Source organism: Jiangella muralis, from assembly GCF_001270745.1.
In the GTDB taxonomy this organism is placed as follows: Bacteria; Actinomycetota; Actinomycetes; order Jiangellales; family Jiangellaceae; genus Jiangella; species Jiangella muralis.
Genome location: NZ_LFXL01000010.1, coordinates 394178 through 450784, shown reverse-complemented (window position 1 = coordinate 450784; position 56607 = coordinate 394178). Strand labels below are relative to the sequence as shown.

At 71.7% G+C, this 56607-nt stretch carries 62 protein-coding genes (2 of these 62 only partly in view); 49 read left to right on the top strand and 13 right to left on the bottom strand.

What is annotated here, in order from left to right; translation table 11 throughout:
- From leuS to ACW62_RS20025, 12 genes are all read left to right on the top strand, one after another.
- Positions 1 to 2618: the 3' portion of a leucine--tRNA ligase gene (gene leuS, locus ACW62_RS20075; protein WP_053205861.1), read on the top strand. It extends 235 nt beyond the left edge of the window; the window shows 2618 of its 2853 coding nt (coding positions 236-2853); its start codon lies off the left edge, out of view; the stop codon is at positions 2616 to 2618.
- Positions 2619 to 2623: 5 nt separating this feature from the next.
- The gene (locus ACW62_RS34215; RefSeq protein WP_053205860.1) at positions 2624 to 3733 is read left to right on the top strand and encodes a DegV family protein; all 1110 of its coding nucleotides are present in this window, start codon (positions 2624 to 2626) and stop codon (positions 3731 to 3733) included.
- 172 nt (positions 3734 to 3905) lie between these two features.
- Positions 3906 to 4169: a VOC family protein gene (locus tag ACW62_RS20065; protein ID WP_053205859.1), complete on the top strand. Its 264-nt coding sequence runs from the start codon at positions 3906 to 3908 to the stop codon at positions 4167 to 4169.
- 14 nt (positions 4170 to 4183) lie between these two features.
- Positions 4184 to 5692 carry a recombinase family protein gene (locus ACW62_RS20060; protein ID WP_083459958.1) on the top strand — a complete coding sequence of 503 codons (1509 nt, stop codon included), beginning with the start codon at positions 4184 to 4186 and terminating at the stop codon, positions 5690 to 5692.
- Between the two features lie 461 nt (positions 5693 to 6153).
- Positions 6154 to 6372 (top strand): helix-turn-helix domain-containing protein, encoded by a 219-nt coding sequence (locus tag ACW62_RS20055; protein WP_053205857.1) that lies wholly within the window; start codon positions 6154 to 6156, stop codon positions 6370 to 6372.
- On the top strand, positions 6369 to 6533 hold the full coding sequence (locus ACW62_RS34210) for a hypothetical protein (protein ID WP_157574861.1): 165 nt from the start codon (positions 6369 to 6371) through the stop codon (positions 6531 to 6533). The genes ACW62_RS20055 and ACW62_RS34210 overlap by 4 nt, the downstream gene beginning before the upstream one ends.
- Positions 6530 to 6886 (top strand): hypothetical protein, encoded by a 357-nt coding sequence (locus ACW62_RS20050; protein ID WP_053205856.1) that lies wholly within the window; start codon positions 6530 to 6532, stop codon positions 6884 to 6886. Before ACW62_RS34210 ends, ACW62_RS20050 begins: the two co-directional genes overlap by 4 nt.
- Complete coding sequence (locus tag ACW62_RS20045) at positions 6883 to 8256, top strand: DUF3631 domain-containing protein (RefSeq protein ID WP_083459957.1); 1374 nt, start codon at positions 6883 to 6885, stop codon at positions 8254 to 8256. The genes ACW62_RS20050 and ACW62_RS20045 overlap by 4 nt, the downstream gene beginning before the upstream one ends.
- Positions 8253 to 8483 (top strand): hypothetical protein, encoded by a 231-nt coding sequence (locus tag ACW62_RS20040; protein WP_053205855.1) that lies wholly within the window; start codon positions 8253 to 8255, stop codon positions 8481 to 8483. The genes ACW62_RS20045 and ACW62_RS20040 overlap by 4 nt, the downstream gene beginning before the upstream one ends.
- Positions 8480 to 8863 carry a hypothetical protein gene (locus ACW62_RS20035; protein ID WP_053205854.1) on the top strand — a complete coding sequence of 128 codons (384 nt, stop codon included), beginning with the start codon at positions 8480 to 8482 and terminating at the stop codon, positions 8861 to 8863. Before ACW62_RS20040 ends, ACW62_RS20035 begins: the two co-directional genes overlap by 4 nt.
- On the top strand, positions 8863 to 9063 hold the full coding sequence (locus ACW62_RS20030) for a hypothetical protein (RefSeq protein WP_157574860.1): 201 nt from the start codon (positions 8863 to 8865) through the stop codon (positions 9061 to 9063). Before ACW62_RS20035 ends, ACW62_RS20030 begins: the two co-directional genes overlap by 1 nt.
- Entirely contained in the window at positions 9060 to 9350 is a 291-nt protein-coding gene (locus tag ACW62_RS20025; RefSeq protein WP_053205852.1) for a hypothetical protein, read from the top strand. Before ACW62_RS20030 ends, ACW62_RS20025 begins: the two co-directional genes overlap by 4 nt.
- 56 nt (positions 9351 to 9406) lie before the next feature.
- Here the strand turns inward: ACW62_RS20025 and ACW62_RS20020 are convergent, their stop codons facing one another.
- Positions 9407 to 9709 (bottom strand): hypothetical protein, encoded by a 303-nt coding sequence (locus ACW62_RS20020; RefSeq protein WP_053205851.1) that lies wholly within the window; start codon positions 9707 to 9709, stop codon positions 9407 to 9409.
- A gap of 129 nt (positions 9710 to 9838) precedes the next feature.
- Here ACW62_RS20020 and ACW62_RS20015 point away from each other — a divergent pair, with 129 nt between their 5' ends.
- The 19 genes from ACW62_RS20015 to ACW62_RS19935 all read left to right on the top strand — a co-directional run bounded on the left by ACW62_RS20015 (position 9839) and on the right by ACW62_RS19935 (position 23709).
- A complete protein-coding gene (locus ACW62_RS20015; protein WP_053205850.1) occupies positions 9839 to 10195 on the top strand; it encodes a type II toxin-antitoxin system RelE/ParE family toxin in 357 nt (118 codons plus the stop codon).
- Between the two features lie 137 nt (positions 10196 to 10332).
- Positions 10333 to 10674 (top strand): helix-turn-helix domain-containing protein, encoded by a 342-nt coding sequence (locus ACW62_RS20010; RefSeq protein ID WP_083459956.1) that lies wholly within the window; start codon positions 10333 to 10335, stop codon positions 10672 to 10674.
- A 101-nt stretch (positions 10675 to 10775) separates the two neighbouring features.
- The gene (locus ACW62_RS20005; RefSeq protein WP_053205849.1) at positions 10776 to 11456 is read left to right on the top strand and encodes a peptidoglycan recognition protein family protein; all 681 of its coding nucleotides are present in this window, start codon (positions 10776 to 10778) and stop codon (positions 11454 to 11456) included.
- Positions 11456 to 11635, top strand: coding sequence for a hypothetical protein (locus tag ACW62_RS20000; protein ID WP_053205848.1), 180 nt, complete (start codon positions 11456 to 11458; stop codon positions 11633 to 11635). Before ACW62_RS20005 ends, ACW62_RS20000 begins: the two co-directional genes overlap by 1 nt.
- Complete coding sequence (locus tag ACW62_RS36590) at positions 11560 to 11934, top strand: HNH endonuclease signature motif containing protein (protein WP_420843604.1); 375 nt, start codon at positions 11560 to 11562, stop codon at positions 11932 to 11934. The genes ACW62_RS20000 and ACW62_RS36590 overlap by 76 nt, the downstream gene beginning before the upstream one ends.
- A gap of 108 nt (positions 11935 to 12042) precedes the next feature.
- Entirely contained in the window at positions 12043 to 13392 is a 1350-nt protein-coding gene (locus tag ACW62_RS19995) for a terminase large subunit (protein WP_053205847.1), read from the top strand.
- Positions 13393 to 13435: 43 nt separating this feature from the next.
- Positions 13436 to 14662, top strand: a complete 1227-nt coding sequence (locus tag ACW62_RS19990) for a phage portal protein (protein ID WP_053205846.1) — start codon at positions 13436 to 13438, stop codon at positions 14660 to 14662.
- Positions 14659 to 16614, top strand: a complete 1956-nt coding sequence (locus tag ACW62_RS33325; RefSeq protein ID WP_083459954.1) for a phage major capsid protein — start codon at positions 14659 to 14661, stop codon at positions 16612 to 16614. The genes ACW62_RS19990 and ACW62_RS33325 overlap by 4 nt, the downstream gene beginning before the upstream one ends.
- Before the next feature lie 2 nt (positions 16615 to 16616).
- Entirely contained in the window at positions 16617 to 16787 is a 171-nt protein-coding gene (locus tag ACW62_RS34205) for a hypothetical protein (RefSeq protein ID WP_157574859.1), read from the top strand.
- Position 16788: 1 nt separating this feature from the next.
- Positions 16789 to 17130, top strand: a complete 342-nt coding sequence (locus ACW62_RS19980; RefSeq protein WP_053205845.1) for a head-tail connector protein — start codon at positions 16789 to 16791, stop codon at positions 17128 to 17130.
- Complete coding sequence (locus ACW62_RS19975) at positions 17127 to 17525, top strand: hypothetical protein (protein WP_053205844.1); 399 nt, start codon at positions 17127 to 17129, stop codon at positions 17523 to 17525. The genes ACW62_RS19980 and ACW62_RS19975 overlap by 4 nt, the downstream gene beginning before the upstream one ends.
- Entirely contained in the window at positions 17525 to 18115 is a 591-nt protein-coding gene (locus ACW62_RS19970) for a hypothetical protein (RefSeq protein ID WP_053205843.1), read from the top strand. The genes ACW62_RS19975 and ACW62_RS19970 overlap by 1 nt, the downstream gene beginning before the upstream one ends.
- A 3-nt stretch (positions 18116 to 18118) precedes the next feature.
- Entirely contained in the window at positions 18119 to 18622 is a 504-nt protein-coding gene (locus ACW62_RS19965; protein ID WP_053205842.1) for a hypothetical protein, read from the top strand.
- A 2-nt stretch (positions 18623 to 18624) separates the two neighbouring features.
- Positions 18625 to 20220, top strand: coding sequence for a hypothetical protein (locus tag ACW62_RS19960; RefSeq protein WP_053205841.1), 1596 nt, complete (start codon positions 18625 to 18627; stop codon positions 20218 to 20220).
- A gap of 10 nt (positions 20221 to 20230) precedes the next feature.
- Positions 20231 to 20587, top strand: coding sequence for a hypothetical protein (locus ACW62_RS19955; RefSeq protein WP_053205840.1), 357 nt, complete (start codon positions 20231 to 20233; stop codon positions 20585 to 20587).
- Positions 20584 to 22281, top strand: a complete 1698-nt coding sequence (locus ACW62_RS19950; protein WP_053205839.1) for a hypothetical protein — start codon at positions 20584 to 20586, stop codon at positions 22279 to 22281. Before ACW62_RS19955 ends, ACW62_RS19950 begins: the two co-directional genes overlap by 4 nt.
- A gap of 3 nt (positions 22282 to 22284) precedes the next feature.
- The gene (locus ACW62_RS19945; RefSeq protein WP_053205838.1) at positions 22285 to 22857 is read left to right on the top strand and encodes a hypothetical protein; all 573 of its coding nucleotides are present in this window, start codon (positions 22285 to 22287) and stop codon (positions 22855 to 22857) included.
- 1 nt (position 22858) lies between these two features.
- On the top strand, positions 22859 to 23389 hold the full coding sequence (locus ACW62_RS19940) for a hypothetical protein (RefSeq protein ID WP_053205837.1): 531 nt from the start codon (positions 22859 to 22861) through the stop codon (positions 23387 to 23389).
- The gene (locus ACW62_RS19935) at positions 23386 to 23709 is read left to right on the top strand and encodes a hypothetical protein (RefSeq protein ID WP_053205836.1); all 324 of its coding nucleotides are present in this window, start codon (positions 23386 to 23388) and stop codon (positions 23707 to 23709) included. Before ACW62_RS19940 ends, ACW62_RS19935 begins: the two co-directional genes overlap by 4 nt.
- Before the next feature lie 182 nt (positions 23710 to 23891).
- Here ACW62_RS19935 and ACW62_RS19930 read toward each other — a convergent pair whose 3' ends face one another.
- The 7 genes from ACW62_RS19930 to ACW62_RS34180 form a co-directional block, all read right to left on the bottom strand.
- The gene (locus ACW62_RS19930) at positions 23892 to 24323 is read right to left on the bottom strand and encodes a hypothetical protein (RefSeq protein WP_053205835.1); all 432 of its coding nucleotides are present in this window, start codon (positions 24321 to 24323) and stop codon (positions 23892 to 23894) included.
- 263 nt (positions 24324 to 24586) lie between these two features.
- Positions 24587 to 24754: a hypothetical protein gene (locus tag ACW62_RS34200; protein WP_157574858.1), complete on the bottom strand. Its 168-nt coding sequence runs from the start codon at positions 24752 to 24754 to the stop codon at positions 24587 to 24589.
- Positions 24751 to 24927: a hypothetical protein gene (locus ACW62_RS34195; protein ID WP_157574857.1), complete on the bottom strand. Its 177-nt coding sequence runs from the start codon at positions 24925 to 24927 to the stop codon at positions 24751 to 24753. The genes ACW62_RS34200 and ACW62_RS34195 overlap by 4 nt, the downstream gene beginning before the upstream one ends.
- Positions 24924 to 25061 carry a hypothetical protein gene (locus ACW62_RS34190; RefSeq protein ID WP_157574856.1) on the bottom strand — a complete coding sequence of 46 codons (138 nt, stop codon included), beginning with the start codon at positions 25059 to 25061 and terminating at the stop codon, positions 24924 to 24926. Before ACW62_RS34190 ends, ACW62_RS34195 begins: the two co-directional genes overlap by 4 nt.
- Positions 25058 to 25210 (bottom strand): hypothetical protein, encoded by a 153-nt coding sequence (locus ACW62_RS34185; protein ID WP_157574855.1) that lies wholly within the window; start codon positions 25208 to 25210, stop codon positions 25058 to 25060. Before ACW62_RS34185 ends, ACW62_RS34190 begins: the two co-directional genes overlap by 4 nt.
- Positions 25207 to 25527, bottom strand: a complete 321-nt coding sequence (locus ACW62_RS19925) for a hypothetical protein (protein WP_053205834.1) — start codon at positions 25525 to 25527, stop codon at positions 25207 to 25209. Before ACW62_RS19925 ends, ACW62_RS34185 begins: the two co-directional genes overlap by 4 nt.
- Positions 25524 to 25679, bottom strand: a complete 156-nt coding sequence (locus tag ACW62_RS34180) for a hypothetical protein (protein WP_157574854.1) — start codon at positions 25677 to 25679, stop codon at positions 25524 to 25526. Before ACW62_RS34180 ends, ACW62_RS19925 begins: the two co-directional genes overlap by 4 nt.
- 69 nt (positions 25680 to 25748) lie before the next feature.
- Between ACW62_RS34180 and ACW62_RS19920 the strand changes: the two genes are divergently transcribed.
- The 4 genes from ACW62_RS19920 (at position 25749) to holA (ending at position 31877) form a co-directional block, all read left to right on the top strand.
- Positions 25749 to 25994 (top strand): VOC family protein, encoded by a 246-nt coding sequence (locus tag ACW62_RS19920; protein ID WP_053205833.1) that lies wholly within the window; start codon positions 25749 to 25751, stop codon positions 25992 to 25994.
- Between the two features lie 1253 nt (positions 25995 to 27247).
- Positions 27248 to 27949 (top strand): ComEA family DNA-binding protein, encoded by a 702-nt coding sequence (locus tag ACW62_RS19915; RefSeq protein WP_205629481.1) that lies wholly within the window; start codon positions 27248 to 27250, stop codon positions 27947 to 27949.
- Between the two features lie 758 nt (positions 27950 to 28707).
- Entirely contained in the window at positions 28708 to 31053 is a 2346-nt protein-coding gene (locus ACW62_RS35905; protein ID WP_240477349.1) for a DNA internalization-related competence protein ComEC/Rec2, read from the top strand.
- Positions 30990 to 31877 carry a DNA polymerase III subunit delta gene (gene holA / locus ACW62_RS19910; protein WP_420843603.1) on the top strand — a complete coding sequence of 296 codons (888 nt, stop codon included), beginning with the start codon at positions 30990 to 30992 and terminating at the stop codon, positions 31875 to 31877. Before ACW62_RS35905 ends, holA begins: the two co-directional genes overlap by 64 nt.
- A gap of 315 nt (positions 31878 to 32192) precedes the next feature.
- Here the strand turns inward: holA and rpsT are convergent, their stop codons facing one another.
- The 4 genes from rpsT to ACW62_RS19890 form a co-directional block, all read right to left on the bottom strand.
- A complete protein-coding gene (gene rpsT, locus ACW62_RS19905; protein ID WP_053205831.1) occupies positions 32193 to 32453 on the bottom strand; it encodes a 30S ribosomal protein S20 in 261 nt (86 codons plus the stop codon).
- 229 nt (positions 32454 to 32682) lie between these two features.
- Complete coding sequence (locus ACW62_RS19900) at positions 32683 to 33222, bottom strand: type II toxin-antitoxin system PemK/MazF family toxin (RefSeq protein WP_083459974.1); 540 nt, start codon at positions 33220 to 33222, stop codon at positions 32683 to 32685.
- Positions 33223 to 33352: 130 nt separating this feature from the next.
- Positions 33353 to 33637: a type II toxin-antitoxin system antitoxin gene (locus ACW62_RS19895; RefSeq protein ID WP_205629480.1), complete on the bottom strand. Its 285-nt coding sequence runs from the start codon at positions 33635 to 33637 to the stop codon at positions 33353 to 33355.
- A complete protein-coding gene (locus tag ACW62_RS19890; protein WP_053205830.1) occupies positions 33634 to 33867 on the bottom strand; it encodes a hypothetical protein in 234 nt (77 codons plus the stop codon). Before ACW62_RS19890 ends, ACW62_RS19895 begins: the two co-directional genes overlap by 4 nt.
- A gap of 178 nt (positions 33868 to 34045) precedes the next feature.
- Between ACW62_RS19890 and lepA the strand changes: the two genes are divergently transcribed.
- Positions 34046 to 35899: a translation elongation factor 4 gene (gene lepA, locus ACW62_RS19885; RefSeq protein ID WP_053205829.1), complete on the top strand. Its 1854-nt coding sequence runs from the start codon at positions 34046 to 34048 to the stop codon at positions 35897 to 35899.
- On the opposite strand, the gene ACW62_RS19880 is transcribed toward lepA, so the two are convergent.
- Entirely contained in the window at positions 35896 to 36447 is a 552-nt protein-coding gene (locus ACW62_RS19880) for an NUDIX hydrolase family protein (RefSeq protein WP_053205828.1), read from the bottom strand. The genes lepA and ACW62_RS19880 overlap by 4 nt on opposite strands.
- 204 nt (positions 36448 to 36651) lie before the next feature.
- On the opposite strand from ACW62_RS19880, the gene ACW62_RS19875 reads away from it, so the two are divergent.
- From ACW62_RS19875 to ACW62_RS19815, 13 genes are all read left to right on the top strand, one after another.
- Complete coding sequence (locus ACW62_RS19875) at positions 36652 to 38475, top strand: ABC transporter substrate-binding protein (RefSeq protein ID WP_205629479.1); 1824 nt, start codon at positions 36652 to 36654, stop codon at positions 38473 to 38475.
- A gap of 79 nt (positions 38476 to 38554) precedes the next feature.
- Positions 38555 to 39616, top strand: a complete 1062-nt coding sequence (locus tag ACW62_RS19870; protein ID WP_083459951.1) for an ABC transporter permease — start codon at positions 38555 to 38557, stop codon at positions 39614 to 39616.
- A 6-nt stretch (positions 39617 to 39622) separates the two neighbouring features.
- Positions 39623 to 40522, top strand: a complete 900-nt coding sequence (locus tag ACW62_RS19865) for an ABC transporter permease (protein ID WP_205629478.1) — start codon at positions 39623 to 39625, stop codon at positions 40520 to 40522.
- Positions 40522 to 41553, top strand: coding sequence for an ABC transporter ATP-binding protein (locus tag ACW62_RS19860; protein ID WP_053205827.1), 1032 nt, complete (start codon positions 40522 to 40524; stop codon positions 41551 to 41553). The genes ACW62_RS19865 and ACW62_RS19860 overlap by 1 nt, the downstream gene beginning before the upstream one ends.
- Before the next feature lie 5 nt (positions 41554 to 41558).
- Complete coding sequence (locus ACW62_RS19855) at positions 41559 to 42548, top strand: ABC transporter ATP-binding protein (RefSeq protein WP_053205826.1); 990 nt, start codon at positions 41559 to 41561, stop codon at positions 42546 to 42548.
- Positions 42545 to 43609, top strand: coding sequence for a LacI family DNA-binding transcriptional regulator (locus ACW62_RS19850; protein WP_053205825.1), 1065 nt, complete (start codon positions 42545 to 42547; stop codon positions 43607 to 43609). Before ACW62_RS19855 ends, ACW62_RS19850 begins: the two co-directional genes overlap by 4 nt.
- Positions 43602 to 45191, top strand: coding sequence for an FAD-dependent oxidoreductase (locus ACW62_RS19845; protein WP_053205824.1), 1590 nt, complete (start codon positions 43602 to 43604; stop codon positions 45189 to 45191). The genes ACW62_RS19850 and ACW62_RS19845 overlap by 8 nt, the downstream gene beginning before the upstream one ends.
- Positions 45192 to 45204: 13 nt before the next feature.
- Entirely contained in the window at positions 45205 to 47571 is a 2367-nt protein-coding gene (locus ACW62_RS19840) for a beta-glucosidase family protein (RefSeq protein ID WP_053205823.1), read from the top strand.
- Positions 47572 to 47651: 80 nt separating this feature from the next.
- Positions 47652 to 49124 carry a cellulase family glycosylhydrolase gene (locus ACW62_RS19835; protein WP_053205822.1) on the top strand — a complete coding sequence of 491 codons (1473 nt, stop codon included), beginning with the start codon at positions 47652 to 47654 and terminating at the stop codon, positions 49122 to 49124.
- A 65-nt stretch (positions 49125 to 49189) separates the two neighbouring features.
- Positions 49190 to 51316: a DUF6351 family protein gene (locus ACW62_RS19830; protein WP_053205821.1), complete on the top strand. Its 2127-nt coding sequence runs from the start codon at positions 49190 to 49192 to the stop codon at positions 51314 to 51316.
- Positions 51317 to 51647: 331 nt separating this feature from the next.
- On the top strand, positions 51648 to 53021 hold the full coding sequence (locus tag ACW62_RS19825) for a hypothetical protein (protein ID WP_205629477.1): 1374 nt from the start codon (positions 51648 to 51650) through the stop codon (positions 53019 to 53021).
- A gap of 11 nt (positions 53022 to 53032) precedes the next feature.
- Positions 53033 to 55315 carry an FAD-dependent oxidoreductase gene (locus tag ACW62_RS19820; RefSeq protein WP_053205820.1) on the top strand — a complete coding sequence of 761 codons (2283 nt, stop codon included), beginning with the start codon at positions 53033 to 53035 and terminating at the stop codon, positions 55313 to 55315.
- Positions 55312 to 56607, top strand: the start of a protein-coding gene (locus tag ACW62_RS19815; protein ID WP_053205819.1) for a glycoside hydrolase family 2 TIM barrel-domain containing protein. The gene runs 1464 nt beyond the window's last position; 1296 of the gene's 2760 nt are visible here — the first part of the coding sequence; the start codon lies at positions 55312 to 55314; its stop codon lies off the right edge, out of view. Before ACW62_RS19820 ends, ACW62_RS19815 begins: the two co-directional genes overlap by 4 nt.

Sequence of the window (56607 nt, the reverse complement as noted above, 5' to 3'; positions counted from 1 at the left end):
TCGGGCACCCGCTGGGGTACATCGCCACCGACGTGCTGGGCCGCTACCGGCGCATGCGCGGCGACAACGTCCTGCACGCGCTGGCCTACGACGCGTTCGGGCTGCCGGCCGAGCAGTACGCCGTCCAGACCGGCCAGCACCCGCGCAAGACCACCGAAGAGAACATCGCGACCATGCGCCGGCAGCTGCGCCGGCTGGGGCTGGCGCACGACAACCGGCGCACGTTCGCGACCATCGATCCCGGCTACGTCCGCTGGACGCAGTGGATCTTCCTGCAGATCTTCGAGTCCTGGTACGACGACGAGGCCGGGCGGGCGCGGCCCATCGCGGAGCTGGTCGCGGAGTTCGAGTCCGGCACGCGGCCGGTGCCGGGCGGCGGTTCGTGGGCGGCGCTGAGCGCGGTCGAGCGGCGCGCCGTCGTCGACGACCACCGGCTGGCGTACGTGTCCGAGTCGCCGGTCAACTGGTGCCCCGGGCTGGGGACGGTGCTGTCCAACGAGGAGGTCACCGCCGACGGCCGCAGCGAGCGCGGCAACTTCCCGGTGTTCAAGCGCAACCTGCGCCAGTGGATGATGCGCATCACCGCCTACGCCGACCGCCTGATCGACGACCTGGACCGCATCGACTGGCCCGAGAAGGTCAAGACGATGCAGCGCAACTGGATCGGCCGGTCCACCGGCGCCAACGTGCGCTTCGCCACCGACGCCGGCGACCTGGAGATCTTCACCACCCGCCCCGACACCCTGTTCGGCGCCACGTTCATGGTGGTCGCGCCCGAGCACCCGCTGGTGGAGGCGCTGACGCCGTCCGCCTGGCCGGCCGACGCCCGGCCGGCGTGGACCGGCGGGCACGCGACGCCCGCCGACGCCGTCGCCGCCTACCGCGCCTCCGCGGCGTCGAAGACGGAGGTCGAGCGGCAGACCGAGGGACGCGACAAGACCGGCGTGTTCACCGGCTCGTTCGCCGTCAACCCGGCCAGCGGCGCGCGCATCCCCGTCTTCGTCGCCGACTACGTGCTGATGGGCTACGGCACCGGCGCCATCATGGCGGTGCCCGGCCAGGACGAGCGCGACTGGGAGTTCGCGACCCGGTTCGAGCTGCCGATCATCCGCACCGTGCAGCCGTCCGACGGTTTCGACGGCGAGGCGTACACCGGCGACGGCCCGGCGATCAACTCCGCCAACGACGAGATCTCGCTGGACGGCCTGGGCGTCGCCGAGGCGAAGGCCGCGATCATCGCGTGGCTGGAGGCGAAGGGCACCGGCGAGGGCACTGTCACGTACCGCCTGCGCGACTGGCTGTTCAGCCGGCAGCGCTACTGGGGCGAGCCGTTCCCCGTCGTGTACGACGAGAACGACCAGCCCGTCGCCATCCCCGACCACCTGCTGCCGGTCGAGCTGCCCGAGGTGCCCGACTACGCCCCGAAGACATATGACGCCGACGCTGCAGACACCATGCCCGAACCTCCACTGGCCCGCGTCCCCGAATGGGTCGACGTCGAGCTGGACCTGGGCGACGGGCCGAAGCGCTACCGTCGCGACACCAACACCATGCCCAACTGGGCCGGGTCGTGTTGGTACGAACTGCGCTACCTGGACCCCACCAACACCGAGCGGCTGGTCGACCCCGAGGTCGAGCAGTACTGGATGGGCCCGCGCAGCAACGGCGACGCCGGCGGCGTCGACCTGTACATCGGCGGCGTCGAGCACGCCGTCCTGCACCTGCTGTACTCGCGGTTCTGGCACAAGGTGCTGTTCGACCTGGGCCACGTGTCCAGCGAAGAGCCGTTCCAGAAGCTGTTCAACCAGGGCTACATCCAGGCCTACGCCTACGTCGACGCGCGCGGCCAGTACGTGCCGGCCGACCAGGTCGTCGAGTCGGACGAGGGCTTCACGTTCGAGGGCCGGCCGGTCTCCCGCGAGTACGGGAAGATGGGCAAGAGCCTGAAGAACATGGTCACGCCCGACGACATGTACCGCGACTACGGTGCCGACACCTTCCGCGTCTACGAGATGTCCATGGGCCCGCTGGACCTGTCCCGCCCCTGGGAGACCCGCGCGGTCGTCGGGTCGCTGCGGTTCCTGCAGCGGGTCTGGCGCAACATCGTGTCCGAACAGACCGGATCGGTCGTCGTCGGCTCGGGTCCGGCCGACGACGAGACGCTGCGGGTGCTGCACCGCACCATCGACGCCGTCCGCACCGACATGGAGGCCATGCGGTTCAACACCGCCATCGCCCGCATGATCGAGCTGAACAACCACCTGACCAAGCTGGACGAGGTTCCCCGCGAGGTGGCCGAGGCGCTGGTGCTGATGCTGGCGCCGGTCGCGCCGCACATCGCCGAAGAGCTATGGTCGCGGCTGGGCCACCCCGAGTCGCTGGCGCGCCAGCCGTTCCCGTCGGCCGATCCTCGGTACCTGGTCGAGGACACCGTCACCTGCGTGGTGCAGGTCGCCGGCAAGGTCCGCGACCGCCTGGACGTCCCGCCTTCGATCACCGAGGACGACCTGCGGGCCCTGGCGCTGGCCTCCGAGGCGGTGCAGCGGTCGCTGGACGGCCGGCCCGTCCGCACGGTGGTCGTGCGGGCGCCCAAGCTGGTCAACGTCGTTCCGGGCTGACGTCCGTGACCGGGCGGGTCGCGGTCGTCACCGACTCGACGGCACACCTCGCCGCCGCCGACGTCGAGGCGCACCGCATCCGGGTGGTGCCGCTCCAGGTGGTCGTCGACGGGGTCGCGGTGGACGAGTGGACGCCCGGCGATGGTGCTGGGTTCGGACCCGGCCTCGGTGGCGGGCTCGATGGTGGCCTCGGTGGTGGTCTCGGCGGCCTGGGTGCGCCTGGCGCTGGATTGGGCCGGCCGGGCGGGCATGGGTCTGGCGCCGCTGGCCTGGGCGCGAGGCGTGCGGCCGGCGCGAACCGGCCTGGCAGTGCGCCGTTCCCGAGCGGCGGTGTGCCGTTCGCGGTCGGGGGTGCGCCCGGCGGCCGGGCGGGCGGCGTCGGTGTCCAGACGCGGTTCGGCCCGCGCGAGGTGGCCGATGCGCTGCGGGCGCACGTGCCCGTGACGACGTCGCGGCCGAGCCCGCGCGTGTTCCTCGACACCTACGAGTCGGCCGCCGCCGAGGGGTTCGGCGCCATCGTGTCGGTGCACATCTCCGGCAGCCTCTCCGGCACGGCCGACGCGGCCCGGCTGGCCGCCCGCGACGCGCCGATCCCCGTCCACGTCGTCGATTCCCGGTCGCTGGGCATGGGGCTCGGCTTCGCGGTGCTGGTGGCGGCGTCGGCGGCGAGGCGCGGGCTGACCGCGGACGAGGTGGCGGCGCTCGCCCTGGATCGCGCCGTCCGGTCGTCCGCGTTCTTCTACGTCGACACGCTCGACTACCTGCGGCGCGGCGGCCGGGTCGGCGCCGCCTCGGCCGTGGTGGGGACGGCGTTGGCGATCAAGCCGCTCCTCCACCTCCGCGACGGCTGGGTCGACCTCCTCGAGAAGGTGCGGACATCCGCGCGGGCCCGCGCCCGCCTCGAAGACCTCGCCGTCGAGCGTGCCCTGGCCGCTGGTGGCCGGGTCGACCTCGCCGTGCACCACCTCGACAACGCCGCCCGCGCCGACGAACTGGCCGCTCGCCTCACCGACCGCCTCCCCACCATCGGCTCCGTCGTCGTCACCGAGGTCGGCGCGGTCATCGGCGCCCACGTCGGGCCTGGCCTGCTGGCCACGGTGATCAGCCCGCACTGACCGCCCGCTTCGTCGCCCGCCCGCTCTGACCCGCCCGCCTCGTCGCCCGCCCGCTTCGTCGCCTCGCCCGCCCGCACTGACCCGCCCGCCCGTCCGTCGCCCGCCGGCCTCGTCGCCCATTCGGCTCGCTGGCCGGCCGGAGGTTGTCGGTGGCGGCTGGCAGGATGCGGGGATGCCGATCGCCTCCGAGATCTTCAACCTCACCTTCGACGCCGCCGATCCGCGGCGGCTGGCCGAATTCTGGGCGCTGGCTCTCGGCTACCAGCTCGAGCCGCCGCCCGAGGGCTTCGTGACCTGGGACGAGGCACTCGCCGCCTGGAACGTCCCGGAGGATCAGTGGGACTCCGCCAGCGCCATCATCGACCCCGGCGGCGTCCTGCCGCGCATCTTCTTCCAGCGGGTCCCCGAGAGCACTTGCTGTCAAGACACAACCTAGGGCAGTCTTCCGGCATGGCCGAAGTCGTTGCGATCTGCTGCCGCCTGTCGCCCAAGCCCGGCGGCGGGTACGAGGGTGTGGAAGACCAGGAGGCGTGGGGGCGCGCCTACGCTGCCCGCGTCTGGCCGGGCGTGCCCGTCGAGGTGTTCGCCGACGCTGGCCTCAGCGCCGCCAAGGGCGACTACCGACCTGAGCACGAGCGGTTCCGCCAGTGGGTCCGCGATGGCCGCGTGCGCCATGTGTGGAGTGTTGAGCAGAGCCGCCTCGAGCGCCGCGAGATCGAGTGGTTCCAGCTTGCCGCGGAGCTCGATGTCGCCGGCATCAGTGAGGTGCACACCGATCGCGACGGCATCCTGCGCGTCATGGACGAGGTCAGCGGCGTCAAGGCCGTCCTCAACGCCGCCGAGGTCCGGAAGATGAAGCGCCGGCAGGCCGACACGCTCGCCGCGCAGGCTGCCCGCGGACTGCCGCCCGGCAGCAAGCCGTACGGGTACGAGCACGGCGTCAACGACGCGGGGGAGCGGACCTACCACCAGGTGCCCGAGCAGGCCGCCGTAGTACGCGAGGCAGCTGCGCTGCTGCTCTCCGGCTGGAGCCAGGCCGACATCGCCCGGACGCTGCGCGAGCGGGGCGTCACCGGCGGCCACATGGTCAAGGTCCGCGACGAGAACGGCGACGTCGTCGGGGCGCGCCCGGGCGTCGTCATAAGCCGCACGATCCGTAGCTGGCTCACCAACCCTGCGGTCGCCGGGTACCGGGTTCACCGCGGCGACATCGTCGGCCGCGGCAACTGGGTGCCGATCCTCGACGAGACGACCTGGCAGGCCGCCCGTGCCAAGCTGACCGGATCGCGAGCTGTCCGCCGCAAGGACGGCGGCGTCTACGAGATCGGCCCCAGGCACCGCGGCAACACCGGCCGCAAGTACCTGCTGGGGTCTGGGTTCACCCACTGCGCCGTCTGCCTGGCGCCCATGACCGCGACGAACAAGCAGGTCCGCAGCAAGACCGCCGTCCGCAACGTCGTCTACCTGGTGTGCCACCCGACCCGTGGCGGCCGTGGCTGCACGGGGATCATGTACCAGCAGACAGAGGAGTACGTCCTCGACGAGCTGTGGGCCGAGGTCGACAAGCCCGCGTTCCGTGCCGCGCTGAACGCCGACGACCGCGACGGCCGGCGGGACCAGATCACCAAGGAGCTGACGGGTATTGAGGGTCAGCGGCGCGAGCTGGCACGCATGTGGGCGAAGAAGGCGTTGACGGGCGACGAGTGGCAGGCGGCCCGCGACGCGCTGGACGACGAGGAGGCGGCCCTGCGGGCGGACCTCGCGGACGTGCCATCGGGGCTGGACGACATCGACATCGACCGGGTGAAGCGGGAGTGGCCGCGCATGGCGCTCGGCCCGAAGCGCGAGTTCCTCGGGATGTTCGTCGCCTCGGTGGCCATCAAGAGGGCCCGGCCGGGCACCAAGCAGTTCGACCCGGACAGGGTCGACGTCACCTTCAGATCGTTACGGGCCGGGTGACCGTCTCACATCGTGGGATTGGCCAATTCTTCACCTGAGAGCGAACAAGATTCGCCGGTCGTCCCACGATGCGGACAATTCAGCCCACCTGGATGCCCGGTCGCGCCAGCCTACGGGTGAGGTGGGCCTGTTGCCAAGAGCGGCGGCGAACAGCATCCGCGAGCACGTATGAGCATCCATTCGTTACGGCACACACCGCCACACACGTCCACACACTGTCTTCGGCGGGTCCGAGGTAACGCCCTGGTGGCACCGATTCCGCCCTAGCACGGACCTCCGACAGCCCTGTTTCGCCATTGCTGGACTCAGGGAGTCCCAAGGCGGATGATTCTGGACGCACGGACGAACCAAGGCCCTGACGGCTTGAAATACACCCGTGCAAGTACAGCGAGAACGGCCAGGCTCTCCCGCAAAAGATCACCCGGCCGCTCTCGACCCAACCTCCACGGAAGGGCTCGCACATGGTGGCACGAAGCACCGACATCGTCGAGACCGGGGTCGTCCCGGATCTCACCCGCCAGGACGTCGCCGAGATGTTCGGGACGAGCCTCGCGTGGGTAGACGGCCAGATCAAGGACGGCCGGCTCACCGCGTACAAGGTCGGCGGCACCCTCGTCCGCATCCGCCGCGAGGACGCGCTCGCGCTCGTTACTCCCGTCGAGCCCAAGGCGTCCGCGTGACCACCCGGGCAGTCGACGACGAGGGCACCCTCGCCCGCGGCGCACAGATCATCCGTGCCGAGCTGGACCGCCTAGTCCGCCTGGATGAAGCTCTCGGGAGCACGCTGGAGCAGATGAACGCTCCGCAGCACGTGCTCGACCAGCTGCCCGAGGCGGGATGACCACGGCCGCATGGGCGGCGGCGTACATCGAGCGAGGCATCACGGCTGGCGAGCTGCCGGTCTATGGATCCCCCGACTTCGAGGCGCTGCCGCCAGACGACCCCCGCCGGGTGGCCAGCTGCGTTCGGGCCGCCGAGTGCTGGCGGCTCGACGGCACCGACGACGCCATCCGAGCCCGCCTCGCCGAGGAGTTCGAGACCAACGACCTCCTCGTCCGGTACCGGATTAGTGAGGCCAGCCGCGACGTGTCGGCCGACTACGAGTACGACAACCGCCCGTCCTGGGCTGAGCTCCAGCGCCGCCGGGCCGAGCTCCTGCAGGTGCCCGTCGACCAGTACGGAGTCGCCTCGTGATCGACTACGGCACCGACTACGGCGACCCCCTGGCCGAGGGTGCCGAGCTGCTTGACGACGTGCGCACGGCGATCACGAGGTACTGCATCCTCCCGACGCCGGAGACGGTCGACGCCACCGTCCTCTGGGTCGCCACGACACATTGCCTGCCGGCGTTCGAGTACGCGCCCCGCCTGGTGATCCGGTCCGCCGAGAAGCGGTCGGGCAAGAGCCGACTGCTCGAGGTGGTGGACGTGCTGGCGCACTCGCCCCTGCGGGTGGTCAACGCCAGCGTCTCCTATATCTTCCGCAGCCTGGGCGGCGAGCACCCGCCGACGCTGCTCATCGACGAGGCCGACACGATCTTCGGGACCAAGGTCAAGGCCGAGCAGAATGAGGATCTTCGCGGGCTGTTGAACGCGGGGTTCCAGCGCGGCCTCAACTACGGCCGCACGGTCGGGCCGTCGCACATCCCTACCGAGTTCGAGGTCTTCGCGATGGCGGCCCTCGCGGGGATCGGGAGGATGCCCGACACCATCGAGGACCGGGCCGTCGTCGTGCAGATGCGCCGGCGCAAGCCCTCGGAGCGGGTCAGCCCCTACCGGCGGCGCCGCGACTCTCCCGCGCTGGTCGAGCTGAGCGAACGGCTGGCGCTCTGGGCGCAGGGCGCCATCGGCGCACTGTCGACGGCGGAGCCGGACCTCCCGGTCGAGGACCGGGCCGCTGACACCTGGGAGCCGCTGATCGCCGTGGCGGACGCCATCGGCGGGGACTGGCCAGCGCGAGCGCGGCGCGCGGCCGAGGCGCTGACGGCGGAGGCCGAGGAGCACGACTCCGAGGCGTCGCTGAACGTGCGGCTGCTGGGCGACATCCGCGACATCTTCACCGCCATGACGGTGTCGTTCCTGCCCTCCAAGGAGCTGTGCAACCGGCTCCAGCAGGTCGAGGACGCACCGTGGCGCGACTTCGAGATGAACCCCTCCAAGCTCGGCCGACGGCTGGCCGAGTACGACATCCGCACCGGGCACAACACAGCCAAGACCGCCCGCGGCTACTGCCTGCCTGACTTCCTCGACGCCTTCGAGCGGTACCTCCCGGCCGACAAGGCGTCCCAAGACGTCCATGCCGTCCAACTGGACGCTGACCAGCAGGAACGCCCGGACACCTTGGACGGGCCGGACACCATGAAGGCGTCCGGCGATTCGAAGGTGTCCGGACATAACACCAGGTCAGACCCCATAGGGACGGGGTCGGACACCTTCGGACGCCTACCCGCACAGGACGGCGCCGAGGGCAGGCCGAACCTCCAGCTCGTCGTGCCCGCATGCCCCGAGTGCGGGCATCCGGTCGACAGCGATGACCACGGCCGCGCGTGTGAGGGCGAACCGTGAGCCCGGACCTCGTCGCCCACCTCCACCGCAAGCGCCGCCGGATCACCGTCACGGGCACGGGCGCCTTCGATGCCGTCCGCGCCGTGACCGAGGTCTACAGCCGCAGCGTGGCTCTCGGCGGCTACGTCGTCAGCCTCGACCGGCTCCCCGACATCCGGGCGTACGCCCAGCACCACCACCTGCTGCTCGTAGAGCGCGAGCAGCGCGACGAGAGGACAGCACCATGACCGCCACGCCCACCGACGACGTCACCGCCGCCGAGCTTGTCGCCGACCTGACGGAGGCCAGGGACGAGCTCGACGCCTCCGTGGGCCACATCCTGGCCCGCCTCGCCGGGACGAGCGCCGACCTCAGCCTCCCGGCCGGCACGCTCGGCATGACCGTCGACCAGCACTCCGACCAGATCGCCACCCACGACATCCGCCTGCGGCGGCTCGAGGCCGCATGCGACCTCACGTCGCGGGTCCTGCCCGACACCGGCGTGCCGGAGAAGGTCGTCGTCCCCGGCCGCGACAGCTACTTCACGGGGCTGTGGGTCGGGGCCGGCTGCGGCATCGCCGCGGTGATCGCCGCCCTGGGCATCGTCGACGCGCTGGGGTGGGCGTGATGGCCGCCCGCGTCGAGCGGTGCAGGTACCTCCGCCGCGACGGCAACAGGTGCGAGAACCCTGTCGCGGGGCAGGGCGACGAGGAGGTCCAGCTCTGCCCCAAGCACCTGTTCGAGGCGCACAAGGTGTTCGTGGAGCTGACGAACAGTCCCCGATCGGCCTCCCGGACCGGGTCCGCGTCGGGCAGGCTGACGGCATGACGTCCATCAAGTACGGCAACCTCACGTTCGAGATGCCAGACGACTCTGCCATCGCCGTCCGGGCCACCATCCAGCGCATGCTCAACTCGCCATGGCCGGAGTTCCTGACGCTCGGCATTCCCGGCGATGGAATGGGCGGCCCCACGAGGGCGGACCTGCTCATCGCGCCAGGTGTCCCGATCGTCCTCCTCAGCAACGAGGACGAGCACGAGGCACGCCAGGAGTTCGACGCGGCTATCCAGAAGACGATCGATTACCTCCGGTCTAAAGAGAACCCGCCGCTCTAGTCAGACCAGTGCCCCGGCCGCTCGAACCGGCCGGGGCACCACCATGTTCGCCGAGCCTAGCCGCCGTTGTACACGCGAGCGATGACGTTGGCGTCCCCCGTCACCTCGGGGTGCTTCAACGACTCGACCATGCCGATGTAGAACGCCCGCATGTACCGCTCCCCGAACGGTGCCGCCTTCTCTGCGAGGTCGTCCGGGGGCTCGATGTCGGAGGCGTTCTCAGGGATTCCGTGACGCGCCCGGTACATCGCGGCGTGCTGCCAGCCTTCGGTGAACGCCAGGAACTTGATGCCGTTGTCGACGCCCTCGGGCGTGAGAAGCCCGTCGAACAGGTCCCGCTTCTTCTTCCTCCAGAACATCGGCCCCCCAAGCCTTAGATGGAGCCCGCAGGCTACGCGCCACCCTGGACAGAACGACGTGGCGCTCTCCTGTGGATCACCAGAGGAATACCATAGACCTACTAGTAGTTTGGGGGTATAGTTGTGGACATGACCTGGACCGTCAACATGCACGACAGCGTGACCGAGTGGCTGGACAGCCTCGCAGGCAAGCCCAAGGACCATGCGCTGGCGAGCATCGACATGCTCCAGGCCGACGGCCCAGGCCTCCGTCGACCCGTCGTCGGGAAGATCGAGGGCAGCCGCCACAACAACATGAAGGAGTTGATCACCAAGACAGTCCGGATCCTGTTCGTGTTCGACCCGAACCGAGAAGCAATCCTTCTGGTCGCCGGCGACAAGAGCGACGACTGGAGGGGCTGGTACAAGACCGCGATCCCGCTGGCCGACAACCGTTACGACGAGTGGTTGGCCTGGCTGGAGCAGCAGAAGAAAGGCCGCAAGTAGCGGCCGGCGTCATCGCACCACCGGCGCAGAGCACACGCCGCGCACCACCATCCCCAGGAAGGAACGCCGAGCAGGCGTTCCGACCCCCGTACGTCGCTCCGGGCCACGTAGGCCGGGCGGGGGCAGGAGAAGAAGAGATGAGCACGCACGCCAACCGCACCACGCCGCCCGGCTGGTCCACCTGGACCGAGACCCGGGCCAAGCTGAACGTCGACGAGGCCGCGGTCGCTGAGGCCCGCGCCGAACTCGAGGCCGAGATCGCCGCGTACCGGCTGGCCGAGATCCGCAAGGAGCAGGGCAAGCCGCAGACCGCCGTCGCTAAGGCGATGGGGGTCACGCAGAAGCGCGTGAGTGAGATCGAGTCCGCCGAGCTTGAGCGGACCGAGCTATCCACCATCAGCCGCTACGTCGCGGCCCTCGGTGGCAAGGTCCACGTCGTGGCCGAGTTCCCCGGCCGCGACATCGTCACCATCCGCTGACCCAAGCAGAACGAGGCCCCCGCGTCTGCTCGACGCGGGGGCCTCGTCATGCCGCGCCCACATTGCTCGGTATAGCACTGCGATGCTCGTACACTGGGGCCATGGCGACATACCGCCCCCGGTCCGCGTGGACCTCGACCGCACCCGGCGGCGACACGCTTTCCGCGTCGGCCGTCACCCGCATCAACGTGCACTATCCGGCCTCGGGCAACGTGCGACTGCAGGGCATCAGCGACGCTGACGTCGCTCGGCGCCTCCGCGGCTGGCGGCAGTACCACATCGACGGCCGCGGCTGGTCGGACATCGGCTACTCGATGGCCATCGACGGGCACGGCTGCATCTGGACCCTGCGCGGCCTCGACCGCGTCGGCGCCCACAGCGCCAGTGACAGCAACCCCAGCGAGAACCGCCACTCGCACGGCGTGCTGTTCGTCATCGGCAACGACGAGGAGCCCACCACGGCGGCCGTCAACGCCTTCCGCCAGCTCCGCGCCGACATCCTCAAGCGCAGCCCCAAGGCCACCCTCGTGCGCGGCCACCAGCAGGTCCCCGGTGCCTCAACCGAGTGCCCCGGCGACCCGCTCATGGAGCTCATCCGCGCTGGCGCCCTCGCCGGCAACCCCCGACCCGAGCCCGACCCGGAGGACGACGTGACCCAGGAACAGCTCATCGCCGCCGTGCGCATCGCCGTGCACGGCCTGCTCGACGAGGCCGCCAAGGGCTCGACCCCGACGGGACGGCAGGTCCGCGACGACCTCCGAGCCATCGTGAAGGACGCCTGATGAGCCGCCTCGCTCCGTACGCCAAGGCCGTGGCCGGTGGCCTCGCCGCCGGCCTGGCCGCGCTGGGCACCGCGCTCACCGACGGGGCCGTATCGCCCGCCGAGTGGGTCGCCGTCGCGTCCGCGTTCCTCGCCGGCACCGGCATCGTCGCCGCCGCGCCCGCCAACCGCCAGGTCTGACCGTGGGCGCCCGGTCCGGGTGGGCAGGACGCAGGGTCACCAAGGCCAGGGCTGCCATCCGTGCCCGCGGCCAGGTGCAGCCGTGCTCACGTTGCGGCCGACCCATCGATCTGGACCGCGAGGCGTGGCACGTCGACCACCTCGTCGAACTGGCGCTCGGTGGCAGCAGGGACGACCCAGCCAACCACGGCCCGGCCCACGCCAGGTGCAACACCTCGGCTGGTGGCAAGCTCGGTGGTCGCATCGCCGCCGCGAGCAGACGCCCGCGCCCACGCGACCCGCGGATGCCACGATGGTGACGACGGTGGCGGTCATGATCGAAAAGTTCGTGACCTGTGGAAACCCCAACGCGCAGTCCGCTCCCTTTTTCTTCGGGGTCGCATTGTCGCAGGTCAGAGGCTTGCGCCATGACCAAGATTGAGACCGGTTCCCGACTGCTCGGCGTGCGGCTGCAGTCGTACCAGCACGAGCTCGGCGAGCAGCTCGACGCCGGCGAGGAAGTCAACGCGATCCAGTGGCCGCGACGCAAGGGCAAGACCACCGCGGTCTGGTCGTGGATGCTCGGCGTGGCGCTGGTGGAGGACGAGTCGGAGATCCTGACCACGGCGCAGTCCGGGGTCAAGGCGCGTGACCGGTTCATGAAGATGGCCCGCACGATCGAGCGTCGGAAACCGAAGGGCGCGCCCAAGATCTACCGCGGCGCCGGCCATGAGGCGTTCGAGTTCGACAACGGCTCCAGGCTGTGGGTGTGCGCGCCGAAGCCGGAGAGCGTGCGTGGTGACGGCACCCGCATCGTGTACGTGGACGAGCCGCAGGAGCTGGACCCGCAGGAGAGCCTGGACCTGCAGCAGGCGGTGATGCCGCTGTTCGACACCATCGACGGCGGGCAGATCGTGCTCAGCGGGACGCCTGGCACCGAGCGCGCCGGCTGGTTCTGGAACGAGCTGGAGGCGGGGGCCGCCGGCCGCACGGGCATCGTGCTCGGCTCGTACGCGCCTGGCCGCATGGTGTCCATCTACGCCGCGGAGCCGGACGACGACTGGGAGGACGAGGCGGTCTGGCAGCGGGTGCATCTCGGCATCGGCACGCTGACCACGATCGAGAAGATGCGGGCGCGGCGGGCCGGGTTCGACAACGTCATGCAGTGGGCGATGGAGTACCTGGGCGTGTGGCCGGCGTCGTCGGACACCCGCGCCATCCCCGAGGCGCTCTGGACCGCTGCCGCTGCCGAGCTGGCGCCGCGGCCGCTGCGGTTCGGGCTGGCGTTCGACGTCGACCCGATCGGCGAGCACGCGGCGCTGGTGGCGGCGTGGCGCGATGCGGAGGGACTCGCGCATGTACAGCTGCTCGAGCATGCCGACCCCCGCACGGTCGGGCGGGAGGCGCTGCGGATCTCGCGCAAGTACAAGGTGCCGATCGCGTACGACGACGTGGGGCAGAACAGGCCGGTGGCCGAGGGTCTGGACAAGGCGCGACCGAAGCCGAAGCTGACGGCGTTCGTGTACCGGGACGCGGTGACCGCGGCGTCAAACCTCATGACCGCGCTGCGCGAGGGCGAGCTCAGGCACCCGGACCAGAAGGCGCTGAACGACGCCGCGGAGGGTGCGGCGTGGCGCAACGCCGGCGACTCCGGCCAGCTGTTCGGCAGGCGGGCGTCGGCCAGCGACGTGTCCCCGATCGTGGCCGCGGGCAACGCGCTGCTCGCGTTCGACCGGCTGCCGGTGCGGGCGCCTATCCGCGTCGGCGCGGTTTCGTGACTCAAGAATCTCGGCATCAAGAATCTTGACGTACGATGTATCTGTGAGGTGGCCCTGGCAGCGCAGGCAGCACAGCGAGCCGACGAATGAGCTGATCTCGATCGGCGACCCGGCTTTGGCTGGGTACTTCAACGTCGCCCCGAACTTCTCCGGCGTGGTGGTCGGCGAGGCCTCGGCGCTGGCCGTGTCCGCCTTCTACCGCGGCGTGATGCTCATCGCGACGACCTTCGCCGGGCTGCCGTTGAAGAGCTACACCGACGCTCCGAACGGGCAGCGCAAGCAGGTGACGTCGTGGCTGGACGATCCGGGCGGCGTGCCGGGCCAGACGCCGTTCGCCTGGAAAGAGACCTCGATCCTGCACCTGCTGCTGCACGGCGACTGCTTCCTCAAGCACGTCTCCAACCAGGGCGGCGCGCTGATCGGCTCGGTGCCGATCCACCCGCAGGCCGTGACCGTGGAGTGGGAGAAGGACCAGGCCGGCCGCTTCACCGGGCGCAAGCTGTACAAGTTCACGTCCGACGACGGCAAGCCGCGGGTGCTGTCCGAGGCGGACATGACGCAGGTGATGGGGCCGTCGCTGGACGGGCTGCGCGGGCTGTCGCTGCTGGGCGTGGCCCGCAACTCTCTCGGCACCACGATCGCTGGCGACCGTGCCGCCGCGAAGATGTTCCGTGACGGCGCCCTGATCGCCGGCTTGGTTAGCCCCGAGGATGACCTGGAGGACGACGAGTACGAGGCGGTGCAGGAAGGGCTCAACGCCCGAACCACCGGCCTGGACAACGCCGGCCGCATCGCGCTGGTCAGCAAGAAGCTCAACTTCACCCCGTGGACCATGTCCGCCGAGGACGCCCAGTTCCTCCAGTCGCGGCAGTTCCAGATCCAGGAGATCGCCCGCTGGACCGGCGTCCCGGCTTCACTGCTGATGGACCCCGGCGCGGTGTCCACCTGGGGCACCGGCGTGGAGATCCAGAACCGCGGCCTGGCCCGCTTCACCCTGTCCGGCTGGACGGGTCGGTTCGAGCAGCAGTTGTCTCGCACGCTGTCCGACCCGATGTTCTGCGAGTTCGAGTACGCCGGGCTGGAGCGGCCCACGCCGGAGCAGGAGATCGACCTGCTGATCAAGCAGGTGCAGGGCGGCATCCTCACCGCCAACGAGGCAAGGCGCATCCGCAACCTCCCGCCCATCGAGGGCGGCGACGACCTGCGCACCACCACCCCGGCTGCCGTACCGGCGCCCGCCGAACCCGCACCGCAGGAGGTCACCCCGTGACGCCGGACGAGCTGATGAAGCTGGCCGACCGCGGCCGCAAACTGGTGCGCCGGCCCGAGGCCAAGGGCGGCGACTGGTTCCGCATCGCCAACGCCGACGACGCCGAGCGGGCCGAGCTGTTCATCTACGGCGCGATCGGCGACTACTGGGGCGACGACGACGTCACCGCCGCAGCGTTCGCCCGGGCGCTGCGGACCATCACCGCGCCGAACCTCGACCTGCACATCAACTCCCCGGGCGGGCTGGTGTGGGACGGCATCGCCATCCACGCGGCGCTGCTGAACCACGCCGCCACGGTGGACGTGTACATCGACGGGGTCGCCGCCAGCGCGGCCAGCTTCGTGGCCATGGCCGGTGACACCATCGTCATCGAGAAGCCAGCCAAGCTCATGATCCACGACGCGTCCATGTTCGTCGCCGGGAACGCCGACGACATGCGCGAGGCGGCCCAGCTGCTCGACGACCTGTCGGACACGATCGCCACCGTCTACGCCGACCGGGCCGGCGGCGACGTCGAGACCTGGCGCGAGGCGATGAAGGTCGAGACCTGGTACTCGTCCGCCGAGGCGGTCGCTGCTGGGCTCGCCGACCGGATCGCCAACGACACCGCGGCCGCCGTGACGCCGGCCGCCCCCGCGGCCGCCACGCCGCCGCTGGCGGTCCCCGTGGCCGCCGCCACCACGACCCCTGCACCGGCACGTCGCCGGGGCAGCCAGAGCGCCACCACGGCGCACTCCCAGGGAGGAAAGGGTATGGACATCGCGGAGATCATGGCTGCCCTCAAGGCCATCATCGACGACGCGTCGGGTCGCTCGCTGACCGACGAAGAGGTCAAGCGGTACGAGGCGCTCGAGGTCGAGCTCGCGAACAAGCGCACCGAGGCGGTCAAGCAGCGGCAGGCGGCCTACGAGACCCCGGCCCGCGACAGCATCACCGCGGCCGTGCACGTGGCACCCGCACCCGAGGACGACGGCCTGGAGAAGGCGTTCGAGAACTACCTGCGCACCGGCCGGGCGAACGCCGACATCGCCGACCTGCGGGTCACCAACGCACAGGGCACCACGCCGGACGCCGAGGGCGGGTACACCGTCCCGCCCGGCTTCCTGCAGAAGCTGGTCGAGGTGCAGAAGTCCTTCGGCGGGCTCGCGCCGGAGGTCGACTCGTTCACCACCGAGACCGGCAACACCATCGAGTTCCCGACGCTGGACGACACCGCCTCGACGGGCGGCATCACCGCCGAGCACGCCGCGGTCACCAGCGGCACCGACCTCGTGTTCGGCACCGTGAACCTCCAGGCGTTCAAGTACACCTCGGCGGGCGCCGGCGCCAACCTCCCGCTGCGGGTCAGCGTGGAGCTGCTGCAGGACTCCGCGTTCGACATCACGGGCCTGGTGTCCCGGACGCTCGGCACGAGGATCGCCCGCAAGCAGGCCGTCGACTGGGTGACCGGGACGGGCACCACGCTCCCGTTCGGGATCGCCCGCGCCGGACTCACCGCCGACGTCACCCTGGCCGCCGGCAACGCGCTCACCTACCAGAAGCTGCTCGACATCGAGACCGCGCTGGACCCGGCCTACGAGCAGAACGCGAAGTGGGCGTTCAACAAGGCGACCTTCCAGGCCATCCGTGCGCTGGTCGGCTCCGACGGCCGGCCGCTGATCCAGGAGGCTGCCGAGGCCGGCATCGGTGGCCGCCCGGCCCGGAGCCTGCTCGGCTACCCGGTCGTCATCGACCAGGCGTTCCCCAACCACAACACGCTCTCGGCGAAGTGGGGAGTCCTCGGCGACCTGCGCGAGGCGTACGTGATCCGCCGGGTGTCCAACCTGGTCGTCATCGTCAACCCGTGGACGCGAGCGTCCAACGGCGAGGTCGAGTACATCGCCTGGGAGCGCGCCGACGGGAACGTCCAGAACCGCAAGGCGTACAGCCTCGCCGCCGCGAACGCTGCCTAGCCATGGCCGCGAAGCGACGCACCATCACCGAGCTCGCCGCGTACGAGCGGGAGCTGATGGCCGAGCTGGCGGCGGTCCGGGTGGAGATCTCCGAACGGGCCGGCCAGGTCGACCCCGAGCCCGAGCGGGCAGGGAAGAAGACCGCGGCGAAGCCGAAGCGGGAGGACGCCTGACATGGCGGAGTGGGCGGACATCAACGACGCGCAGCTCATCTGGGCTGACGCGGCGGAGATGGAGCCTGCCCTGCTGCAGCACCTGCTCGACGTCTCGCAGGAGCTTTGCGAGGCGTACGCGCCGACGCTGGCGGTAGATGCGCCAGTGCCGGCGCGGTACAAGCAGGCCGTCGTGCAGCAGGCCCGGGAGACCTGGTCGAACGCGCAGCGCGACGGCGACGTCCTCGGGTTCGACGGCGACTATGCCGTCCGGGTCCGCCCGCTCGCCGACTCAGTGAAGTCGCTGCTGCGACCGAACCGCGCTGTGCCGTCGTTCGGGGTCGTCGTCGAGGAGGAGTCGTGACCTCGATCCAGAAGTGGGCGGCCGACGTCCTCGACGACGCCCTGCCCGACGCGTACATCATCCGCGGCTACTCGTGGGCGCCCGACGCCGCGGAGCCCGGCAAGACGTTCGTGTCGGTGTACCGGACCATCGCCGAGCCAGCACCGAACGCGCAGGGCGCCCGCCGCCACGAGCTCGCCATCGACGTGATGACGAGCATCAGCGACCCGGCCAAGGCGGACGTCGCGCTGGACACGGCACTGAACGAGGTGCTGGAGGCCATCGACACCGACCCCGACTTCACCGGCCTGACGTGGACGCGGGCTGAACGCGGCGTGGCCGGTGACCAGCAGTACCCCGGCTACACCATCGCAGCCTGGTGCATCAGCACCAAGGAGACAGAGGAGAGTCCCTGATGGCTCAGATCGCCGTCGCCCCGATCGTGCTCAAGGACACGCTCCTGAGCATCGCGACCGACAACTACGAAGCGCACGTCAGCGGCGTCACGTTCACGCCGACCGCCGCCACCGTCGAGTGGCGGGGCCTCACGCCGAACGCCGTGTTCACCGACGTCAGCACGGAGACCTGGACGGTCGTTGTCGAGACGGTCCAGGACTGGGTCACGCCCGACAGCCTCTCGCGGTACCTGTTCGCGAACGCGGGCACGAAGGTCGACATGACGTTCAAGCCGCAGTCCGGCGTCGGCCCCACGTTCGAGGCCGAGGTCACCCTGGTCTCCGGCCCGATCGGTGGCGTCGGCCAGGCTGTGCCCGTCGGCTCAGTCACCCTGGGCGTCTCCGGCCGTCCCACCCTGGTCGACCCGTCGACCCCGTCGGCGTGGGCCGCGACGACCGCGTACGTCGTCGGCGACCGGGTCAGCATCGCCAGCGGCAGCGTGGTCCTGCGGGCGCTCACCGCCGGCACGTCCGGTGCCAGTGCGCCCGCCGCGCCCGGCCGCAGCAACGTCGTCATCAACGGCACCGTCGCCTGGCTGCAGACGGTCTGACCAATGCTCCGCGTCGGAGACCACCGCGAGCTGCAGGCTGTCGTCCTCGCCCTCAAGGCGATGGACCGCAGCCTCGCTCGCGACATCCGGCGCGACACCGTCAAGGTGATGAGCCCGGTCTGGAAGAGCCTCGTGGCCGAGCGGGCGTCGTGGCACATGGACCGCCGCGTCATCGTGCCGGGCACCCGGATCAAGGCAGGCAACCCGCCGGTCATGATCGCCGCTGCCAGTAGGCGCGCACTGTCCGGCGGTCTGATCCCGGTGCAGTCCTGGTCGGGCTTCGAGTTCGGGTCGAGCCAGTCCCGCACCACCACCTACACCCGCCGCAACCGCAGGTCCGGCGGCAGCCACCAGGTCACCCGCAACACCACCAGGCAGCTCGCCCGCCGCGCACCCAAGGGGCGCGTCGCCTATCCCGCGGCCAAGGAGATCGGCCCGCGGCTGGCATCGCTATGGGTGCAGACCGTCGTCCGTCGAGTCCACGAGGCAGCTGAAGGAAGGAGCTGACGATGGCCCGCCCAATCTCCATCCCGATCGTCAGCGACGTCAGCGGCTTCATCAAGGGCACCTCCGACGTCGAGCGTGCCCTTGACGACGTTGCCGACTCCCTGGATGACGTCTCCCGCGAGGCGCAGAACGCCGGAGACGATGCCGGCCGCGCTCTGTCTGACGGCATCGAGGACGGCGCCCGCGACGCCGAGCGCGCCCTGGACGATGTCGGCAAGAGTGACGGGCTGGAGCGTGTCGGCGACGAGGCCAAGCAGGCGGCCAAGGAAGTCGAGACCGCGGCCGAGAAGATGGAGCGCAGCTTCAAGGACGCCTTCGACTCGGCGAAGAAGGAGTCCGACGGGCTCGGCACGAAGGTCGGCACCGACACCCGCCGCGGCTTCGACGAGGCGTCCGAGGGTGCCCGCGAGTTCAAGGACGAGGCCAACTCCACGGCCAAGGAATCGGCGGCCAGCTTCGACGGCAGCGCCGCATCGATCGGCGACGCCTTCCAGGAGATCGCCGCGAACGCGTTCGCCGGGTTCGGCCCGGCCGGCGCGGCTGCTGGTCTGGCCATCGCGGGCGGTCTCGGCTTCGCGTTCTCCGCATTCGAGAAGTCCAAGGAGGAGGCGCAGAAGCTACGGGACCGGATCGGGGAGATCCGAGACAACCTGATCGACGTCCGGGTTGACGGTGGGTCCGCCCTCGGCCACGTGGCCGAGCGGATCCGGGAGATCATCAGCGAGACCGACGAGGCCAACACCGGCGTGGAGGACTTCACCACGGCGGTCAGGGATCTGTCGAACATCGATTTCGAGGAGTTCGCCCGCGGCCTGGCCGGTGACCCTGCTGCACTGGATGAGGCCATCCGCAAGGAGAAGGAGCGGCTAGAGCAGATCGACGCCGCTACGGGATTCGAGGGTGCGCTGGAGCGCGCCCGCGGCCTGTTCCACGAGACCGAGCGTGAGCGTGCCAACGAGCGGCTGGAGATCCTGGAAGCCGAGCGGGAGGCCCAGTCGTCCGCCGACAGCGAGGCGTTCCGCTCGTTGGCGGAGATCGCGGCCGCCGAGCAGGCCCGCGAGGAGCGCGCCGAGGCCGCCGCGGAGGCGGGAGCGGAGCGCGCAGCCCGTGTCCGTGAGGCGATGGAGCACGAGGCCGAAGCCGTCACCGGCCTGACCGAGGAATGGCAAGAGCACTTCGACGCCATCACCGACGACGGCAAGATCTCCATGGAGGAGCTGACCGCCAGCCTCGATCAGATGCTCGCCGACCAGGCGCGCAAGGCCGAGCTGTACGCGTTCGCGCAGACGACACTCACGGCCGAGCAGATGGCGGCGCTGGAGACGTTCGGCGAAGACCGGTGGGCGGTGCTGGACACGCTGATGAACACGCCACCGGAGGCGCGTGCGTCCACGCTCGCCAAGCTCCAGGCGGCCGGCGCGGCGATGGGCCGAAACCAGATGACTGGGTTCAAGTCGGAGATCCCGGACGAGATCCAGGGACCCCGCGTCCGGGTCGACGTGAACGACTCGGCGTATCGCCGCTGGGCCAGCGAAGTGGCCCGCAAGGGCGTGACGGTGCCACTGCGCGTGTCCACCTTCGGAAACCAGCTGGTGTGAGGGGGCGACCATGACGACGATCTCCGACGGCACCACCACCCTGACGCCGATGCTCGTCCTCGGCTGGACCCCGGCCCGTCAGGCCCGCACGGTCGCGCACCCGATGATCGGTCGGCCCGACCCCGACGTGACCCTACGCCCGCACGCGACGCGCTCCGGGCAACTGCGGATCCTCTGTGCCGACGAGGCCGCCGCCGTCGCGATGGAGGCCATGCACGCCTCCGGCGTCCTGCTGACGCTCGCCGACGACGACGTCACCTCGGTGGCGATGACGTACGCCGTCACCGGGCCGCTCGGCCACGAGCTCGACCCGGTGACCCTCGTCCGCTGGATCGTCACCGCCGACTTCACGGAGGTGTCCCCTTGACCGCCTCCACCCACACCAACCGGCTGCAGGTCGGCGGCGTCACACTCCAACCGGAGACCATCTCGCTGGACCTGGACGAGGAGCGCATCCCGTACGCGATCCTCCGCGCCACGGTGCCCCTCGACGACGCCACGATCGACACCCTCGACCCGCGCACCAGCCCGCCACCGCGAGTCAACGTCGGCATGAGCCAGGCGTTCGGGTACGGGCAGACGCTGGCCGACCTCGACGCCAGCTTCGCTCCGCTCCTCGATCCGGACATCGGATTCCCCCGGGTGAACCTGCGGGACCTGTCGATGGGCACGGACGACGTCAACCCGAACTCCGGGTTTGAGACGGGTCTCCAGGGCTGGGCCGCCACGAGCATCGACACCACGATCGCCGTGTCCTCCACGGAGTTCGCTTCCGGGTTGCAGTCGATGGAGATCACGGCCACCGTCAGCCCGGCGACCGTTCTCTGCGACGCGTTCCCCATGGAGATGCTGGGCCGGCTCTTCGTTCAGGTGTTCGTGAACGTCGCGTCCGGGGTGACCAACGCCACGTTCCGGCAGTACTTGTACGACGCGAACGGGGTGTTCCTCCAGCAGCGCGGGGTGCAGGTGAACGACCCCACTCCGGGGCTGTGGTACCGGCTGCGCCTGGAAACGAGTGTCACCCCGGGCGTCAACGACCTGGCCCGATTCTGCCGGCTGGAGGCGCGCCTGACCGGAACGAACCCGCACGCCTACGTGGACGACTTCACGTTCCGGTACGGGCGGCCGAATCTGGCCAGCCTCACCGCCCAGTACGGCACCCCGTTCAACCCCGGCGGGTGGCGCCCATCCACCCGCGTCCGCGGCAAGCTGTACCTTGCCGACCGCCAGGTCGACCACGCCACCGGCACGGTCCAGATCACCGCCAACAGCGACGACGGGCGCCTCAACGAGTACGCCCTCACCTCCCGCACGGCGATGACCCCCGGCGGCTCGACGGTCCGCGACTGCTGCAACATGGTCCTAGGGCACGTCTTGAACACCGCTCTCCCGGCCGGGTCGACCGGGAGCGAGATCGTCGAGACCGACGCGCTGGCGTGGCAGCCCGGCGAGCTCGCCTGGTCGTACCTGGGGTCGATCATCGGCATGGCCGGGCTTAGGTTGTGGTGCGACGAGCGTGGCCTGTGGCACCTCGAGGACCCCGAGCTGGTCGAGGTGCGCGGCCAGTACGTCGCCTCGCCGGACATCCTCGCCGACCTCACCGACGCCGTGTCCCGCGAAAACGGCGGCTGGGGCGACGGCGCAGTCGTCACATTCGAGTGGACCGACAGCAACGGCGACCGGCGGACCCGATACGACGCTGCCGGTCTGCAGGGTGGCCGCACCATCACCCGCACCGTCGAGCGGGCCTACCCGGGCACGGGTGCTGCCCGCGGGATGCTGCGCAAGGCGCAGGCCCTGGGCCGCGTGCTCGGCTTGGGCGGCGTCGCGGACTACTCCGTGCGCCCGTACCAGGCGGCACAGGCCACCTTGCCCGACGGCTCCCTGCACGCCGGCGCCGTCGCCGCGGTCACCTGGTCGCAGCCCAACGACGTCATGACCGTGCGCACCCGCGACCTGCTCGGCATCACCGAGAACAGCTACCTGTACACGCCGTCTGGCGTGGCCTACGACGACGTCCCGGCCGGGGTGTCGTACGCCGCATACCTGTGGGAGGGCTGACCGATGGCGAACGGCGACCTGGCTGCCAGCGTCGGCATGGACACCGTGGCGGGGTCCGACGACATCAGGCTCGCCTACGACGAGGAGAACAAGGGCCGCGACTACCTGGCCGCCCACCGTCTGACCGGCACGCACAGCGCCGGCCAGATCACGTCCGGGACGCTGCCGGTTGCCCGCGGAGGCACCGGCCGGTCGGCGCCGTTCGCCAACGCCTCGACGTCGCAGCCACGCCCGTCCGCCCGGCGGCTGCTGTTCGTGGACGTGGAGAACACGGTGTTCTCATCCAACGCCACACTGCACCCGACGTACCTCGGCTACGAGGTGCACTTCACCACGCTGCTCGGTGTCGACTTTGACGACGGCCAGGCGGTCGAGCCGCACGGCGCACCCTTCACCCCGACCGAGGTCATCGTGCAGGGCCTCCTCACCGCGGGTGGCGGGATCGTCGTGTGCACGGCCCGGGCCGACAACGAGCCGGCCAACTCGGAGAACGTGTTCCTCCGGGCGCACAACGTCGCCGGGCCCTACGACGGCACCCTGTCCAAGGTCGTCCTGCTCTGCCTGCGGGAGGCCTGACGTGGCGACCGGCGCGTACGACAGCAACGGCATCTGGATCTTCGGCGAGGACGACCCGGCCGCGCCGTTCTCCGACCTGCTCAACCTCGGCATGGAGTCGGTCTCGGACGAGATCGCCAACGACCGGACGCGACTGGACGGCCTGGAGTTGCTGGGTGCCCGCTCCACCTGGACGCCGACCTTCACCAACGCCACCGTCGGCAACGGCGACGTGACCGCCTACTGGGCGAGCATCGGTGGTCTCGCCGCCTGGCAGTGGAAGTGGGTCTTCGGTTCGACGTCGACCATCTCCGGCGTATTCGCCAGCAACCTGCCGACGCTGGTGGCGGGTGGGTCGTGGATGAGCGTCGGCTACGGCTATGCCGCCCGCGGCACGGCGTCGACGAACCGCACGACGCTCATGTGCCGCATGACCGGCTCGACCACGTTCAACCTGTGGATGGACGGCAACAGCGTCAACGCCACCGCCCCTCTCGGCAACTGGCTCGCCGGCGACGTCATCAGCGTGGGAGGGGTGTACTTCCCAGCATGAGCGACGCCGAGACTGTGGCTCTGATCTCGACCGCCGGCCTGGTGCTGGTGGCGCTCATCGGTCTGCTGGTCGAGCAGGTCCGCACCCGCCGCCGCGCCGACAGCGTCGTGCACGAGGTCACCCCGAACAGCGGCGCGTCGATGCGCGACGTCGTCGACCGCATCGACCGCCGCCTCGTCACATCCGGTGAGCGCGGCGAACGCACCGAGGGCAAGGTCGACCGGCTCGCATCACGCTTCGACGCCCACCTCGAGCAGGCAGCCCGCGAGTCCCGCATCATCGAACGAATCGTGCGCCACCTCGACCTGCCCGACGCGTAGCTGGCCCCCCTCCCCACCCTGGCGCCAACGACCCTAGGATCGGAACGACGGTCCCGCCTGGTGATCTTCACACTAAGAGGCCATACGCCCGCGAGGCGGAGGCCTGCAGGCGGGACCGTCCCAGGCATGACGGACCCCCGCCACCGTGAAGGTGACGGGGGTTCCGCTCGGCGCTAGGGAGGTCACCTCTCGGTGACGATGATGTTCAGGCCGTCGTCGGGATGGTACGTCCACTGCGCCTCGTAGCCCTCCCAGTCGTCGCTCTGCGTACCGTCCAAGGCGCGGGTCGACGACATGTGCTCGATGACGGCGGTGGGCGCCTGCAGCTCCTCCAGAACGCACGCCATGTCCTCGACGCTGGTCAGTCCGATGTCTGCCATGGCGTCCTCGAGCTCGGCGTCGTCGTCAAGGAGATCGGTGAGCGCGTCGCCGTAGCCGGCCAGAACCAGGGTCGCGCCGTCGTCCTCGATGCGTCCGGCGTCGCCGCACGCGGCGCTGGCGTCCTCCAGGGTCGGGCCGGCGGTCAGGGACCGGATGATCAGGGTGGCGCCGATGGCGATGCCGATCAGTACGGCGGCGATGGCGGCCCAGCCAACAGGATGGATCTTCCTCATGATGTGCTCCCCCTCCTACAGGGTCGGATTGTGCGCTTGGGGTCGGACTGAACTACCGGCCGAGGACGGCCAGCAGCGCGAAGTAGACGGCCACCGCGAGGGCCGTCGTCCAGACCAGCAGGACCCAGAAGCGGGGATCGCGCCACATCCGCCTCACCGCCGCCACCACCCGACGGCCAGCCCGATGACGAGGCCCACCAGCACGGCCACGCTCACGATGACGGCCAGCTCACCGACACCCATCGACACCCGGATCGCGGTCGTCATGCGGTCACCACCCGGAACGAGGCGCGGCGCTCCTCGGGTGACGCCGCGACTACGAGGCGCTCTTCCTGCACCCGCTGCAGCTCGGCGTCGACCCGGTCGAATGCCCGAATCGCGGCCGACCGCTCAGCCTTGAGCTGTCGGATTCGCTCGTCCAGCAGGCTCATGCCGTCACCACCCGGAACTGAGCACGGCGCTGGGCAGGGGTCAGCCTCGATGCGGTCTCGTCAGCGCCTTCCCGCCGGCGGGCCAGCTCGTCGATCACTACAGCGAGCGTCGCCGTGAGGAGTCGATCCGCCGTCTCCAGCTCATGCGTCGGGATGCGGTCTGCGAACGTCACCGGTCCTCACCGCCGACCAGGTGCCCGGTGGCCTTCAGGCCGTACAGGAGCGTCGTGCACAGGTGCCGCTCCCGCTCGGTCATCGGACCCTCGTGCTCCTCCAGGGAGTCGACCCACTCCGTCAGGCGGCTCACCGGGCCCCACCACCGGCCTGCTCGCGCAGGGCCACGAGCCCGGTACGGAGGGCGGACAGCCGGGACCGGGTCGCGGCCAGGTCCTCCAGCGCCGCCTCGAGGTCACCCAGCACCACGTCGGCGAGGTCGGCCAGCTGCGCCGCGGTCATCGGCCCACCACCCAGACTGCGAGGGTCAGGATGACGATGACGGCCACGGCCAGCGCGAGCTCCATCCGGCGGCGGCGCTGCGACCGGTACGCCTCGCCCGTCGGGAGGACGTAGGAGACCTCCTCGGTCTCCGGGTCGTGCGTCTGCCCCACGGAGTCCGTGGCGGCGCGCAGCTGCAGCAGCAGCTCATTGGTCGCGATGGCGTGGTGGGTCACGTTCGCCACCGCGTTGCGGGCATCGACGAGGCGGTCCATCGCCTCGGCCAGCTCGTCGAGCGCCCGCTCGACGAGATCGGGCACGGAGTCGTTGGCGCTCATCGGGTCACCGCCGTCAGGCAGTCGAAGCAGACCTGCACCTGCAGGCCGTCACGCTCGGTCCACCACCAGCTGAATAGGCTCACGCGCCCACAGTCGGCGCACGCCATCGCGGCGCGGGGATGGGGCTGGATGTCGGGGATACTGGTGTTCACGGCCGCCTCCGTTGCGGTCGAGGTCCCGTCGTGAGCTGAACCCTCTCGGCGGGACCGCCTTGAATGGTTGTGTCTCGCCAGAATGTCCCCGAGCCCAAGACCTCGAAGAACCGCGTCCACCTCGACGTCCGCGCCTGGCGCTACACCGACGCGTCGGGGGGCCGCCCGCCGGAGGCCGAGGTCCAGGCAGCCATCGCCGCCAAGGTCGACGAACTCGTCGCCGCCGGCGCGACGGTCGGCGGCACGGTCGAGCAGTACGGCAACGCCTGGACCGTCCTCCACGACCCCGAAGGCAACGAATTCTGCGTCGTCTGACCCCGGCCTCGCCGTGCGGCGGCCTGCCCCCGCCACTGATGGGCTGCCCCTGAGCCGGCGGCATCCCCGATCCGACGGGACTTCCTTGCCGCTGGCGGTCGGCTCCCTGTGCTGTCGGCCCGCGCATCGGCGGCGAGCCCGCCGCGGTGCCGGTGCTCGGCTCCGTGTACGCGGCCCGCCCCCGCGACGCCTGTCCTGCGAGCCGACGGTGCGCTGGTGGAGGCACGTTCCGGGGGCCGGCGCGGTCCAGCCCGAGCCGGCGGACTGGCCCTCGCCCGCGCCGAGCGGCATCGTTCTGCCCGCCGGCTGGGACCGCTGACACCCGCCGAACCGGCGGATACCCGAATTTCGGGCGCGTCAGAGATCGATTCGCCGGTCAACCGCCGGAAATTCAAGTATCCGCCGGATCCGCGGACATCGAGCGGCGACGGCGAGGCCCGGCGACCCGCCGTCGCGCTGCCACCCCGGTTCCGGCACCTGGGACGTTCCGTCCACAGCCCTGACCAGTTCCGCCGGTTGTCCACAGAACCCGGTTTCGGCGCCCGCCTCGGCCGGTGCGGCGACCTAGCGTCGCAGGCATGCGATCGTTCCGTTCCCGCTCCGTCGACGACCACACGGCGGCGCTCGCCCGAGCCCGGGTGGCGCACGTCGCTGGTCGACCCTGGGCGGACGGAGCCGGGTTCGTCGCAGACGGCCTCGAACCGCCGCCCGCCTGGTCGGACGAGAACCAAGGGCCGCCGCCGTTGGCGGAGCCAGACCATACCCCTCTGCCCGGCATGCGTCCTGCCGACCGAGGGCACGCGGCGGCGTCGGCGCGCCCGGCCAGCCGCGCGTCGACTGGCATCCTGGCGGCGAACCGAGCGGATCGAGCGGATCGAGCGGACCGAGCGGACCGAGCGGACCGAGCGGACGCGGCGGACCGAGCGGACCGGGCGGACCGAGCGGACCGAGCGGACCCGGCGGACGCGGCGGACCGAGCCGACCCGGCGGACGCGGCGGACCGAGCGGACCCGGCGGACCGAGCGGACCGAGCCGACCCGGCGGACGCGGCGGACCCAGCGAACCAGGCGTCGCTGCTCCGGTCGGCTGCCCCGTCTCGGCGGGCGGCGCAACTCGCCGAATCGGGACCAGCGGCGGCGCAGGCGGCCGATCCGGCGTCCGTGCCGCCGTGGGCCCGACCGGCCAGCGCGTCTCGCCCGGCGGCAGGAATCGGCGACGCGGATCCTCAGCCAGAGCATCCCGTCGACCCGACGGTGCCGCCGCCCACCGCGGCCATGCCCCCGATCCGGTTCTGGCGGCTGGGGCTGGAACGCATCCACCTCGCCGTCATCGTGCTCGTGGTGCTCATCGGGGCTATCGGCGCCGCCGTCCTCTTCCTGCTGGCCCGGCCCGAGGTCGTGCCGATCGAGCCCGAGCTGCTCGCCACCGGCACCGCCGTCGCCGCCGACCCACCGGCCAGCGAGCCCACCGACGGCGATCCACCCGCCGGCCCGTCAGACACCCCGACGGCCGCCACCGGCGGACCGATCGTCATTCACGTCGCCGGCCTCGTCGCCCGCCCGGGTGTCGTCGAGTTGCCATCCGGTTCTCGGGTCGTCGACGCCATCGAGGCGGCGGGCGGCGCGACGCCCGATGCCGACCTGACTCCGATCAACCTCGCCCGCGTCCTCACCGACGGCGAGCAGGTACTCGTCACCGCCGATCCGCCGCCGGCCGCGCCGCCTGCCCCGTCCGCCGGTGGCCCGGCCACACCGACGACGGAAGCGCCGGTCAACCTCAACACCGCGACGGCCGCCGAGCTCGAGGCCCTGCCCGGCATCGGCCCGGCCCTGGCCGGCCGCATCCTCGACTGGCGCGAGCAGAACGGCCGGTTCACCAGCATCGACGAGCTGCGCGAGGTCTCCGGCATCGGCGAGCAGCGGTTCGCCCAACTCGAACCGATGGTGACGCTATGAGCCGCGCGCCAACCCCACGCTCCGCTCGCCCGGCCGCGCTCGTCCGAGGGCCGGCGGACGCTCGCCCCGCTGCGTCCGTCCGAGGATCGGCCGACACTCGCGCCGGCCCGCTCGGCCGGGATGCGGCGCCCGTCTCGCCTGGCCGGGATGCGGCGCCCGTCTCGCCTGGCCGGGATGCGGCGTCCGCCTCGTCCGCCGCCGACCTGCTGGATCTGCGTCTTGTGCCCGCCGCGCTCGGTCTCTGGCTCGGCGCACTGGCCGGTGTTCTCGTGCCGTGGCGCACCGGCCTCGCGGGTTGCGCATTGGCCGTCGTCATCGCCGCGGTCGTCCTGCGCGGGACTCGCCCACGAACCGACAAAGCGCCGCCCGACGTCCCGGGTCCCGCCGACGTCGCGCGTCCCGCAGGCAGGCCGCCTCCTGCTGGCCGGCCGAGACCCGCTGGCCGCCCGAAGCCTGCCAGCCACCCCAAGCCTGCCAGCCACCCCAAGCCTGCTGGCCGGCCGAGACTCGGCGGACGGCTGAAGCCAGCAGGCCGACTGACGCCCACAGGCCGACTGACGCCCACAGGCCGACTGCGACCCGCCGAGCGGCTGAAGCCCTCCGGTCGCCGTGCCCTCATCGCCGCGACGCTGTGCCTGGTCGCCGGGTTCGCCGTTGGCGCGGCCCGGGCGGCACCGGTCTGGAACGGACCGGTCACGACCTTCGCGGCGGCGGGCGCGCACGTCGAGCTGGACGGCGTCGTCGCGCGCGATCCGGTCGTGCGGCGCGGCGGCCCGGCCGGCGAGGAGGCCGTTGCCACCGAGTACGTCGTCGGCCGCCTGCGGGTCGACCACGTCACCGGCCGCGGCCGCGCGCATGACGTCTCCGTGCCGGTGCTGCTGGTCAGCGGCGACGTCGCCTGGGCCGACCTGCTGCCGGGCCAGCGCGTCAGCGTCGCCGGACGGCTCGAGCCCACCGACCGTCCGCGCGACGACGTCGCCGCCGTGTTCCGCCCGTATGCCGGGCCCGACGAACGCACGACCGGCCCGCCGAGCGTCGCCAGCCGCGCGACCGAGCCGTTTCGCGCCGGCCTCCGCGAGGCCGTCGGCGGCGTGCCGCCCGATCCGCGCGGCCTGGTGCCGGGCCTGGTCATCGGCGACGAGTCGCTGCTCGCCGACGACCTGCGCGAGGCCATGACGATCGCCGGCCTGACGCACCTGACCGCGGTGTCCGGGACGAACGTCGCGATCGTGCTGGTGGTCGCGCTCGCGCTGGCGCGCTGGCTGCGTGTGCGCGGCTACGTGCTGCCGGTCGTCGGCGTGGCGTGCGTCGTCGGATTCGTGCTGCTCGCGCGGCCGGAGCCGAGCGTCCTGCGGGCCGCGGCGATGGGTCTGGTCGCCGTGGTCGGGCTGACGGTGGCCGGGCGGCGGCGCGGGCTGCCGACGCTGGCCGCCGCGGTCATCGTGCTGGTGCTGCTCGATCCGTGGCTGGCCCGTAGCGCCGGATTCGCGCTGTCCGTGCTGGCCACGGCCGGGATCCTGCTGCTGGTGCCCGCGTGGACACGGTCGCTGGCGTGGCTGCCGCGGCCGTTGGCGGTCGCCGTTGCCGTGCCGCTGGCCGCGCAGGTCGCCTGCACACCCATCGTGCTCGGCCTGTCGGGACAGCTCAGCCTGGCGGCGGTGCCGGCCAACCTGCTCGCCGCCCCGGCCGTGGCGCCGGCGACGGTGCTCGGCGCGGCCGCGGCGGTGCTGAGCCCGGTCCTGCCACCGGTCGCGACGGGGTGCGCGTGGCTGGCGGCGCTCCCGGCATGGTGGATCGCCGCCGTCGCGAGGTGGTTCGCCGACCAGCCCGGCGCCGTCGTCCCCTGGCCGCCGGGCACGGGTGGCGTGGTCGCGGGCGTCGTGCTGGCGGCGATCGGTCTGGTCGCGCTGCCGATGCTGCTGCGCCGTCCACTGGTCACCGCGGTGGCCGGCATGGTGCTGGCGATCGGACTGCTGAAGGCGGTACCGACGCCGGGCTGGCCGCCGCCCGGCTGGTTGGTGGTCGCGTGCGACGTGGGTCAGGGCGACGCGCTCGTGCTGCGGGCCGGCGACCGGTCCGCCGTCGTCGTCGACACCGGGCCGGAGCCGCGGCTGGTGCGGCGCTGCCTCGACGGCCTCGGCGTGCGGCAGGTGCCGGTGCTGATCCTCACCCACTTCCATGCCGATCACGTCGGCGGGCTCGACGGCGTCCTGACCGGCCGCGATGTCGGCCGCGTGCTCGTGTCGCCGCTCGGTGACCCGCCCGAGTCGGCCTACGGCGTGCGGCGACGGCTCGCCGAGGCGGGCGTCCCGGCGTCGGTGCCGCGGACCGGCGACCTGATCCAGGTAGGGGAGCGGCTCCGGCTGGACGTGCTGGGGCCGGGCCGGCTGGTGGAGTCGTCGGAGTCCGAGTCCAACAACGCCAGCATCGTCGTCGAGGCGGACGTCGACGGCGTCAGCGTGCTGCTGACCGGCGACATCGAACCGTCGGCGCAACGATCGCTGCTGCGTTCCGAGCCTGGACTCGACACCGACGTGCTCAAGGTCGCTCACCACGGCTCGCCGCACCAGGACGCCGGCCTGCTCGCGGGCGTCGATGCGCGGGTCGCGCTGATCAGCGTGGGTGAGAACACCTATGGCCACCCGTCCCCGCGGGTGCTCGACGCGCTGCGGGCGAGCGGCGTCCGGGTCTACCGCACCGACGAGCACGGCAGCGTCGCCGTCGTCCGCACCCGCACCGACGGGCTCGGCGTGGTCACCGGCGGCCCACGAGCCGGACCGGCGCCACGGCGTTCGTCCCGCAGGACCGGGGCGCCGTCCGGCGGGTTGCGGCGCTCGGTCCATGGTCCGGGAGGTCCGGGGCGGGTGACGGGGCGTCCGGCGCGGGTGACGGGGTTTCCGGCGCGGGCGCGGGGACGTTGTCGGTGCGACGTGTCATGCTGTGTGGCGACATGGCTGCGCTATCGACCGACCCCCTCGTCCCGGTCACTCTCGTCTTCGGCCCGGAGGCGTTGCTGGCCGAACGCGCCGCGGGCGCGGTCGTGCGGGCAGCGCGCGCCGCCGATGCCGATGCCGACGTGTCGCAGGTGTCCGGCTCCGAGCTGACCGCCGGGGCCCTCGCCGAGCACGTCAGCCCGTCGCTGTTCGCCACGAGCCGGGTGCTGCTGGTCAACGACGTCCAGGACGTCAGCGAACCGGTCGGCGACCTGCTGGTGGGTTACGTGACCACGCCCATCGAGGGCATCCACGTGGTGCTGGTGCATCCCGGTGGCGTCAAGGGCAAGAAGCTGCTCACGGCGTTGCGCAAGGCCGGCGTCCACGAGGTGCCGGCCGAGCGGCTGACCCGCCCCGACGACCAGGTCTCGTTCGTGCGGGCCGAGGTACGCCGGCAGGGCGGCCGCATCGACGAGTCTGCCGCGCGGCAGCTGGTCGAGTCCGTCGGCGCCGACCTGCGCGGGCTGGCCTCGGCGGCCGGCCAGCTGGCGGTCGACGCGCCGGACGGTCAGGTCACCAGCCAGGTGGTCGCGATGTACTTCGAGGGCCGCGCCGAGGTGAAGGGCTGGGTCGTCGCCGACCGCGCCGTCGAGGGCAGGACCGGCGAGGCGGTCGAGCAGCTGCGCTGGGCGCTCGAGACCGGGACCGACCCGGTGCTGGTCACGGGTGCGCTGGCGACCTCGCTGCGGTCCCTGGCCCGGCTGGCCGGTGCGCCGCGCGGCATGCGCGACGCCGACGTCGCTCGTGACCTGGGGATCCCGCCGTGGAAGATCCGGGTGCTGCGTGGCCAGCTGCGCGGCTGGACGCCGACAGGGCTGGCGCGCGCCGTCCGCGCCGTCGCCGTCGCCGACCTCGCGGTCAAGGGCGGCGGCAACGATGCGACGCTCGCGCTCACGACCGCGCTGGTCGCCATCGGGACCGCGCGCGCTGCCTGAGCGGTGTGGATGGTGGCTGCCGCCCTGGCGACAGCAACGCCGCCCAGCAATGCGGCCGCCACCAACAGTGCGACGGCGTCGCGGGAACGATGCGCGGTCTCTGCCGCCAGGGCCACGCCGAGGTCACACCTCGACCAGCCGGCGCGGGCCGCGCGACCCGTGCCGGAGCCACTGACTCTCATCAGCAGGTTCGGGTGCCGAGTCTGGACGCACGACGACGGCGTCGTCCTCCGCGTGGGAGGACGACGCCGTCGTGCGAGTCGAAGCCGTCCTGCGGGAGGCCGAACGCGATGCGGCCGCCGCAGGGCATGAGCCTCAGATCGAGGCGGCCCGCTTCGAGATCGAGGACTTGCGGTTGGCCGCCTGGTTCTTGTGGATGACGCCCTTGGAGGCGGCCTTGTCGAGCTGCCGGTTGGCGGCGCGAGCAGCCTCGGTGGCCTTCTCGGTCTCGCCGGCGTCGGCGGCCTCGTGGAACCTGCGGATGGCCGTCTTCAGCGACGACTTCACGGCCTTGTTGCGCAGCCGCGCCTTCTCGTTGGTGAGAATCCGCTTCTTCTGGGACTTGATGTTCGCCACGAACTGATGCCTTTGGTCGGTTCGGATAGGTCGTGAGGGCGTCGGCCTCGTCCGGGACACGCGTCGGTGGGGAACCGTCGCGGCGGCAAGGAGTTGGCCGGGCGCGTCAACGACCTGGGCCGACGCGCAGCGGCCAACAATACCAGCGCGGCGGCTCACCAGCCAATTCGGCGCCTCCCCGGTCGGCCGCGACGCACCTCCGTCCAGCCGGCGGACGACGAGACGGGGCTCAGCTCCACCCGTACCGGTCGCCCAGCGCGCCGATCACCGGGTCGAACTGGTCGCGGCCGAGCGCCGCAGCCTCGCGCCGCATGCCGTCGGGGTGGACGCGCAGGACCCGGCTGATGTCGACCCAGGACGGACGGTGCTCGCCGTCCCAGCGGCCGGAGCCGACGCCGACCCAGTCGCGCTCGCCGTCGTGGTTCTTGCTGGTCAGCTGAACGGCGAGCACTGTGCCGCCGGGCTCGCGCGCGACGATGAGGACGGGGCGGTCCTTGCCGCGGCCGTCGTTCTCCTCGTACGGGACCCAGGTCCAGACGATCTCCCCGGGGTCGGGGTCGCCGTCGGTGCTCGGGTTGTACGACGTGTGGACCTCGCCGACGGAGTGCGCCTCCGTGGTCGCGTTCCGGCCGAACTGGCCGGGCGACTCCTCGCCCTGGTCGTCTCCGTCCCGGTGGTCTCGGCGTGGGGCCGGACGATCGGCGGGACGAGTGGACGGGCGGGCCGGGCGGTCGTCGTTGCGGTCGGACCGTCGCTTCGGCGGGGTCAGCAGCGTGCGCACGAGGTCGCGGAGGAATCGGGCCACGTCGGCACTGTAGCGCCGCGGCCCGCCGCAGGCCCGCCGTTCGCCGACGACCGTGCGGCCGACGAACGCGCGTCCGGCCCAGCAGCCGAGGCGCTCAGCCGTTGCCGGTGCGGTCCGGCTCGCCGGGCGGGGGCAGGTCGTCAGCCGGCGGCGACGGCGGGCGGCCGCGGCGGGGGAGCGGGCCGGCGTCCTTGGGCTCCCGTCCGGCCGCCCGCAGCGCGTTCCGCAGCACCAGCTCGACCTGCGCGTTGACGCTGCGGAACTCGTCCTGCGCCCAGTGGGTCAGCGCCTCGTGGACGGCCGGGTCGAGGCGCAGCAGGACGGCGTGCCGCTCGCGCCGCCGCACCGGGTGGGCGCCGTCGGGCTCGGATTCGATCACGGCGATCGGGTGTCGAGGCTTGCCCCGCCGCTGTCGGCGGCGCCGGGTGCCGCCGGGCCGACGCGGTCGCCGACGCCGGGAGCGTCGCCGCCGTTCCCGTCGTCGCTGGGGCGGTCGTCGCTGGGACGGGCGCCGGGGCCGTGGCCGGGAGTGTCGCTGCCGTACCCGGCGTCGCTGTCGACTAGGCCGCGCGAGGGGTCGCCGGGTGGGGCGGTGGGGGCCTCGCTCATGGTCCTCCAGGTGTCACGGCAGCGGGCAGCCAACCAGATAGCTAAGTGATATCACTTTTCTGGCGCGCCCGCATGGCCGACCATGGGATGATGTCTGGTGCGGGCGGGACACCCCGTCCACGCCGAGAACGCCCAGAGAGCGTCCCGAACGACCACCCCGAAGCCCCGAGGAAACTGCGTGCCAGTCAGCGAGAACGCGCCGGTGCCATCGGCGACCCCGCCGGAGCTGATCCGGAACTTCTGCATCATCGCCCACATCGACCACGGCAAGTCGACGCTGGCCGATCGGATGCTGCAGTTGACGGGCGTCGTCGACGATCGGTCGATGCGCGCGCAGTACCTCGACCGCATGGACATCGAGCGCGAGCGCGGCATCACCATCAAGAGCCAGGCGGTCCGGCTGCCGTTCACGTCCCAGAAGGCCGGGACGACGTACGCGCTCAACCTCATCGACACCCCCGGGCACGTCGACTTCTCCTACGAGGTCAGCCGCAGCCTGGCCGCGTGCGAGGGCGCGGTGCTGCTGGTCGACGCCGCGCAGGGGATCGAGGCGCAGACGCTGGCGAACCTGTACATGGCGCTGGAGAACGACCTCGCGATCATCCCGGTGCTGAACAAGATCGACCTGCCGGCGGCGCAGCCGGAGAAGTACGCCGCGGAGCTGGCCCACCTCATCGGCGGCGACCCTGAGGACGTCCTGCGGGTGAGCGGCAAGACCGGAGAGGGCGTCCTCGAGCTGCTGGAGCGCGTGGTGGCCGAGGTGCCGGCGCCGGTGGGCGACGCGGACGCCCCGGCCCGCGCCATGATCTTCGACAGCGTCTACGACTCCTACCGCGGCGTCGTCACCTACGTCCGCGTCATCGACGGCAAGCTGACGCCGCGCGAGCGCATCCTCATGCTGTCGACGCGGGCCACGCACGAGTTGCTCGAGATCGGCGTCATCTCGCCGGAGATGCAGCCCGGCGGCGGGCTCGGCGTCGGCGAGGTCGGCTACCTGATCACCGGTGTGAAGGACGTCCGCCAGTCGAAGGTCGGCGACACCGTCACCGACGCCGCCAAGCCCACCACCACGGCGCTGTCCGGCTACCGCGACCCCAAGCCGATGGTGTTCTCCGGGCTCTATCCGGTCGACGGCTCGGACTATCCGGACCTGCGCGAGGCGCTCGACAAGCTCAAGCTCAACGACGCCGCCCTGGTGTACGAGCCGGAGACGTCGGTGGCGCTGGGCTTCGGCTTCCGCTGCGGCTTCCTCGGCCTGCTGCACCTCGAGATCGTCCGCGAGCGGCTGGAGCGCGAGTCCGGCCTCGACCTCATCTCGACGGCGCCGAACGTCGTCTACCAAGTCACCATGGAGGACGGCACCGAGTACATCGTGACCAACCCCAGCGAGTTCCCGTCCGGCAAGATCGCGTCGGTGCGCGAGCCGGTGGTGCGGGCGACGCTGCTGGCGCCGAGCGAGTTCGTCGGCACCATCATGGAGCTGTGTCAGGCCCGCCGCGGCACAATGCTCGGCATGGACTACCTGTCCGAGGACCGCGTCGAGCTGCGCTACACCATGCCGCTGGCCGAGATCGTGTTCGACTTCTTCGACGCGCTCAAGTCGCGCACCCGCGGCTACGCCAGCCTCGACTACGAGCCCACCGGCGACCAGGAGGCCGACCTCGTCAAGGTCGACATCCTGCTGCACGGCGACCCCGTCGACGCGTTCAGCGCCATCGTCCACAAGGACAAGGCGTACGCGTACGGCGTCGCCATGGCGGGCAAGCTCAAGGATCTCATCCCGCGGCAGCAGTTCGAGGTGCCCATCCAGGCCGCCATCGGCGCCCGCGTCATCGCCCGCGAGAACATCCGCGCCATCCGCAAGGACGTCCTGGCCAAGTGCTACGGCGGCGACATCACGCGGAAGCGGAAGCTGCTGGAGAAGCAGAAAGAGGGCAAGAAGCGGATGAAGATGGTCGGCCGGGTCGAGGTGCCGCAGGAGGCGTTCATCGCGGCGCTCTCGTCCGACGGCGGCGGCTCGTCCTCGAGCTAGCCGACTGGCGGCCCGGGCGGAAAGCCGAGGTGGGCCAGCGCCTGCCGCAGCACGATGCCGTGCCCGCCCAGCATCTCCTTCTGGACGGCGTCGTCGGCGGCCTCCTGCGGCGACAGCCAGCTGAGGTCCAGCGCGTCCTGCTGGGGCGCGCAATCGCCGGTCACGGGGATGACGAACGCCAGCGCGACGGCGTGCTGGCGCGGGTCGTGGTAGGACGTGACGCCTGGCGTCGGCAGGTACTCGGCGACGGTGAACGGCACCGGCGACACCGGGATGCGCGGCAGCGCCAGCGGGCCGAGGTCCTTCTCGATGTGCCGCAGTAGCGCATCGCGGACGCGCTCGTGGAACAGCACCCGTCCGGCCACCACCTCGCGCCGGATCTCGCCCTCGGGCGTCGACCGCAGCAGCAGGCCGACCGCCGTCGTGACGCCGGTGTCGTCGACCCGCACGGGAACCGCGTTGACGTACAGGATCGGGAGCCGACGACGCGCGGCCGCCAGCTCGTCGGGGGTGAGCCAGTTCTCGTGGGAGTCGACGGCGGTGTCCATGGGACTGTTCTACACAGTCTTGGTGACGACGCGCCGACGAGCACGCGAGATGTGACCGACGACCGGTTCGGCAACCCTCTTGACACGTGTCCGCAACGTCCCTAAATTCATCGGTCATACGTAGGAGCGCATCGGCGTATTTTTTTCGGACGTGCGCTCATACGTATGCGCAGTCATCGTTGGAACCCAGCTGGGAGTCCTGACATGCGAACCACGAGACGTGACCTCTGGGCCGGCGGCGCCATGCGAGCGGCCGCAGTCCTCCGCGCGGTTCTGACCGGCCGGCCGGGTGCTGGGCGGGACGGCGCCGCCGTCAGCGAGGCGGGCGGTACCCGCAGCGCGCGCGACGCCCACGGCACCCGCAGCGCCCCCGTCACCCGAGGCAGCACGTGGCGGGCCGCGGCGGCCGCGGTGCTGGCGCTCGGCCTCACGGCCGCGTGCACCGCCGGCACCACCAACCAGAGTGGCGGCGAGAACAGCGGCGGCGGCACGGTCATCTACGGCAAGACCGACGGCGGCACGACGTTCGTGCGGAACTACAACGTGATGGGGCCGGCCACCGACAAGGCGCCGCATCCGGAGATGATCTACGAACAGCTCCTGCGCATCGACTACGGCAATGGCGCGGCGATCGAACCGTGGCTGGCCGAGAGCTGGGAGTTCAACGAGGACGGCACCCGGTTGACGATGACGCTGCGCGACGACGTCACGTTCTCCGACGGCGAGAAGTTCACCGCCGACGACGTCGTCTACAGCCTGAGCCTGCCGCTGGAGAAGCCGGAGTTCAGCATCGCCGGCGTCACGTACACGGCGGTGGAGAAGGTCGACGACACGACGGTGGAGGTGACGTTCGCCGTGCCGTCGTTCGCCACGCTCAAGCAGTTCGCCACCGTCCTGCTGCCGATGGTCCCGGAACACATCTGGAACGCGGAGGACCTCAACACGTGGACCAACCCGGACCCGATCGGGACCGGCCCGTTCACGCTCGGCGACTTCAAGCCGCAGCAGGTGACGCTCCAGGCGCGCGACGACTACTGGGGCGGCGAGCTGCCGATGGACACCTTCAAGATCATCCCGACCGGCGAGGCGCTGAAGGCGCAACTGCTGCGCGGCGAGGTCGACCTCGGCACGGCGTCGTGGGCGAACGGCGAGGAGGAGTACGTCGCCGAAGACCCCGAACGGCATCTCTACCAGCTGTACTCCAACGGCGGCGCCATGTCGTTGCTGTTCAACACCGCCAAGCCGCCGTTCGACGACGTGCATGTGCGGCGCGCGCTGTCGATGACGATCGATCGGACGGCGGTCGTCACCACGCTGCAGCGGCCCGGCAGCGAGGCCGCTCCGACCGGACTGTCCGAGCAGCTCTACGCCGAATGGATCAGCCCGGAGCATCTCGAGGTGCAGCCGGTGGCGGCCGATGACGCGCTGGCCGAACTCGCGGCCGGCGGCTGGACGGTCGAGGACGGCGCGCTGGTGAAGGACGGCCAGAGCTACCCGCTGACGATCCTGTTCAACGCCGACTGGGGCTGGGGCAGCTACGCGGACATCCTGATCAACACCTGGCGCGACACGCTGGGCCTGGAGGTCCAGCCCGCGGGGCAGCCGAACGCCGGCTACTACGACCAGCAGAGCACGGGCACGTTCGACATGGTCGCCGCGACCACCGGCGGCGCGGGCGTCTACGGCGTCTACAACTTCCTGAGCAGCTCCTTCGTGATGCCGATCGGCGAGTCGGCGTCGCTCAACGCGGGCCGGTGGAACGACCCGGAGACCGACGAGATCATCACGGCGATGGAGCGCACCGAGGACGTCGAGGAGCTGAAGGCGCTCGGGCAGCAGCTGCAGGACATCGTCGTCGACGAGGTGCCGTTCAGCCCCATCTACAACAACTACTGGTTCATCGACATCAACGCGACCCGGTGGACGAACTGGCCGACGCCGGAGTCGTTCGACCACATCCCGTTCATCGGCCTCGGCCCGGATCTGACGCTGACCCTGCTCGACCTCGAGCCGACCGGCGAGAGCTGAGCCCCGCGGGGCGCGTCCAGCGGCCCCGGACGCGCCCCGCGGCCAGCGACCCCGCAGCACCCACGAGAGGAGGGACACCATGGCCACCACCCTGACCAGCGCGGACCAGCCGGCGACGCGGACGACCGCGCCGAGAGCGCGCCGCCGCTGGGGCTTCCTCGCCCGCAGGCTCGGCTTCTACGCCGTCGCCGCCGCGGCCGCGATCGTGCTGAACTTCCTGCTCCCGCGGCTGATGCCGGGCGACCCGTCGTCGGCGATCGTGGAGGAGCTGGAACGGGTCAGCGGGCAGCAGGTGCCGCCGGAGACGCTGGAGTCGATCCGGGCGATCTTCGGCGACCCGGGCCAGAACCTGGGCGAGCAGTTCGTCAGCTACCTCGGCCAGCTGGCGCACCTGGACCTCGGCGTGTCGATCGTCAACTTCCCGGTCCCGGTCAGTGATCTCGTGTGGCAGGCGCTGCCGTGGACGCTGCTGCTGGTCGGCGTGACGACGGTGCTGGCGTTCGTCGTCGGCACCGGGCTGGGCGTGCTGGCCGGCTGGAAGGCGGGCAGCCGCTTCGACGCCGTCGTGACGCCGCTGACGACCTTCTTGTCGTCGGTGCCGTACTTCTGGGTGGCGCTGCTGGCGCTGTGGGTGTTCGGGTTCCTGCTCGGCTGGTTCCCGCTCTCCGGCGGCTACGACCCGAACCTCACCGAGGGTCTGAACCTGCCGTTCCTGGCCAGCGTGCTGCACTACGGCGCGCTGCCGGCGATGACGATCGTGTTCTCCGCGTTCGGCGGCTGGCTGCTGGGCATGCGCAACATGATGGTGACGACGGTGCGCGAGGACTACGTGCTGCTGGCGCAGGCCAAGGGGCTGGCGCCGGGCCGGGTGATGCTGCGCTATGCCGCCCGCAACGCGATGCTGCCGAGCTTCACCGGGTTCGCGATGGCGCTGGGCGGCGTCGTCGGCGGGGCGCTGCTGACCGAGATCGTGTTCAGCTATCCGGGCATCGGCTACCTCATGTACGAGGCGCTGCAGAAGCGCGACTACCCGATGATGCAGGGCGTCTTCCTGCTGATCACGCTGGCGGTGCTGGTGGCGAACCTGGTGGCCGACTCGGTGTACGTGCTGCTCGATCCGCGCATCCGGGAACAGGGGTGACGGGCCGTGCGTGCTGACCTGCTGCGTGGCTGGAAGGTCCGGTTCGGGCTGGCCGTCCTCGCCTTCTTCGTGCTGCTGGCGATCTTCGGCCCGTGGATCAACGAGTACGTGCTCGGCATCGACCCGCGGGCCAACGACCTCGAGGCGATCTCGGCGCCGCCGAGCGCGGACCACCTGCTGGGCACCACCCAGTTCGGCCAGGACGTGCTGGCGCAGACCATTGCCGGCGCTCGCGGGTCGATGTTCGTCGGGTTCCTCGCGGCGACCATCGGGACGCTGATCGCGGTGCTGGTCGGTGTGCCGGCCGGGTACTTCCGCGGCGGCGTCGACAACGGGCTGAACTTCCTCACGAACCTGTTCCTGGTGATGCCGGTGCTGCCGCTGATCCTCATCGTCGCCGGCTACATGCAGGGCACCGGGCTGTGGATGATCGCGCTGATCGTCGGCCTGTTCGGCTGGTCCGGCGGCGCCCGGACGCTGCGGGCGCAGGCGTTGAGCGTCAGCAGCCGCGACTTCGTGCTGGCGATGCGGATGCTCGGCGAGCCGCACCGGCGGCTGATCTTCTTCGAGGTGCTGCCGCATCTGACCGGCTGGATCGCGGCGATGTTCCTGCACGGCATCATCGGCGGCGTCATGGCCGAGGCCGGGCTGGCCTTCCTCGGCATCTCCGACTCCGGCGCGATCAGCTGGGGCACCATGATCCAGGCGGCGCAGCAGCAGAGCGCGGTGCTGCGCGGCTTCTGGTGGTGGTTCGTGCCGCCGGGACTCTGCATCGCCCTCATCGGCACCGCCGCGACGCTGGTGAACTTCGGCGTCGACGAGCTGTCCAACCCGAAGCTGCGGCAGGCCCGGCGCTCGGTGGTCAAGCGGACGAAGACGCTGCGCGCGGCGGGGAGTGAGGCGTGATGACCGAGACCCTGCCGGGCACCGCGACGGATCCGGCGGCCGCGCCGCGGGACGTCGTGCTGGACGTCCGCGGCCTGGACGTCGAGTACGCCACCGGCGACGACCCGGTCCGGGCCTGCGTCGACGTGTCGTTCACGCTGCACCGCGGCGAGATCCTCGGCGTGGCCGGCGAGTCCGGCTCGGGCAAGTCGACGCTGATCACGGCGTTGACGCGGCTGCAGCGCCCGCCGGCGGTCACGTCGGCCGGACAGTTGCTCTACCACCCGCGCGACGGCGGGCCGCCGGTCGACCTGGTGACGCTGTCCGGGCGCGAGCTGCGCCGGCTGCGCTGGACGACGTTGTCGATCGTGCTGCAGAGCGCCATGGACGCGCTCAATCCGGTGATGCGGGTCGGCGCGCAGTTCGTCGACGCGCTGCGGACGCACGACCGGCGGCTGGACAAGGGCGCCGCGTGGGAACGGGCGGCCGAGCTGCTCGGCATGGTCGGTGTCTCAGCCGACCGTGCGCGTGCCTACCCGCACGAACTCTCCGGCGGCATGCGGCAGCGGGCCAGCATCGCGCTCGCGTTGGCCTGCCGGCCGGATCTGGTGGTGATGGACGAGCCGACGACGGCCGTCGACGTCGTCATGCAGCGGCAGATCCTGGCGCAGGTGCTGCGGCTGCGGCGCGAGCTCGGCTTCGCCGTCGTGTTCGTGACGCACGACCTGTCGCTGCTGCTGGAGCTGGCCGACCGGGTCGCGATCATGTACGCCGGGCGCATCGTCGAACTGGGCACGTCGGCGTCGCTGTACGCCGAGCCGCGGCATCCGTACACCCGTGGGCTGCGCGACTCGTTCCCGCCGCTGCGGGCGCCGCTGCGCCGGCTCACCGGCATCACCGGCAGCCCGCCGGACCTGCGCCGCCCGCCGTCCGGCTGCCCGTTTCACCCGCGCTGTGGGCAGCGGTTCGACGGCTGCGACGAGCGGCTGCCGGTCCTGCGCGACATCGGCGGCAACGACGTCGCCTGCCACCTCTACCCGGAAGGGAGCTGACTGTCATGGCACCGGTGCTCGAGGCGCGGGACGTGTCCAAGCACTTCACGGTACGCAGCGCGGTGGGCAGCACGTCGGTCGTCCGGGCGGTCGAGGACGCGACAGTCGCGCTGGAACCGGGCGAGATCGTCGCGCTGGTGGGCGAGAGCGGCAGCGGCAAGACCACGCTGGCCCGGCTGCTGGCCCGGTTCTACGAGCCGACCACCGGCGAGATCCGGCTCGACGGCGCGCCCGCGAACGGCGCCACCCGCGCCTACCACCGCGACGTCCAGCTGATCTTCCAGGACCCGTTCGGCTCGCTGAACCCGCTGCACCGGGTCCGCTACAACCTGGAGCGGGCGCTGCGGCTGCACCACGGCGTCCGCGACAAGGCCGAGCGCAACCGGCGGGTCGAGGAGCTGCTGGAACGGGTCAGCCTGACGCCGGTGGAGCAGTTCATCGACAAGTTCCCGCACGAGCTGTCCGGCGGCCAGCGGCAGCGGGTCGTCATCGCCCGGGCGCTCGCCGTCGAGCCGAAGGTGCTGCTCGGCGACGAGCCGATCTCGATGCTGGACGTGTCGATCCGGCTGGAGATGCTCAACCTGCTGAACCGGCTGCGGACGGAGGACGGACTGGCGCTGCTCTACATCACCCACGACATCGCCAGCGCCCGCTACCTGTGCGACCGGATCGTGGTGATGTACGCGGGCCGCATGGTCGAGGGCGGGCCGAAGGAGGACGTCATCGCGAACCCACGGCACCCGTACACGCGGCTGCTGATCGAATCGTCGCCCGACCCGGCGCGGGCGGTGGACGACCGGGCCGAGCTGTTCGGCGCCGAGGCCGGCGAGCTGGGCGAGCCGCCCAGCCTCATCGACCCGCCGGCCGGCTGCCGGTTCCACCCGCGCTGCCCGTTCGCGATGGACGTCTGCCGCACCGAGGCGCCGCCCCGGACGGAGTTCCCGAACGGGCAGTGGACGCACTGCTGGCTGCACGAGGATGAGGGGGAAGGGTGACGACGCAACGACGAGAGCGGGCGCCGCGCCAGGCCGATGTCGCCAGGCTGGCGGGGGTGTCGCAGTCCGCGGTGTCGCGGGTGATCGGCGGCGACCCGGAGGCGGCCGCGCGGATCCCGGAGGACACCCGGCGGCGCATCCTCGAGGCGGTCAAGGAGCTCGGCTACGTGCCGAACCTGTCCGCCCGCAGGCTGCGCAACAAGACCAACCGGCTGCTCGGCGTGCACACCTTCGAGCCGGTGTTCCCGCACGCGCGGGAGAGCTTCTACTTCGAGTTCCTGCTCGGCATCGAGGAGCGGGCCGAGGAGATCGGCTACGACCTCGTGCTGTTCACGTCGACGGGGGCCAGCGACGGCCGCCGCCGGGTGTACCGCGACGGGACCAACCGGCTCAACGTCGCCGACGGCTCGGTCCTGCTCGGTGTCGCGACGGACAAGGCCGACCTCGCCCGGCTGTGGCAGGAGGGTTACCCGTTCATCCACATCGGCCGCCGCGACGTGCCCGGCGCGGACATCCCGTGCGTCGTCCCGGACTACTTCGGCATTACCGGCGACATCGCCGGCCGGCTCGCCGCGCTCGGCCACCGCCACGTCGCCTACCTGCGCGAAGACCTGGAGCTGGAGCCGTACGAGGACCGCCGCCGCGGCTACGCCGACGCCGTCGAGCGGCTCGGGCTGACCGACCGGTCGCCGGGGTTCCGCGGCGTGCCCGGCCTGGACGACGCCTGGCTGGACGAGCTGGCCCGCGGCCCGGAGACGGCGGTCGTCGCCGAGAGCGAGCGGCTGGCCGAGGCGCTGCGGCACGGGCTGCGCGAGCGCGGACGGGACGTCCCCGCCGACGTGTCGGTCGTGGTGCTGGAGGGCATCGGGCCGGACGCCTCGCTGCGCTGGGAGCACCTGGACATCCCGCGCAAGGAGATCGGCCGCACCGCCATCGACGCCCTGGTCGCCATCGTCGACGACCCGGACGCGCGGAACGAGAGCATCGTCGTCCCCTGCTCGATCGTCGACGGCGACTCGACCGCGCCCCCCGCACCGAAGGAGTCCGCACCGCATGCATGAACTGCAGACCGACGTCCTCGTGGTCGGGGGTGGGCTGGGCGGCGTCGCCGCCGCGCTCGCCGCTGCCCGGCTGGGCCACCGGGTGGTGCTGACGGAGGTGACCGACTGGCTCGGCGGTCAGCTCACCGCGCAGGCCGTGCCGCCGGACGAGCACACGTGGATCGAGACCCCGCACACCGCCGCCGGCTACGCGGACCTGCGGCGACGGGTCCGCGACTACTACCGGCGCAACTACCCGCTGCGGCCGGACGCCGCGGCCGACCCGCTGTTCGATCCCGGCCTGGGCATCGTGAGCCGGTTCTGCCACGAGCCGCGGGTGGCGGTGGCCGTGCTGGACGAGCTGCTGGCGCCGCTGCGCGCGGCCGGCCGGCTCACCGTCCTGCTGGAGCACGAGCCGGTCGCGGCGCACACCAGCGGCGACGAGATCGACGCGGTCACGCTGCGCGACGGCCGCACCGGCGCCGAGGTCACCGTCGGCGCGAGCTACGTCCTCGACGCCACCGAGCTGGGCGACCTGCTGGAACTGGCCGGCGTGGAGCACGTCATCGGCGCGGAGGGCCAGGACACCACCGGCGAGCCACACGCGCCCGCCGTCGCCGACCCACTGGACCAGCAGGCGGTCTCGTGGTGCTTCGCGCTGGACCACCGCCCGGGCGAGGACCACACCGTCGACCGGCCGGCCGGCTACGACCACTGGCGCGACACCGTCGCGCCGTTCTGGCCCGGGCCGCAGCTGTCGTGGCGCGACGTCGTCCCGATCACGCTGCGCGAACGCGAGTGGCGGCTGTTCGAGCCGAACCGCGACGCCGAGGCGCCGTTCTCGCTGTGGCGGTTCCGCCGGGTGCTGGCCCGCGAGCAGCTCACCGGCGTCGACTCGGACGTGACGGTGGTGAACTGGCCGCAGATCGACTACTGGGAGCGGCCGCTGCTGGGCGTTGGGCCGGACGAGCGGGAGGCCGCGCTGGCCGCGAGCCGCGACCTGTCGCTGTCGTTCCTGCACTGGATGCAGACCGAGGCGCCGCGGCCGGACGGCGGCGCCGGCTACCCCGGGCTGCGGCTGCGGCCGGACGTCACCGGCACGCCGGACGGGCTGGCGAAGTCGGCGTACGTCCGCGAGTCGCGGCGCATCCGGGCCGAGTTCACCGTCGTCGAGCAGCACGTCGGCGTCGAGGCCCGGCCGGACGGCGCCGGCAGCGAGGTGTTCGCGGACAGCGTCGGGCTCGGCCGCTACCGCATCGACCTGCACCCGAGCACCGCCGGGCGGACCTACGTCGACATCGAGGCGTACCCGTTCCAGATCCCGCTCGGCGCGCTGATCCCGCAGCGCGTCGACAACCTGCTGCCGGCGAACAAGAACATCGGCACCACTCACATCACCAACGGCTGCTACCGGCTGCACCCGGTCGAGTGGAGCATCGGCGAGGCGGCCGGCGCGCTGGCGGCGTTCTGCCTCAGCCACGGGCTGCCGCCGCGCAAGGTGCGGTCGGACCCGGCGCACCTGGCCGACTTCCAGCGGCTGCTGACCGGGACGCTCGGCGTGACCCTGGCCTGGCCGGACGAGATCCGCACCCACCGCGACTGAAGGGGATCGACCCGTGAACGAGCTGACGCTGGAGCAGAAGGTCCGGCTGCTGACCGGCGCCGACACCTGGGGCCTGCACGACGAGCCGGCGATCGGGCTGCGCCGCATGGTGCTGTCCGACGGGCCGTCCGGGATCCGCGGCGAGAGCTGGGACGACCGCGAGCGCGCGCTGAACCTGCCGTCGGCGACGGCGCTCGGCGCGTCCTGGGACGTCGCGCTGGCTGAGCGGTACGGCGCGGTGCTGGCCGCCGAGGCCCGCCGCCGCGGCGTCGACGTCGTCCTCGGGCCCACGATCAACTTGCACCGCAGCCCTCTCGGCGGCCGGCACTTCGAGGCCTACTCCGAGGACCCGCTGCTGACGTCGCGGCTGGCGGCGGCATATGTGCGCGGCGTGCAGGCCGGCGGCGTGGGCGCCTGCCCGAAGCACTACGTGGCGAACGACTTCGAGACCGAGCGGTTCACCGCCGACGTCGTCGTGTCCGAGCGGGCGCTGCGCGAGGTCTACCTCGCGGCGTTCGAGGACACCGTCGTCGAGGAGCGGCCCTGGATGGTCATGGCCGCCTACAACTCGGTGAACGGCGCGACCATGACCGAGAACGCCCTGCTGGCCGACCCGCTGTGCGACGAGTGGGGGTTCGACGGCGTCGTCGTCTCCGACTGGTGGGCGGCGCGGACGACGGAGCCGGCGGCGCGGGCCCGGCTGGACCTCGTCATGCCCGGCCCGGACGGCCCGTGGGGCGACGCGCTGGTCAAGGCGGTGCTGGCCGGCGAGGTGCCGGAGGCGGCCGTCGACGAGAAGGTCGCGCGGCTGCTCCGGCTGGCGGAGCGGGTCGGTGCGCTGGACGGGTCCGACCCGGCCGCGCCGCCGGCCGCCGTCGACGGGCCGGCCTTCGCCCGCGAGGTGGCCGCGACCGGGACGGTGCTGGTCCGCAACGAGGGCGAGCTGCCGTGGGCCGCGCCGCGCTCCGTCGCCGTCATCGGGCACAACGCGCTGGCCGCACGCACCCAGGGCGGCGGCAGCGCGCACGTCGAGCCGGAGCGGGTCGTGTCGCCGCTGGACGGGCTGCGCGCGGCGCTCCCGGACGCGGACGTGAGCTGGACGCTGGGCGCCGTCGTCCAGCCGGGCATCGAGCCGCTGCCGCTGGGCGCGCTGACCGACCCGGTCACCGGCGAGCCGGGGATCCGGCTGGTCTGCCGGGACGCCGCCGGTGTCGTCGTGCTGGACGAGAACCGGCGCACCGCGAACCTGTCCCGGCTCGGGTCGGCCCGGCTGGGCGGCACGACGACGCTGGAGGTCACTGCCCGGTACGTGCCTGCGAGCGGCGGGACGACGCGGCTGGGCGTCGCCGGAGCGGGGACGGTGCAGCTGAGCGTCGACGGCGCGGTCGTGCTGGCAACCACGCTGGTCCACGACGGCGAGGAGTTCGGCGGTGGCCTCGTGTCCCCACCGTCCGCGACGGCGCCGGTCGGGCTGGCCGCGGGGACGCCGGTCGACCTGCGCGTCACCGTCGAGCTGCCGCCGCGCGAGAACGCCGACAGCGGCGTCACGCTGGTGGTCGGCGCGGACCTCGCGACGGCCGACGCGGACACCGAGATCGCGCGGGCCGTCGAGGCGGCCCGGAACGCCGAGGTCGCCGTCGTCGTGGTCGGCACGAGTGCGGAGGTCGAGCGTGAGGGCGCCGACCGCGCCTCACTGGCGCTGCCCGGCCGGCAGGACGACCTCGTGCGCGCCGTCGCCGCCGCCAACCCGCGCACCGTGGTCGTGGTCAACGCGGGCGCGCCGGTGCTGCTGCCGTGGCGCGAGGACGTCGCGGCCGTGCTGCTGACCTGGTTCGGCGGGCAGGAGTACGGGCATGCGCTGGCCGACGTGCTGCTCGGCGTGCGCGAGCCGGGCGGGCGGCTGCCGACGACCTGGCCGGCCACCGAGGCGGACGTGCCGGTGCTGGCCACGGCGCCGGTCGACGGCGTCGTCCGCTACGACGAGGGCGTGCATATCGGCCACCGCGCCTGGCTGCGGGCCGGCGCCGAGTCGGCGTACCCGTTCGGCCACGGCCTCGGCTACACGACCTGGTCGTTCGACGAGCTCACGGTTCACGGCCGCGACGTCACGGTCGGCGTCCGCAACACCGGGACGCGCGCCGGCCGTCAGGTCGTCCAGGTGTACCTGTCTCGGACCGAGACCGCCGTCGACCGGCCGGTGCGCTGGCTGGCCGGGTTCGCCGTCGTCGACGCCGGGCCGGGGGAGGCGGCGACGGTGACCGTGCCGGTCCGCCCGCGCGCCTTCGAGCACTGGGACGGCGGCTGGCGCACCGAGCCGGGCGCCTTCACCGTCCACGCCGGTGCGAACGTCCTGGATCTCCCGCTCAGCATCGAGATCTGAGCGGGCCTTGGGGCCGGAAGGGAGGTGGGTGAGCAGAACGACGGGGGTCCTGGGGCCGAACGAGTTCCGAAGGAGAAACCATGTTCGGTAGATCACCGAGAACCGTCTTCCTCGCCACGACGGCGTCGCTCGCGCTGGCGGCCGGGCTGCTGACCGGAGCGGCCGCCGCACCGGCGCCACAGCCGGACGACGAGACCGCGGCGGCCGCCGCGCTGCCCGCCCTGCGCACGCAGGGCAACAAGATCGTCGACGCCACCGGCGCGCCGGTGACGCTGCGCGGCCTGTCCATCCTCGCGCCGGAGCAGAACGACGTCTGCACCGACTGCAACTCCAAGCCGATCAACGAGCTGATCGACATGACGATCAGCGGCGGCTGGGAGTCGAAGGTGCTGCGGCTGCTGGTCACCGAGGTCCTGGGCAAGGACCTGGCCGCGTACGACGCCCAGTACATCCGGCCCTACGTCGATTACGCGGTGTCGAAGGGCCTCTACGTCATCATCGACCTGCACTTGGTGCGCAACTACGGCGACACCGCGGGCGCGGTGCCGCAGGCGCAGGTCAAGCAGTTCTGGGACTACATCGCGCCGCGCTACGGCAACAACCCCAACGTGCTGTTCGAGCTGTTCAACGAGCCGATCAACCCGGACAGCTGGGCCACCTGGAAGAGCTACATCCAGCCCGTCGTCGACTCCATCCGCACCGTCTCGAACAACGTCATCCTCATGGGCAGCCCGGCGTGGAGCACCCGGCTCAACGGCGCGCGCACCAACCCGATCACGGGCGGGAACATCGCCTACGTCTACCACCTCTACCCGAACCAGGGCCCGGCCACCGCGGCCAACCTGGACCCGAAGTTCGGCACCGCGGCCGCGGAGATCCCGGTCGTGCTGACGGAGTTCGGCTGGGATCCGGTGCAGCCGCCGCACCCGGTCACCGGCGGGACGACGTCGGGCTGGGGGCTGCCGCTGCGGCAGTACCTCGACGCCCGTCCGCACATCGGCTGGACCGCCTGGATCTTCGACAACTTCTGGGCGCCGGTGATGTTCGACAAGAACTGGAACCTGCTCGGCGGCGAGCACCAGGGCGCGTTCGTCCGTGACTGGCTGGCCGGGAAGCCGGCGACGTCACCGTGCAACACCCACCTCGCCCGCGGCGGCACCGTCACCGCGTCCTCGGTGTACAACGCGAGCTCACCGGCGAGCAAGGCGATCGACGGCTCCTGCGCCGACGACGGCCGCTGGATGTCCGCCGTGGGCGACACCACCCCGACGCTGACGATCAACCTCGGCGGCTACAAGAGCGTCGACCAGATCGACGTCTACAGCGGCTACCGCTGGCCGGCCACGGTGGCCGACACCATCCTCGTCGCCTTCCGGGTCGAGGCGCACACGGCGTCCGGCTGGGTGACGGCGGCCACCGTCACGAACAACACGAAGGCGGTCGTGACGGTGGCCGCGCCGACGGCCCAGATCGACCAGGTCCGCCTCGTCATCACCGACCCGTCCAACAACGCGGTCGACATCGCCCGCGTCTACGAGGTGGCGTTGCACTGACCACCGCCGGCGCGGGGCGGACGGCCCGCCCCGCGCCGGCACCGCCGTCGAGAGGAGCACCGACCATGCTTCACCTCAGTGCCGTGGCGCTCGCCGCCTCGGTGGTCGCGCTGGGATTCGTCCCGGCGGACCGGCCGGGCGGCCTGGAGCTCAGCACGCTGTCCGGCCGGGCCGACACCGTCACCGGCGGCGACAGCCTCGTCCGCGTCGAGGTGCCCCGTCAGGTCCCGCCGCAGCAGGTGACCGTCCGCCTGAACGGCGAGGACGTGACGGACGCGTTCGTCGCCGACCCCGCCGCCAGGACCCTCACCGGGCTGGTCGACGGGCTGCGGCTCGGCGCGAACACGCTGGTGGCCAGTGCCGCCGGCCGCCGCGCCCGGCTCGACGTCGTCAACCACCCGCCGGAAGGTCCGGTGTTCTCCGGCCCGCACCAGCAGCCGTTCGTCTGCGAGACCGCCCAGTTCACCGTGCCGGTGATGGGCGGGACGCTCGGCCCGCCACTGGACGAGAACTGCACGGTCGCGCCTCGGGTCGACTACTTCTACCGCACGACGGCGGGCGCCTACGCGCCATGGCCGGCCGGCGCGACGACCTACCCGGCCGACCTCGCCGAGACCACCACGTCGGCGGGCGCGACCGTCCCGTTCATCGTCCGAATGGAGACGGACAGCGCCAACCGCGCCGTCGTCCAGACCAGCATGCTGCACGACCCGCTCGGCGAGCCGGAGCCGGCGCCGACGCGGCGCACGGAGGGCTGGAACGGCCGGGCGGTCTTCACGCTCGGCGGCGGCTGCTCCGGCGGGTGGTACCGCTCCGGCGCGAGTACCGGCGGCGTCACCGACGCGTTCCTGCTCGGCCGGGGCTACGCGCTGCTGTCGTCGTCGCTCAACGTCTTCGGCAACAACTGCAACGACCTCACCGCGGCCGAGTCGGCGATGATGACGAAGGAGCTGTTCGCCGAGCGCTACGGCCCGGCCGAGCACACCATCGGGTTCGGCTGCTCCGGCGGGTCGTACCAGGCGCACCAGATCACCGACAACTATCCCGGCATCTTCGACGGCATCGTCGTCGGCTGCTCGTTCCCCGAGGTGGGGTTCGGGACGGTCGACTTCATCAGCGACGCGTGGCTGCTGCACGACTACTTCAGCACCGACGCGACCGTCGAGTGGACGCAGGAGCAGCAGCGTCTCGTGGCGGGCTTCGCCACCTACACCACGTTGCCGAGCATGGCCGTCAGCGCCGGGCGGATCGACCCGCGCCGGTTCTGCGGCATCCTGCCGGTCGAGCAGCGCTATGACCCGGTCACCAATCCGGGCGGCGCCCGCTGCGACGTCTACGACCACGCGGTCAACGCCTACGGCGCCGACCCCGAGACCGGGTTCGCCCGGCGGCCGCTGGACAACGTCGGCATCCAGTACGGGCTGGCGACGCTGAACGACGGCACGATCAGCCCGGAGCAGTTCCTCGAGCTGAACGAGCGGATCGGCGGCTTCGACGCCGACGCGAACCTCGTCGCCGGACGGACGGTGGCCGACCTCGACGCCACCCGCGTCGCGTACCGGACCGGCCGCCTCACCAGCGGCGGCGGTGGCCTGGCGGACGTGCCGATCATCGACTACCGGGCCTACTTCGACGACCAGCCGGCCGGCGACATCCACGTCCGCTACCACACGAACTCGATGCGGCAGCGGCTGGAGAACGCGAACGGCACCGCCGCCAACCACGTCAGCCTGCTGGAGGACGCCCGCTACGGCCTGTTCAGCACCGGGAGCCCGCTGCTCCAGCACGCCATCACCGCCATGGACGACTGGCTGACGACGCTCGCGGCGGACGACTCCGGCGCGGAGCGTATCGACAAGATCGTCGCGGCCCGTCCGGCCGAGCTGGTGGAGGGGTGCATGACGCGAGCGGCCGCGCCCGAGTTCGTCGCGGAGACACTCGACCGCGACCCGGCGAGCGAGTGCGAGCGGCTGTACCCGTCCGCGTCGTTCCCGCGCGAGGTGGCCGGCGAGAGCGTCGCCGCCGACGTCGTGAAGTGCCGGCTGAAGGAGCCCGAACGTGACGACTACGCCGTCGAGTGGACCGACGACCAGTGGGAGCGGCTGACGACGATCTTCGCCGGCGGCGTGTGCGACTACTCGAAACCCGGCGTCGGGCAGCAGGGTCTCGCCGGCACCTGGCTGCGGTTCTGAAAGGGGTTTTCCTGTTGCTTCTGTGGGTGGGGTCCGAGCGTGTTCGACGTGTATGGGCGTGACGACCACCGGTCCGGTGCTGGGGAGTCGAGGGTATGACGCCGGCTGCCTGCGCAATGCGCACCTGTATGCACCACCCGCCTCCGCCTTGGCATGGCTGGTCGTCGCTCGGGACCGGGCATATCGGACGCCGGGGCGGCGGCCAGAGTGGCCAAGGCGATGGTCAGCCGAGCCGCGGTGTGGTTGAGGGATCGGTGCAGCCATGGCGACCCGGATCCCGCAACCATCGATGACGCACCCACGGAAGCCACAGAAGCCTGAAGGAGCAGACGTGCACATCTCCGGTGTCGCCCCAGACCTCGCCCAGATCGCCGACCTCGGCCCGCCGCGCAGCGAGATCGGCATCGGCGCGCTGATGCCGTGGGCCGGGAAGCTCTACGTCCAGAACTACCTCTCGCACAAGCGCACCAGCGGCAGCGGGACCAGCCTGCGCCGCATCGACGCCGACTTCGGCATGGAGGTGGTGCCCGAGACGCTCGGCGTGGACGGCACGTACACCAACCGGTTCGTGCACTTCCCGTCGAACCAGCTGGTCATCGGCCCGCACGTGATCGACGCCGACCACAAGATCCGGACCGTGCCGGAGCTGGAGCCGTTGCGGGTGTGCGGCACGTCGCGGCACCTGCGCGACCCCGAGAACCTCGTCTACGTGCTGTGCATGGAGGGCGAGCTGTTCGAGCTGGACGTGCGCACGCTCGCCTGCCGCCAGGTGGCCGACCTCAACGCCGAGCTCGGCTCGGCCGGCGAGTTCCGCGTGCACTACAAGGACTGCTACACCGCGTTCGGCCGGCTCGTGGTCTGCTCGAACGAGTACCACGAGCCGGACTGGCGGGGCGAGCAGGCCGAGGGCCGGCTGGCCGAGTTCGACGGGCGCTCGTGGACGGTCCTGGAGCGCCGCCCGTACACCGCGATCGGCGGCCGGCACGAGTTCGGCGGGACGATCTTCGCCTCCGGCTGGGATCGCGCGTCGGCGCTGCTGTCCGTCTACACCGACGCCGACGGCCGGTGGACCCGGTACCGGCTGCCGAAGGCGTCGCACACGTTCGACCACAAGTGGCAGACCGAGTGGCCGCGCATCCGGGAGGTCGAGCACGAGCGGTTCCTGCTCGACCACCACGGCATGTTCTACGAGCTGTCGCCGTGGGCGTACGGCGGCCGCGTCTGGGGCGTGCGGCCGGTCTCGACGCACCTGTGGGTGCTGGGCGACTTCTGCTCGTGGCGAGGCCTGCTGGTCGCCGGCATGGACAACGCGTCGCCCAGCCGCGGGATGAGCTCGACGACGGCCGAGCCGCAGTCGGGTCTCTGGTTCGGCAAGACCGACGACCTGTGGTCGTTCGGCAAGCCGGCCGGCTGGGGCGGGCCGTGGTGGCTGGACGAGGTGCGCGCCGGCGAGCCGTCGGACCCGTACCTGATGACCGGATTCGAGCACAAGTGCGTGCATGTCGAGAACGCCGGCCACGCCACCGCACGGTTCACCCTCGAGATCGACGTGCATGGGCACGGCCGCTTCGCCGCCACCCAGACGCTCGTCGTCGAGCCCGGCCAGACCGTCACGCATGTCTTCCCGGCCGGGTTCAGCGCCCATTGGGTGCGCCTGGTCAGCGACACCGACACCGTCGCCAGCGCGCAGTTCTTCTACACGTAAGGGACCCACGCATGACCCAGGAACGTCCGCTCCTCGTGACCGAGCCGGCCACCGACGGCCGTCAGTTCCGCACCGAGCGTCTTGACGCCGACCTCGTCATCGTCGGCGGGGGACTGGCCGGCAGCTGCGCCGCCGTCACCGCCGCCCGGGCCGGCATCCGGGTCGTGCTCGTGCAGGACCGCCCGGTGCTGGGCGGCAACGCCTCCAGCGAGGTGCGGCTGTGGGCGCTCGGCGCGACCGCGCACATGTTCAACAACAACCGGTGGTCGCGCGAGGGCGGCGTGCTGGACGAGCTGCTCGTCGAGAACGTGTTCCGCAACCGCGAGGGCAACGCCGTCCTGTTCGACTCCGTCCTGCTGGAGAAGGTGGTGTCGGAGCCGAACATCACCCTGCTGCTGAACACGGCGGCGACCGCGGTGGAGAAGGACGGCGACCGCATCGTGTCGGTGACGGCGTTCTGCAGCCAGAACTCCACCCGCTACGAGCTGACGGCGCCGCTGTTCTGCGACGCGTCCGGCGACGGCGTGCTCGGCTACCTGGCCGGCGCGGCGTACCGGATGGGCGCGGAGTCCAAGGACGAGTTCGGCGAGCTGTTCGCGCCGGAGGAGTCCTACGGCGGGCTGCTCGGCCAGTCGATCTACTTCTACAGCAAGGACGTCGGCCAGCCGGTGGAGTTCACCCCGCCGGAGTGGGCGCTCACCGACATCACGAAGATCCCGCGCTGGCGCAGCTTCGACACCAAGGTGCAGGGCTGCCGGCTGTGGTGGATCGAGTACGGCGGCCGGCTGGACACCGTCCACGACACCGAGGCGATCAAGTGGGAGCTGTGGAAGGTCGTCTACGGCGTCTGGAACCACCTGAAGAACTCCGGGCAGTTCCCGGACGCGGAGACGCTGACGCTGGAGTGGGTGGGGCTGATCCCGGGCAAGCGGGAGAGCCGCCGGTTCGAGGGCCTCACCATGCTGCGCCAGCAGGATCTCGTCGAGCAGCGGCAGCACGACGACGCCGTCGCGTCCGGCGGGTGGTCCATCGACCTGCACCCGGCCGACGGCGTGTTCAGCGAGCACGCGGGCAGCAGCCACCTGCACACCCGCGGTGTCTACCAGGTGCCGTATCGCTGCCTGGTCAGCCGCGACGTCGGCAACCTGTTCCTCGCCGGGCGGATCATCAGCGTCTCGCACGTCGCGTTCGCCTCGACCCGGGTGATGGCCACCTGCGCGCAGCTCGGCCAGGCCGTCGGGATGGCCGCCGCGCTGTGCGCCCGCGACGACCTGCGCCCGGCGGACGTCGTCAAGCCGGACCGGATGCGTGAGCTGCAGCGCGAGTTGCTGCGCGCCGGGCAGCACATCCCCGGTCATCGGCTCGACGATCCGGACGACCTCGTGCGCGCGGCGACGGTGTCGGCGTCGAGCGAGTTCGTCCTGTCCGAGCTGCCCGCCGACGGCCCGGCCGTGCCGCTGGACGCGCCGCGGGCACAACTGCTGCCGGTGCCGGCCGGGCGCTGCCCGCGGATCGGGCTGACGGTCGACGTCGCCGCGCCGACGACCTTGCGGGTGGAGTTGCGCACCGGGAACCGGCCGGACGACTACACGCCCGACCTCGTGCTCGGCGGTCAGGAATTCGCGCTGGACGCAGGGGATGGGCAGCGGGTCGAGCTGGACCTCGACGTGACGATCGACGAGCCGCGGTACGTGTTCGTCGCGCTCATGGCGAACGAGGACGTCGCCGTGCGGACGACGCTCACCCGGGCGACCGGCCTGGTGTCGGTGCGGCACCCGGGGACGCAGGAGGCGGACCCGGCGGTCGGGCGGCCGCGGGTGGAGTTCTGGACGCCGGAGCGGCGGCCCGGCGGGCACAACCTCGCCGTGACGGCGGACCCGCCGCTGCGTGCGTGGGGCGCGGAGAGCCTGGTCAACGGGCACGCGCGGCCGACGTCGCAGCCGAACGCGTGGGTGGCGGGGCTCGACGACGCGGCTCCGGCTGTGTCGCTGCGCTGGCCGTCGGTGCGGTTGATCGCACGGGTAGAGCTGAGCTTCGACACCGACTTCGACCACGCCATGGAGACGGTGCTCTGGCCGCACCCCGAGGCCGCGATGCCGTTCTGCGTCCGGCACTACCGGGTGCGGGCCGGCGCCACCGTCGTGGCCGAACGCACGGACCACCACCAGACCCGCGACACGCTCACGTTCGATCCGCCGCTGGAGACCCACGAGCTGACGGTCGAGGTCGTCGCGAGCCACGGCGACGTCCCCGCGGCGATCTTCCAGGTCCGCTGCTACGGGGACCGCCGATGACGCCGGGCGAGGGGACGCTGCCGCCGCGCGCCACGTTCGGCTCAGACGCGCCGGCGCTGTCGCTGAACGGGGCGTGGCGGTTCCACTGGTCGCCCACGGTCCGCGCCACCGAGGGGTTCGAGGATCCGTCCTTCGACGACTCGGCCTGGGCGTTCCTGCCGGTCCCGTCGCACTGGCAACTACACGGGTACGGCGCGCCCTGGTACACGAACTCGCCGTATCCGTTCCCGATCGACCCGCCGCACGTGCCGGACGAGAACCCGACCGGCGAGTACCGGCTGACGTTCCGGGCGCCGGCCTGGGACGGACGCGTGGTGCTGCGCTTCGACGGTGTCGACTCGTTCTTCACCGTCTGGCTGGACGGGCGCCGGCTCGGCCATGCGTCCGGCAGCCGGCTGCCGTCGGAGTTCGACGTCACCGCCCACGTCACGCCCGGCGCGGACCACGTCCTCGCCGTCCGGGTGCACCAGTGGTCGGCCGGCAGCTACCTGGAGGACCAGGACATGTGGTGGCTGTCCGGGATCTTCCGCGACGTGACGCTGCTGGCTCGCCCGGCGGGTTCCGTCGACGACTTCACCGTCCACGCCGACTGGTCCGGCGGTGCCGGGACGCTGCGGGTCGACGCGGACGGCGACGCGCGGGTGCTGGTCCCGTCGCTGGGCATCGACGCGGCGGCGAACGAGGAGATCGCGGTCGGCCCGGTCGAGCCGTGGAGCGCCGAGTCGCCGCGGCTGTACGACGGCGAGCTGGTCACCGGGACGGAACGGATCCGGCTGCGGATCGGCTTCCGCCGGGTGGAGATCCGCGCCGGCCTGCTCACCGTCAACGGCAACCGCGTCCTGTTCCGCGGCGTCAACCGGCACGAGTTCCACCCGGACCGCGGCCGCGCGCTGACCCGTCAGGACATGCTCGACGACGTGCTGCTGATGAAGCGGCACAACGTCGACGCCGTCCGGACCAGCCACTACCCGCCGCATCCGTACTTCCTGGAGCTGTGCGACGAGTACGGGCTGTACGTCATCGACGAGTGCGATGTCGAGACGCACGGCTTCGCGTACGAGGACTGGCGCGGCAACCCCAGCGACGACGAGCGCTGGCGGCCGGCCTACCTGGACCGCATGGCGCGGATGGTCGAGCGGGACAAGAACCACCCCAGCGTCATCATGTGGTCGCTGGGCAACGAGGCCGGGAGCGGCGCCAACCTCGCCGCCATGTACGCGTGGGCGAAGGAGCGCGACCCGTCGCGGCCGGTGCACTACGAGGGCGACCCGTCCTGTTCCGATGTCTACAGC

Bases quoted from the DNA above. Each gene is read 5' to 3' on its own strand.
- ACW62_RS19960 (WP_053205841.1), top strand. From the start codon at position 18,625: ATGGCCCGCCCAATCTCCATCCCGATCGTCAGCGACGTCAGCGGCTTC.
- ACW62_RS34205 (WP_157574859.1), top strand. From the start codon at position 16,617: ATGGCCGCGAAGCGACGCACCATCACCGAGCTCGCCGCGTACGAGCGG.
- ACW62_RS20005 (WP_053205849.1), top strand. From the start codon at position 10,776: ATGGCGACATACCGCCCCCGGTCCGCGTGGACCTCGACCGCACCCGGC.
- ACW62_RS19965 (WP_053205842.1), top strand. From the start codon at position 18,119: ATGCTCCGCGTCGGAGACCACCGCGAGCTGCAGGCTGTCGTCCTCGCC.
- ACW62_RS19970 (WP_053205843.1), top strand. From the start codon at position 17,525: ATGGCTCAGATCGCCGTCGCCCCGATCGTGCTCAAGGACACGCTCCTG.
- ACW62_RS19860 (WP_053205827.1), top strand. From the start codon at position 40,522: ATGACCGAGACCCTGCCGGGCACCGCGACGGATCCGGCGGCCGCGCCG.
- ACW62_RS19955 (WP_053205840.1), top strand. From the start codon at position 20,231: ATGACGACGATCTCCGACGGCACCACCACCCTGACGCCGATGCTCGTC.
- ACW62_RS34185 (WP_157574855.1), bottom strand. From the start codon at position 25,210: ATGACCGCGGCGCAGCTGGCCGACCTCGCCGACGTGGTGCTGGGTGAC.
- ACW62_RS19925 (WP_053205834.1), bottom strand. From the start codon at position 25,527: ATGAGCGCCAACGACTCCGTGCCCGATCTCGTCGAGCGGGCGCTCGAC.
- ACW62_RS19945 (WP_053205838.1), top strand. From the start codon at position 22,285: ATGGCGAACGGCGACCTGGCTGCCAGCGTCGGCATGGACACCGTGGCG.
- ACW62_RS20025 (WP_053205852.1), top strand. From the start codon at position 9,060: ATGACGTCCATCAAGTACGGCAACCTCACGTTCGAGATGCCAGACGAC.
- ACW62_RS19875 (WP_205629479.1), top strand. From the start codon at position 36,652: ATGCGAACCACGAGACGTGACCTCTGGGCCGGCGGCGCCATGCGAGCG.
- ACW62_RS20050 (WP_053205856.1), top strand. From the start codon at position 6,530: ATGACCACGGCCGCATGGGCGGCGGCGTACATCGAGCGAGGCATCACG.
- ACW62_RS19830 (WP_053205821.1), top strand. From the start codon at position 49,190: ATGCTTCACCTCAGTGCCGTGGCGCTCGCCGCCTCGGTGGTCGCGCTG.
- ACW62_RS20060 (WP_083459958.1), top strand. From the start codon at position 4,184: ATGGCCGAAGTCGTTGCGATCTGCTGCCGCCTGTCGCCCAAGCCCGGC.
- ACW62_RS19935 (WP_053205836.1), top strand. From the start codon at position 23,386: ATGAGCGACGCCGAGACTGTGGCTCTGATCTCGACCGCCGGCCTGGTG.
- ACW62_RS20015 (WP_053205850.1), top strand. From the start codon at position 9,839: ATGACCTGGACCGTCAACATGCACGACAGCGTGACCGAGTGGCTGGAC.
- ACW62_RS20020 (WP_053205851.1), bottom strand. From the start codon at position 9,709: ATGTTCTGGAGGAAGAAGAAGCGGGACCTGTTCGACGGGCTTCTCACG.
- ACW62_RS19880 (WP_053205828.1), bottom strand. From the start codon at position 36,447: ATGGACACCGCCGTCGACTCCCACGAGAACTGGCTCACCCCCGACGAG.
- ACW62_RS20000 (WP_053205848.1), top strand. From the start codon at position 11,456: ATGAGCCGCCTCGCTCCGTACGCCAAGGCCGTGGCCGGTGGCCTCGCC.
- ACW62_RS19820 (WP_053205820.1), top strand. From the start codon at position 53,033: ATGACCCAGGAACGTCCGCTCCTCGTGACCGAGCCGGCCACCGACGGC.
- ACW62_RS19980 (WP_053205845.1), top strand. From the start codon at position 16,789: ATGGCGGAGTGGGCGGACATCAACGACGCGCAGCTCATCTGGGCTGAC.
- ACW62_RS19995 (WP_053205847.1), top strand. From the start codon at position 12,043: ATGACCAAGATTGAGACCGGTTCCCGACTGCTCGGCGTGCGGCTGCAG.
- ACW62_RS19835 (WP_053205822.1), top strand. From the start codon at position 47,652: ATGTTCGGTAGATCACCGAGAACCGTCTTCCTCGCCACGACGGCGTCG.
- ACW62_RS20055 (WP_053205857.1), top strand. From the start codon at position 6,154: ATGGTGGCACGAAGCACCGACATCGTCGAGACCGGGGTCGTCCCGGAT.
- ACW62_RS20030 (WP_157574860.1), top strand. From the start codon at position 8,863: ATGGCCGCCCGCGTCGAGCGGTGCAGGTACCTCCGCCGCGACGGCAAC.
- ACW62_RS19855 (WP_053205826.1), top strand. From the start codon at position 41,559: ATGGCACCGGTGCTCGAGGCGCGGGACGTGTCCAAGCACTTCACGGTA.
- ACW62_RS19930 (WP_053205835.1), bottom strand. From the start codon at position 24,323: ATGAGGAAGATCCATCCTGTTGGCTGGGCCGCCATCGCCGCCGTACTG.
- ACW62_RS34200 (WP_157574858.1), bottom strand. From the start codon at position 24,754: ATGAGCCTGCTGGACGAGCGAATCCGACAGCTCAAGGCTGAGCGGTCG.
- ACW62_RS20010 (WP_083459956.1), top strand. From the start codon at position 10,333: ATGAGCACGCACGCCAACCGCACCACGCCGCCCGGCTGGTCCACCTGG.
- ACW62_RS20035 (WP_053205854.1), top strand. From the start codon at position 8,480: ATGACCGCCACGCCCACCGACGACGTCACCGCCGCCGAGCTTGTCGCC.
- ACW62_RS19870 (WP_083459951.1), top strand. From the start codon at position 38,555: ATGGCCACCACCCTGACCAGCGCGGACCAGCCGGCGACGCGGACGACC.
- ACW62_RS19845 (WP_053205824.1), top strand. From the start codon at position 43,602: ATGCATGAACTGCAGACCGACGTCCTCGTGGTCGGGGGTGGGCTGGGC.
- ACW62_RS19890 (WP_053205830.1), bottom strand. From the start codon at position 33,867: ATGAGCGAGGCCCCCACCGCCCCACCCGGCGACCCCTCGCGCGGCCTA.
- ACW62_RS20065 (WP_053205859.1), top strand. From the start codon at position 3,906: ATGCCGATCGCCTCCGAGATCTTCAACCTCACCTTCGACGCCGCCGAT.